At 56.6% G+C, this 56,696-nt stretch carries 53 protein-coding genes and 5 pseudogenes (1 of these 58 running past the window's edge); 34 read left to right on the top strand and 24 right to left on the bottom strand.

Annotation, left to right across the window (positions count from 1 at the left end):
* The first annotated feature begins 87 nt into the window (after positions 1-87).
* The 4 genes from ACA041_RS17280 (at position 88) to ACA041_RS17265 (ending at position 3,047) form a co-directional block, all read left to right on the top strand.
* Positions 88-1,218: an MFS transporter gene (locus ACA041_RS17280; RefSeq protein WP_497442099.1), complete on the top strand. Its 1,131-nt coding sequence runs from the start codon at positions 88-90 to the stop codon at positions 1,216-1,218.
* Between the two features lie 24 nt (positions 1,219-1,242).
* Positions 1,243-1,731, top strand: coding sequence for a cyclophilin-like fold protein (locus ACA041_RS17275; protein ID WP_497434442.1), 489 nt, complete (start codon positions 1,243-1,245; stop codon positions 1,729-1,731).
* A 79-nt stretch (positions 1,732-1,810) separates the two neighbouring features.
* Positions 1,811-2,308, top strand: a complete 498-nt coding sequence (locus tag ACA041_RS17270; RefSeq protein WP_497434438.1) for a (R)-mandelonitrile lyase — start codon at positions 1,811-1,813, stop codon at positions 2,306-2,308.
* Positions 2,286-3,047, top strand: coding sequence for a carboxymuconolactone decarboxylase family protein (locus tag ACA041_RS17265; protein ID WP_497434432.1), 762 nt, complete (start codon positions 2,286-2,288; stop codon positions 3,045-3,047). Before ACA041_RS17270 ends, ACA041_RS17265 begins: the two co-directional genes overlap by 23 nt.
* Positions 3,048-4,005: 958 nt before the next feature.
* On the opposite strand, the gene ACA041_RS17260 is transcribed toward ACA041_RS17265, so the two are convergent.
* The 6 genes from ACA041_RS17260 to ACA041_RS17235 form a co-directional block, all read right to left on the bottom strand.
* Positions 4,006-4,977, bottom strand: a complete 972-nt coding sequence (locus ACA041_RS17260; RefSeq protein WP_497434427.1) for a WD40/YVTN/BNR-like repeat-containing protein — start codon at positions 4,975-4,977, stop codon at positions 4,006-4,008.
* Positions 4,978-4,991: 14 nt separating this feature from the next.
* Positions 4,992-7,352: an efflux RND transporter permease subunit gene (locus ACA041_RS17255; protein ID WP_497434422.1), complete on the bottom strand. Its 2,361-nt coding sequence runs from the start codon at positions 7,350-7,352 to the stop codon at positions 4,992-4,994.
* Positions 7,353-7,419: 67 nt separating this feature from the next.
* On the bottom strand, positions 7,420-9,282 hold the full coding sequence (locus ACA041_RS17250; RefSeq protein WP_497434417.1) for a DUF1302 domain-containing protein: 1,863 nt from the start codon (positions 9,280-9,282) through the stop codon (positions 7,420-7,422).
* Positions 9,283-9,303: 21 nt separating this feature from the next.
* A complete protein-coding gene (locus tag ACA041_RS17245) occupies positions 9,304-10,659 on the bottom strand; it encodes a DUF1329 domain-containing protein (RefSeq protein ID WP_497442098.1) in 1,356 nt (451 codons plus the stop codon).
* 88 nt (positions 10,660-10,747) lie between these two features.
* Positions 10,748-11,659: an NmrA family NAD(P)-binding protein gene (locus ACA041_RS17240; RefSeq protein ID WP_248687327.1), complete on the bottom strand. Its 912-nt coding sequence runs from the start codon at positions 11,657-11,659 to the stop codon at positions 10,748-10,750.
* 374 nt (positions 11,660-12,033) lie between these two features.
* The gene (locus ACA041_RS17235) at positions 12,034-13,035 is read right to left on the bottom strand and encodes a helix-turn-helix domain-containing protein (protein ID WP_497434413.1); all 1,002 of its coding nucleotides are present in this window, start codon (positions 13,033-13,035) and stop codon (positions 12,034-12,036) included.
* A 366-nt stretch (positions 13,036-13,401) separates the two neighbouring features.
* On the opposite strand from ACA041_RS17235, the gene ACA041_RS17230 reads away from it, so the two are divergent.
* The 7 genes from ACA041_RS17230 to ACA041_RS17200 all read left to right on the top strand — a co-directional run bounded on the left by ACA041_RS17230 (position 13,402) and on the right by ACA041_RS17200 (position 18,076).
* The gene (locus tag ACA041_RS17230) at positions 13,402-14,046 is read left to right on the top strand and encodes a hypothetical protein (protein ID WP_497434411.1); all 645 of its coding nucleotides are present in this window, start codon (positions 13,402-13,404) and stop codon (positions 14,044-14,046) included.
* A 73-nt stretch (positions 14,047-14,119) separates the two neighbouring features.
* Complete coding sequence (locus tag ACA041_RS17225; protein WP_497434407.1) at positions 14,120-15,334, top strand: amine dehydrogenase large subunit; 1,215 nt, start codon at positions 14,120-14,122, stop codon at positions 15,332-15,334.
* On the top strand, positions 15,328-15,873 hold the full coding sequence (locus tag ACA041_RS17220; protein ID WP_497434402.1) for a MauE/DoxX family redox-associated membrane protein: 546 nt from the start codon (positions 15,328-15,330) through the stop codon (positions 15,871-15,873). The genes ACA041_RS17225 and ACA041_RS17220 overlap by 7 nt, the downstream gene beginning before the upstream one ends.
* Positions 15,870-16,466, top strand: coding sequence for a methylamine dehydrogenase accessory protein MauD (mauD, locus tag ACA041_RS17215; protein WP_497434396.1), 597 nt, complete (start codon positions 15,870-15,872; stop codon positions 16,464-16,466). Before ACA041_RS17220 ends, mauD begins: the two co-directional genes overlap by 4 nt.
* 26 nt (positions 16,467-16,492) lie before the next feature.
* On the top strand, positions 16,493-17,020 hold the full coding sequence (locus ACA041_RS17210) for a methylamine dehydrogenase light chain (protein ID WP_489089796.1): 528 nt from the start codon (positions 16,493-16,495) through the stop codon (positions 17,018-17,020).
* Entirely contained in the window at positions 17,017-17,460 is a 444-nt protein-coding gene (locus ACA041_RS17205) for a c-type cytochrome (protein ID WP_497434390.1), read from the top strand. The genes ACA041_RS17210 and ACA041_RS17205 overlap by 4 nt, the downstream gene beginning before the upstream one ends.
* Positions 17,453-18,076: a c-type cytochrome gene (locus tag ACA041_RS17200; RefSeq protein ID WP_497434387.1), complete on the top strand. Its 624-nt coding sequence runs from the start codon at positions 17,453-17,455 to the stop codon at positions 18,074-18,076. The genes ACA041_RS17205 and ACA041_RS17200 overlap by 8 nt, the downstream gene beginning before the upstream one ends.
* A 112-nt stretch (positions 18,077-18,188) precedes the next feature.
* Here the strand turns inward: ACA041_RS17200 and ACA041_RS17195 are convergent, their stop codons facing one another.
* The 3 genes from ACA041_RS17195 to ACA041_RS17185 form a co-directional block, all read right to left on the bottom strand.
* Positions 18,189-18,962, bottom strand: coding sequence for an SDR family oxidoreductase (locus ACA041_RS17195; RefSeq protein WP_159996657.1), 774 nt, complete (start codon positions 18,960-18,962; stop codon positions 18,189-18,191).
* An 82-nt stretch (positions 18,963-19,044) separates the two neighbouring features.
* Positions 19,045-19,968, bottom strand: coding sequence for an SDR family NAD(P)-dependent oxidoreductase (locus ACA041_RS17190; protein ID WP_414860844.1), 924 nt, complete (start codon positions 19,966-19,968; stop codon positions 19,045-19,047).
* A 58-nt stretch (positions 19,969-20,026) separates the two neighbouring features.
* The gene (locus ACA041_RS17185; protein ID WP_497434383.1) at positions 20,027-21,832 is read right to left on the bottom strand and encodes an acyl-CoA dehydrogenase; all 1,806 of its coding nucleotides are present in this window, start codon (positions 21,830-21,832) and stop codon (positions 20,027-20,029) included.
* 101 nt (positions 21,833-21,933) lie between these two features.
* On the opposite strand from ACA041_RS17185, the gene ACA041_RS17180 reads away from it, so the two are divergent.
* Positions 21,934-22,776 carry a helix-turn-helix domain-containing protein gene (locus ACA041_RS17180; protein ID WP_497434379.1) on the top strand — a complete coding sequence of 281 codons (843 nt, stop codon included), beginning with the start codon at positions 21,934-21,936 and terminating at the stop codon, positions 22,774-22,776.
* Between the two features lie 118 nt (positions 22,777-22,894).
* Here ACA041_RS17180 and ACA041_RS17175 read toward each other — a convergent pair.
* Positions 22,895-22,987: pseudogene (locus tag ACA041_RS17175) on the bottom strand (integrase); the annotation flags it as partial.
* 445 nt (positions 22,988-23,432) lie between these two features.
* On the bottom strand, positions 23,433-23,720 hold the full coding sequence (locus tag ACA041_RS17170) for a hypothetical protein (protein WP_497434375.1): 288 nt from the start codon (positions 23,718-23,720) through the stop codon (positions 23,433-23,435).
* 180 nt (positions 23,721-23,900) lie between these two features.
* On the opposite strand from ACA041_RS17170, the gene ACA041_RS17165 reads away from it, so the two are divergent.
* Together ACA041_RS17165 and ACA041_RS17160 are read left to right on the top strand one after the other, a co-directional pair.
* Entirely contained in the window at positions 23,901-24,077 is a 177-nt protein-coding gene (locus ACA041_RS17165) for a DUF2934 domain-containing protein (protein ID WP_497434370.1), read from the top strand.
* Between the two features lie 264 nt (positions 24,078-24,341).
* Positions 24,342-24,815 (top strand): helix-turn-helix domain-containing protein, encoded by a 474-nt coding sequence (locus ACA041_RS17160; RefSeq protein WP_497434368.1) that lies wholly within the window; start codon positions 24,342-24,344, stop codon positions 24,813-24,815.
* A gap of 218 nt (positions 24,816-25,033) precedes the next feature.
* Here ACA041_RS17160 and ACA041_RS17155 read toward each other — a convergent pair whose 3' ends face one another.
* Complete coding sequence (locus tag ACA041_RS17155; RefSeq protein WP_497434365.1) at positions 25,034-26,143, bottom strand: formylglycine-generating enzyme family protein; 1,110 nt, start codon at positions 26,141-26,143, stop codon at positions 25,034-25,036.
* Between the two features lie 108 nt (positions 26,144-26,251).
* Positions 26,252-28,768 (bottom strand): arylsulfatase, encoded by a 2,517-nt coding sequence (locus ACA041_RS17150; RefSeq protein ID WP_497434363.1) that lies wholly within the window; start codon positions 28,766-28,768, stop codon positions 26,252-26,254.
* 787 nt (positions 28,769-29,555) lie between these two features.
* Between ACA041_RS17150 and ACA041_RS17145 the strand changes: the two genes are divergently transcribed.
* Positions 29,556-30,560 carry an HAD family hydrolase gene (locus tag ACA041_RS17145; RefSeq protein WP_497434361.1) on the top strand — a complete coding sequence of 335 codons (1,005 nt, stop codon included), beginning with the start codon at positions 29,556-29,558 and terminating at the stop codon, positions 30,558-30,560.
* Between the two features lie 410 nt (positions 30,561-30,970).
* On the opposite strand, the gene ACA041_RS17140 is transcribed toward ACA041_RS17145, so the two are convergent.
* From ACA041_RS17140 to ACA041_RS17115, 6 genes are all read right to left on the bottom strand, one after another.
* Positions 30,971-31,726 carry a bestrophin-like domain gene (locus tag ACA041_RS17140; protein ID WP_497434356.1) on the bottom strand — a complete coding sequence of 252 codons (756 nt, stop codon included), beginning with the start codon at positions 31,724-31,726 and terminating at the stop codon, positions 30,971-30,973.
* 309 nt (positions 31,727-32,035) lie between these two features.
* Complete coding sequence (locus tag ACA041_RS17135) at positions 32,036-32,494, bottom strand: glycine zipper 2TM domain-containing protein (protein WP_497398752.1); 459 nt, start codon at positions 32,492-32,494, stop codon at positions 32,036-32,038.
* Positions 32,495-32,508: 14 nt separating this feature from the next.
* Complete coding sequence (locus ACA041_RS17130; RefSeq protein ID WP_497434351.1) at positions 32,509-32,937, bottom strand: YajG family lipoprotein; 429 nt, start codon at positions 32,935-32,937, stop codon at positions 32,509-32,511.
* A gap of 63 nt (positions 32,938-33,000) precedes the next feature.
* Positions 33,001-33,678, bottom strand: coding sequence for a DUF3313 domain-containing protein (locus tag ACA041_RS17125; protein ID WP_497398748.1), 678 nt, complete (start codon positions 33,676-33,678; stop codon positions 33,001-33,003).
* A gap of 47 nt (positions 33,679-33,725) precedes the next feature.
* Positions 33,726-34,994: an OmpP1/FadL family transporter gene (locus tag ACA041_RS17120; RefSeq protein ID WP_497434345.1), complete on the bottom strand. Its 1,269-nt coding sequence runs from the start codon at positions 34,992-34,994 to the stop codon at positions 33,726-33,728.
* A gap of 69 nt (positions 34,995-35,063) precedes the next feature.
* Entirely contained in the window at positions 35,064-36,680 is a 1,617-nt protein-coding gene (locus ACA041_RS17115; RefSeq protein ID WP_497398744.1) for an arylsulfatase, read from the bottom strand.
* A 557-nt stretch (positions 36,681-37,237) separates the two neighbouring features.
* On the opposite strand from ACA041_RS17115, the gene ACA041_RS17110 reads away from it, so the two are divergent.
* A protein-coding gene (locus tag ACA041_RS17110; protein WP_497434342.1) for an IS3 family transposase occupies positions 37,238-38,457 on the top strand; the annotation gives its coding sequence in 2 pieces (ribosomal slippage) (positions 37,238-37,583 and positions 37,583-38,457; 1,221 coding nt in all).
* Between the two features lie 45 nt (positions 38,458-38,502).
* Here ACA041_RS17110 and ACA041_RS17105 read toward each other — a convergent pair.
* Positions 38,503-38,805: pseudogene (locus ACA041_RS17105) on the bottom strand (helix-turn-helix transcriptional regulator); the annotation flags it as partial.
* Between ACA041_RS17105 and ACA041_RS17100 the strand changes: the two are divergent.
* Positions 38,804-38,911, top strand: a pseudogene (locus tag ACA041_RS17100) (homoprotocatechuate degradation operon regulator HpaR); the annotation flags it as partial. The pseudogenes ACA041_RS17105 and ACA041_RS17100 overlap by 2 nt on opposite strands.
* 245 nt (positions 38,912-39,156) lie before the next feature.
* Here the strand turns inward: ACA041_RS17100 and ACA041_RS17095 are convergent.
* The gene (locus ACA041_RS17095) at positions 39,157-39,774 is read right to left on the bottom strand and encodes an XRE family transcriptional regulator (protein ID WP_497434340.1); all 618 of its coding nucleotides are present in this window, start codon (positions 39,772-39,774) and stop codon (positions 39,157-39,159) included.
* A gap of 45 nt (positions 39,775-39,819) precedes the next feature.
* Here ACA041_RS17095 and ACA041_RS17090 point away from each other — a divergent pair, with 45 nt between their 5' ends.
* Both ACA041_RS17090 and ACA041_RS17085 read left to right on the top strand, forming a co-directional pair.
* Positions 39,820-40,542 carry a B3/B4 domain-containing protein gene (locus ACA041_RS17090; protein ID WP_497434338.1) on the top strand — a complete coding sequence of 241 codons (723 nt, stop codon included), beginning with the start codon at positions 39,820-39,822 and terminating at the stop codon, positions 40,540-40,542.
* On the top strand, positions 40,543-41,439 hold the full coding sequence (locus ACA041_RS17085; RefSeq protein ID WP_497434335.1) for a dihydrodipicolinate synthase family protein: 897 nt from the start codon (positions 40,543-40,545) through the stop codon (positions 41,437-41,439).
* A 66-nt stretch (positions 41,440-41,505) separates the two neighbouring features.
* On the opposite strand, the gene ACA041_RS17080 is transcribed toward ACA041_RS17085, so the two are convergent.
* On the bottom strand, positions 41,506-41,988 hold the full coding sequence (locus ACA041_RS17080; protein ID WP_497434330.1) for a DinB family protein: 483 nt from the start codon (positions 41,986-41,988) through the stop codon (positions 41,506-41,508).
* Positions 41,989-42,063: 75 nt separating this feature from the next.
* Between ACA041_RS17080 and thrC the strand changes: the two genes are divergently transcribed.
* From thrC to ACA041_RS17005, 15 genes and pseudogenes are all read left to right on the top strand, one after another.
* Positions 42,064-43,629 carry a threonine synthase gene (gene thrC / locus ACA041_RS17075; protein ID WP_497434327.1) on the top strand — a complete coding sequence of 522 codons (1,566 nt, stop codon included), beginning with the start codon at positions 42,064-42,066 and terminating at the stop codon, positions 43,627-43,629.
* A 14-nt stretch (positions 43,630-43,643) separates the two neighbouring features.
* Positions 43,644-44,081 carry an Lrp/AsnC family transcriptional regulator gene (locus ACA041_RS17070; protein ID WP_095129279.1) on the top strand — a complete coding sequence of 146 codons (438 nt, stop codon included), beginning with the start codon at positions 43,644-43,646 and terminating at the stop codon, positions 44,079-44,081.
* 128 nt (positions 44,082-44,209) lie between these two features.
* Positions 44,210-45,259, top strand: coding sequence for a homoserine dehydrogenase (locus ACA041_RS17065; protein ID WP_497434322.1), 1,050 nt, complete (start codon positions 44,210-44,212; stop codon positions 45,257-45,259).
* Positions 45,260-45,261: 2 nt separating this feature from the next.
* Positions 45,262-46,680, top strand: a complete 1,419-nt coding sequence (locus ACA041_RS17060) for an aldehyde dehydrogenase family protein (RefSeq protein ID WP_497434319.1) — start codon at positions 45,262-45,264, stop codon at positions 46,678-46,680.
* Positions 46,681-46,735: 55 nt separating this feature from the next.
* Positions 46,736-47,938 carry a trans-sulfuration enzyme family protein gene (locus ACA041_RS17055; protein WP_497434316.1) on the top strand — a complete coding sequence of 401 codons (1,203 nt, stop codon included), beginning with the start codon at positions 46,736-46,738 and terminating at the stop codon, positions 47,936-47,938.
* A gap of 141 nt (positions 47,939-48,079) precedes the next feature.
* Positions 48,080-48,397, top strand: coding sequence for a DMT family transporter (locus ACA041_RS17050; RefSeq protein WP_429379188.1), 318 nt, complete (start codon positions 48,080-48,082; stop codon positions 48,395-48,397).
* A 175-nt stretch (positions 48,398-48,572) separates the two neighbouring features.
* Positions 48,573-49,355 carry a transporter substrate-binding domain-containing protein gene (locus tag ACA041_RS17045; protein WP_497434313.1) on the top strand — a complete coding sequence of 261 codons (783 nt, stop codon included), beginning with the start codon at positions 48,573-48,575 and terminating at the stop codon, positions 49,353-49,355.
* A 52-nt stretch (positions 49,356-49,407) separates the two neighbouring features.
* On the top strand, positions 49,408-50,136 hold the full coding sequence (locus ACA041_RS17040; RefSeq protein ID WP_497434309.1) for an ABC transporter permease: 729 nt from the start codon (positions 49,408-49,410) through the stop codon (positions 50,134-50,136).
* Positions 50,133-50,843 carry an ABC transporter permease gene (locus ACA041_RS17035; RefSeq protein WP_429379194.1) on the top strand — a complete coding sequence of 237 codons (711 nt, stop codon included), beginning with the start codon at positions 50,133-50,135 and terminating at the stop codon, positions 50,841-50,843. The genes ACA041_RS17040 and ACA041_RS17035 overlap by 4 nt, the downstream gene beginning before the upstream one ends.
* A 53-nt stretch (positions 50,844-50,896) precedes the next feature.
* Complete coding sequence (locus tag ACA041_RS17030; protein ID WP_497434306.1) at positions 50,897-51,658, top strand: ABC transporter ATP-binding protein; 762 nt, start codon at positions 50,897-50,899, stop codon at positions 51,656-51,658.
* A gap of 12 nt (positions 51,659-51,670) precedes the next feature.
* Positions 51,671-51,928, top strand: a pseudogene (locus ACA041_RS17025) (Lrp/AsnC family transcriptional regulator); the annotation flags it as partial.
* 70 nt (positions 51,929-51,998) lie between these two features.
* Positions 51,999-53,218 (top strand): IS3 family transposase gene (locus ACA041_RS17020; protein ID WP_497434301.1). Its coding sequence is split into 2 segments (ribosomal slippage): positions 51,999-52,344 and positions 52,344-53,218, totalling 1,221 coding nucleotides; the frame shifts between segments, so codons are not numbered across the junction.
* A 48-nt stretch (positions 53,219-53,266) separates the two neighbouring features.
* A pseudogene (locus tag ACA041_RS17015) lies at positions 53,267-53,506 on the top strand (Lrp/AsnC ligand binding domain-containing protein); the annotation flags it as partial.
* Positions 53,507-53,538: 32 nt separating this feature from the next.
* Entirely contained in the window at positions 53,539-54,630 is a 1,092-nt protein-coding gene (locus ACA041_RS17010; RefSeq protein ID WP_497434297.1) for a HAMP domain-containing protein, read from the top strand.
* Positions 54,533-55,432, top strand: a complete 900-nt coding sequence (locus tag ACA041_RS17005) for a methyl-accepting chemotaxis protein (RefSeq protein ID WP_497434292.1) — start codon at positions 54,533-54,535, stop codon at positions 55,430-55,432. Before ACA041_RS17010 ends, ACA041_RS17005 begins: the two co-directional genes overlap by 98 nt.
* Before the next feature lie 59 nt (positions 55,433-55,491).
* Here the strand turns inward: ACA041_RS17005 and ACA041_RS17000 are convergent, their stop codons facing one another.
* Both ACA041_RS17000 and ACA041_RS16995 read right to left on the bottom strand, forming a co-directional pair.
* The gene (locus tag ACA041_RS17000) at positions 55,492-56,280 is read right to left on the bottom strand and encodes a PhzF family phenazine biosynthesis protein (RefSeq protein WP_497434288.1); all 789 of its coding nucleotides are present in this window, start codon (positions 56,278-56,280) and stop codon (positions 55,492-55,494) included.
* 88 nt (positions 56,281-56,368) lie between these two features.
* Positions 56,369-56,696, bottom strand: the 3' portion of a protein-coding gene (locus ACA041_RS16995) for a LysE family translocator (RefSeq protein WP_497434283.1). It continues 308 nt past the right edge of the window; only the last 328 of its 636 coding nucleotides appear in the window; its start codon lies beyond the right edge, outside the window; its stop codon occupies positions 56,369-56,371.

Below are 56,696 nucleotides of genomic sequence, written 5' to 3'. Positions count from 1 at the left end.
AACAACACTTGCGCTGACACCCAATTGGGCGCTACCTCCGTCAGAGAAACAGGCACGCGTGCCAGTAGCTGGGGCGGCGTTTATGCGATGACATTGTGCGTGTTCGCGCTGATCGCATCGGAGTTTATGCCCGTCAGCCTGCTGACGCCGTTGGCAGACGACCTGCAGGTGAGCCAGGGCTTGGCAGGCCAGGGGCTGGCCATCTCCGGCGCGTTTGCAGTGTTGGCCAGCCTATCCATCAGTTGGATCGCCGGCAGCGTCAACAGAAAGACCCTGCTGTTGGTGCTGACCGGTTTGATGGCAGTGTCGGGCGCCGTTGTGGCACTTGCCCCGAACTACCTGACCTACATGGTCGGGCGCGCCCTGATTGGCATGGTGATCGGCGGCTTCTGGTCGATGTCGGCAGCCACCGCGATGCGCTTGGTTCCGGCCAGGCAGGTGCCCAGGGCGTTGGCGGTTTTCAACGGCGGCAACGCCCTGGCAACGGTGGTGGCGGCGCCGCTGGGCAGTTATCTGGGATCGGTCGTAGGTTGGCGTGGTGCATTTCTCTGTCTGGTTCCGGTGGCGCTGATCGCCCTGGTCTGGCAATGGATCAGCCTGCCAAGTATGCCAACGCAGGAGCGCTCGCCGGGTGCGGGTAATGTTTTCAAGCTGCTGAAAAATCGTACGGTGGCGCTGGGAATGGCTGCCAGCGGCCTGTTTTTTATGGGCCAGTTTGCGCTGTTCACTTACCTGCGCCCGTTTCTGGAAACAGTCACCTTGGTCAACGTACCGACCCTTTCCTTGCTGCTATTGGCGCTCGGCGTGGCTGGCTTTTTTGGCACGACGATGATCGGCGCAGTGCTGAGACGCAGCCTCTACGGCACCCTGAGTACGATTTCACTGCTGATGGCCGTGATTGCTTTGACGCTGATTCCTGCTGGCACTGGGGTTATCGCCGTGGGGGTGTTGCTGGGGCTCTGGGGGTTTATCGCAACGGCAGCGCCAGTGGGCTGGTGGAGTTGGATCGCGCACACCTTGCCACACCACGCCGAGGCGGGCGGTGGACTGATGGTGGCAACCGTGCAGTTGTCCATCGCATTGGGCTCCACCGTGGGCGGCGTACTGTTTGACACTCTCGGCTACCAGAGCACTTTCATCGCCAGCGCAGCGCTGCTGATGCTGGCCGCCTTGTTGACGTTTCTAACCTCCCGTTCGCCGGTGTCGCACACCCGGTGACCATCCATTCGACGGAGCAAGGCCATGCATACGCGCAGTCTCGGCACCGATTACTCCCCAGGCTGGAAGGGCTTCTGGTTGGCGGCATTGATGCCATTTGCCCTATCGACTTTACCCCTCGCCGCTGCGACGGCTATCGCAGGCCCGTCAACAGGCATGGAGAACACCACGATGTGGATGACCGTCGGCCAACAGCGCTTCGCCATATCCCTAGAAGATAACCCGACCACTCGGGAGCTTGTCGCCCGATTGCCGCTCAGCCTGGACATGACCGAGCTGCACAGCAACGAAAAGTACGCCACCTTAGATCATCCACTCCCCACCCAAGCCTACCGGCCCGGAACCATCCACAACGGCGATTTGCTTTTGTACGGCACCGACACCTTGGTGGTCTTTTATCAAACCTTTACTTCGTCCTACTCCTATTCCCGTCTCGGCCGCATCGACAAGCCGGCAGGTCTTGCCAAGGCCCTGGGTCGCGACGATGTACGTGTGACATTTTCCGTTGATTAGGGTTGCCATGGTCAGCGCGACCTGCACTTCTCAAGCGCTGCACACCAGCCCCCACTAAAACGTGACACCGGAGTTTTCCATGACGCCCATACACTCAACCTCACCCCTAGCCGCACTGGCGCTGCTCTCTGCCACGTACTTCGCGCCAGTTGTCGCGGCAGAGCAGAACCCGAACAGCCAGCAAATCACTCGTGCGGGAGAGCAGGCCTCGGTGACGGGGCCTGCCGAATATTTCACTGGCCGCGTAAGGGTCGACCCCTTGACGGCTGCAACGGCCGAAATCAGCACCTCAACGCTCTACGTCACCTTTGAGCCTGGTGCGCGTTCGGCCTGGCACACGCACCCTGCTGGACAATATCTGGTGGTGACAGCGGGGGTAGGGCGTACTCAGGAATGGGGCAAGCCCGTGCAAGAATTACTTCCGGGTGATGTGGTTTGGTGCCCGCCGGGGGTTAAGCACTGGCATGGCGCCGCGCCGTCGACTGCCATGACGCATATGGCTATCACCGGCACGAAAAACGGTAACAACGTAAATTGGATGGAGAAAGTGAGCGATGAACAGTACCCCGCCAAGTAAGCGCTGCCCTGTCCGGTTGGGGGCGCTGGGCTTCGTACTCCTAGCCACTTTTGCCTGGGCCCCGATCTCCAGCGCCAATACCTCCCATAAACCGGAGATACAAACAGTGCGAGAGAAGACTTTAACCGCCAAGCAACAGGCCATCGCCCCTATCGGCGCCAGCATGGCCGTCGGCGATATGCCCCGTTTGCAGGACGCGCTCAATCACGGTCTCGATGCCGGGCTGACGATTAGCGAGAGCAAGGAGATCCTGGTTCAACTCTATGCCTATGCTGGGTTCCCGCGCAGTCTCAATGCCCTGTCGCTGCTGATGAAAGTCCTGCAAGAACGTGCCGCACGGGGTATTCATGATGCGCCGGGACGCGATCCAGGCCCTGTTCCCTCGGGGCGCGCTTTGCTCGACCTGGGCACCGACAATCAAACCCGGCTGTTGGGCTTGCCGGTGTCAGGCCCGCTGTTTGAATTCGCCCCCGCCATTGATCAGTTTTTGAAGGGCCACCTGTTTGGCGACATCTTTGCCCGCGACAACCTTGAATGGGCTGACCGGGAACTGGCCACCGTCGGGGCCCTCGCGGCGATGCCAGGGCTAGAGCCGCAGCTAGAGTCGCATCTGAAGATCAGCATGAATGTTGGCCTGACAGTACAGCAACTGCATCAGGTGGCTAGCGAACTGAAGACAGGCGGTGAGTCGGATGGAGCTAAGCGTATTTTAGTGGCCTTGGAGAAAATCAGCGGCTGAACGCGGTATCAGGCAGGGAGTGATTGATGAGCTGGCTAATTACAGTTATCACCGTTTAACGGTTCTTATTTGGAGACCGGCCGCTAACTACTTATGCAGAGGTGTCGGTAAATCAGGTATCGCTTGTCATCTCGCGGATCGGCGACTTCGGCATAAGTACAACTCGCTTGGAAGTATGAAGACTCCTTAACAATGCCGAGGGGGTTTGCGTTGATGCTAGCTTTGCTCGCAGAACGAGTTGGCGAACGTCTGCTTCTGGCCGATTGCGTTGAAAAAGTCGGCTTCGGTTTCCACGGCAGAAAAGTGCGCGTCTGTGATTGAAATCTGTGTTTAGTGCAGAAGGTTGAGGACTCAGATTTGAAGTGTCGGCGTGCCAAAAAGACGCTTTCACCGCTTGAAGCATGGGTAAGCAGGCCGGGTCGACTTTTTCAACACAATCGGCCGAAAGCGGCCGGTCGTGTGAACTGCAGCAATCGACCCTAAGCACACAGTGAGGCTGAGCCAGCCACTGGTACGTACTTGGACGTAAGCGAATTGTTCGATGCGCTTTACCTCTCTTGTGTAGTGGTCTAATGAAACCGGACACCCATTTAGGCGCATTCGTAACTGCTTTCCTTGCAGCCTTCACATAGCCCATCAGGATCACCGGCGCCTGCGCCCTTGTCACAGCGGTGTAGATGAAGGCGTGAGACAGCGCCTGTGATTTGCGCAACGGCACGATCACTCGCCTAACGCTGGTTGCTCAGGGCACCGTCCAGTGGCTTCAGTTCAAGGCCTGGAGGTGTCTACCGTTCAGGGGGTAGTCCAACCTGCCTTCAACGGTGTCTACGAAACTAGAGGCGATTCATTTCGCCTTGAATGAATCGCTTCATTAAGACAGGCCTTGCGATGAACCCGATGGGATCACCGCAAGGCAAATGGCCGCGTTCTGTACAGGTACTGTGTCGGCCTGAGCAACTCATTGCCGCGATGACAGCCGCTGATGCAACACACCCTGTGGACTGAACAATGTCAGTTGATCGTCATCCACAGCCAGCAGCGCAGAAAGGTTCACGCGGTCTTCACGAATCGCGCTACTGAAATGCTTTAGGTCAGCATCCGCGACGCTCACCAGCCCACCATTACCAACCACCACCACGCGGCCATCGGCCAACTGGATCACGGCGGTGATCGCCTCCTGGCTGCCGCTGTCCAACTCGCGCCAGGAATCGCCGCGGTCTTCGCTGAGCAGCACCCGCCCGCTCATGCCAGCCAGTAGCACGCGGCCGTCGCGCAATGTGATGCCGCTCCATAACGAGCCACTGACGCCGGTATCCAACGCCTCCCATGTCACACCGTTGTCGCGCGAGCGGTACGCGTTGCCGCCCTCCGCGGCGATGAACAGGCTGCCATCCGGTGCGGAGAAGATGTGATTGAGGTGATAGTCATCATCGTTCGCACCCAGGCTCAGGCGTTGCCAGCTCTGACCACCATCCTGGGTCTCGCTGGCGTAGCCATAGGCACCGGTGACTATGCCGTGGCGGGTGTTCTCGAACCAGGCGGAAAGCAGTACGGGTTTGTCTTCCAGGCGCTGCTGCAGAGTCCAGTTCTCGCCAGCATCGCTGGTGTGCAACAGCACGCCGCCATGACCGACCGCCCAACCATTTTGCGCGTCGGCGAAACTAACCGCGGTCAGCAGCGTATCGACAGGAACCACCCTGGCTTGCCGCCAGTCCTGCCCCCCCTCGGAGAGCGCCACGACACCATAATCGCCCACCGCGACCAGGCGCTCGCCGGCCTGGCTCACCGCCACCAGCGGGGCGTGTTGTGCTTGGGTTTGGCGCATGGCGGGAGTCCGTTCAGCGGCACGGCTGTAGAGGACCATGTTGGCGCCTGCCAGCAAGGCGCAAACCAGCAGCAAACGCACGGGAGTGAAGTCTCTCTTGGGCATTTCGTGTCCTCCAATCAGTGCGCAACCAGAGGCGCGCAAACCGGCCCCCGACGCGGAATCAGCACATCCAGCATCACTGCGATGGCCGGTAACAGGGTAATCGCCATCAGCATGTTGACCATGAACATGAAGGTCAGCAGTAGCCCCATGTCAGCCTGGAACTTCAGCGCCGAGAACGACCAGGTGGCCACACCGATGGACAGGGTGATGGCCGTGAAGATGGTCGCCACGCCGACCTCGCGCAGCGCCAGCTTGAAGGCGCTGGCGATGTCCAGCCCCTCGGCCAGGTGCAGCTGCAGACGGTTATAGATGTAGAAGGCGTAATCCACGCCGATGCCGACCGCGAGCACCATCACCGGCAAAGTGGCGACAGTCAGGCCAATATCCAGCGCCTTCATGAAGCAGTAACCGAGAAAGGTGGCCAAGGTCAGCGGCAGGCAGCAGGCGACCATCGCTCGCCAGTCGCGGTAAACCAGAAAGACCAGCAGCACGATGGTCAGGTAGACGTAGAGCATCATCGGCAGCTCGGAGCTTTCGACGATCTCGTTGGTGGCCGCCTGCACCCCGGCATTGCCACTGGCGAGGCGCACGTTTACCCCCACCATTGGGTGCTCGGCGCGGTATTGCTGAACGGCCTCCACCACGGTTTTCAGGGTGCTGGCCTTGTGGTCGGCCAGATACAGGTTGACCGGCAGCAAGCTGCAGTCTGCGTTGTACAGCCGCAGCCCCTCGGGTACCTGGCGCACCGCTTCACCGAGTGACAGCTCATCCGCCGGTAGCGCCACCCATTTCGGATTGCCCTCGTTGACTCCGGAGGCCGAGAGCTTGGTCAGTACAGGCAACGACTGCGCCGAGAGAACACCCGGCACATTGGCCAGGTACCAGGTCAGCCGGTCGATGTAGGCCATCACCTCGTGCTGATAGCAGCTGTTCTGCGGCGTTTCCACCGCGACTGTGAAGAGATCCAGGCCGAGACCAAAATGGCTGACCACGCTTTCCACGTCTTTGTTATAGCGCGAGTCGATATGCAGCTCCGGCGCGCCCGGCAGGACATGGCCGACATGCCGACCCTGGCTCTGCCACACGGCGGCGACCAGCAGCACCAGACACAGCACCGCCCCGATTGCCGCATTACGCGTCTCGGCGATGCGCCCGAGCTTGAGCATGGCGCCGTCACGCCCGCGGCGAAGTCGATCGACGCGTCTCACATAGGCCCGATCGAAGCGGAAATAGCTGGCCAGCACCGGCAGCATGATCAGGTTGGTGACTATCTTGTAGGCCACCCCAACCGAGGCGGTGATCGCCAGTTCGCGAATCATTGGGATTGGCACCAGCACCAGCGTAGCGAAGCCGACGAAGGCGGTGATCAGCGCCAGCGTGCCGGGAATCAGCAAGCCGGAGAAGCTGCGGCGCGCGGCGGTCATGCCATCGGCGCCGGCGCAGACCTCCTTGGAGATGAAGTTGACCTGCTGCACGCCATGGGACACGCCGATGGCGAACACCAGGAAAGGCACCAGGATTGCCAGCGGGTCGAGGCCGAAGCCGAGCAGCTTGATGGTGCCGAATTGCCAGACCACCGACACCAGCGAACAGCACAGCGGCAGGAAGGTCAACGCCCAGGAGCGGGTGTACCAATAGACCGCCAGCACGGTGAGCAGGAACGCCAGGGCGAAGAAACCCATCACCGACGTGGCGCCAGCGCCGATGTCGCCCATCTGCTTGGCGAAACCGATGATCTGCACCTCGTACTGGTCGTCGCCGTACTTGGCCCGCACTTCGTCCTCCAGGCGCTGGCTGAACTCCAGGTAGTTCAGGCGTTGGCCGGTCTGTGGGTCAGGATCGGCCAGCTCGGCCAGCACCATGGCCCCGGAGTAGTCGTTGGCCACCAGGCTACCGACGAAGCCGCCGACTAGGGTGCGCTCACGAATGCCGACTATGGCCTGGTCGCTCAGAGTGGCAACGGTGACGTCGCCCCCCACCACATCCTCGGCCTTCATGCCCTCTTCGGTAATCTGTACCGCGCGGGTGTTAGGGGTCCACAGCGAGGTCACCGTGCGGCGGTCGATGCCGGGCATGAAGAACAGGCTCTGGGTCAGGTCGTTGAGCTTGGTCAGCGCCTCCTTGTTCCAGATATCGCCGTTCTTGGCGTGCAGCACCACGATGATGCGATTGGCGCCGAACAGCACGTCGCGGTACTGGTTGAAGGTCTTGATGAACTCGTGCTGCTGCGGCAGCTGCTTGTCAAAGCCGGCAGACATGCGCAGCTGCGCGGCGAAGCCGCCCATCACCAGGGTCACCAGGGCCAGCACGCCGAGGGTGGCAAGACGATTACGGAAGAAGAAGCGCTCGAGGCCGAGCACCAGGGAAGTCAGCATGGTTACGCCTTCCTGAAATTACCAAGCGAACGGAGCAGGGCGGGACTGGCCCACCTTACGCCGGCGGTCAGAACGAGTAGGAAATGTTGCCGCTGATGAAATCGCGGTCAGTCATCAGGTTGTTGTCGCCGCCGCCCCAGTACTGCACCCACTGCAGGCCACCCTTCCAACGGTCGCGGTAGTTGAACAGCACGGAGCTGGTCAGCGACTTGCGGCCCTCGACGAACGGCAGCGCGTTCGGCGTGGTGCCGTTGACGTCGTGGTAGAAGTCCAGCTGCGGCGTGAGGGTGATACCGCTACCGTACGCATTCGGGTAGTTGATGCCCATCTCGGCGACGTAGCCCCAGGAGGTTTTGTCCGGCAGTGAGTAGTCCGGAAGCAGGTATGGCGTCTCGCCCGAGGTGTCCAGATCCGGGTAGTGGGTGACGACCGCCTCGGTCAGCAGGAAGCCGTCGGAGGCGCCCAGGCTCCCGGGAATGAAACCCAGCGGGTCGCTGGCCGAGAAGCTGTAGACGGCATTCACATGTGCCTGCCATTTCTTCTCTTCGACATAGCCCTTGCTGACGCCGTTGTCGTACACGCTGAATTCATTGAACCGGCCGGTGAAGGCCACGCCAAAGGGCACCAGGGGATCAATGCTGACGCTGTCGTTGGGCCGGTAGGACAGCTCCGCGCCGACCGCTACCGGTCCGACCATGGTGTTCATCGACAGGCCGAACAGATTCTTGTCTTCGCCATAGTTGATGAAGTAGTTGTCGACCAGCAGGGTATCGGGGGAGCGGGTGGCCGTGTAGCCGACGAAGGGCAACTTGTCATGGTAACGCTGGTAGAACACGCCGAACTCGGTCTCGATCTCCTCCGCGGTCCAGCGCAGGGCGATGCCGTACTGCCCACTGTTTTTCGCTTCATGCCTGCCGGCGTAGGGAATCGCCAGCCCCGTGGCGAACATCTGCTCGTCGCTCAGGCCGCTGATGCCTGGCGCGCCGCAGCGTCCCGTGGGCGTCAGGTCGGCGCAAGTCAGGCCGAGCAAGGGGCTGAAGACATTGTTGACGAAGCTGGTCGAGAGGTAGATCGGCAGATTGCCTTCACCCACCACATCGCTCCCCGAGTAGTAGGTGCCCACCGGGTCGATGCCATAGGCGTTCCACTTGAACTGGTAGTAGGCCTCAACGCTGAGGGTCTCGCTCAGCCCGAGGTTGAACGAAGCCATAGGTGCCGGGATAAACACCTCCTTCAATTGGGTGCCGGGGGTGTGGTAGTTCGGAAGGTTGATGGCGTTGATCTGGTTGATGCCACCGGTCACGAAGATTTCCTCGCCCCAGCTGATCACCTGGTTGCCGACCTTGACCTTGGCTGGCATCTCACCCAGGTCGAAACTCTTCGCCACCCAGAGGTCGAGCAACTCCAGGCGCTCGGTGGCTTCCCGCTTGGCGTCGTCATCCAGTTCGGTGTTTCGGGTGTCATCCATCTTGAAGTCTTTCGCCCAGGCGACCCGGCCGAGTGCGCTCCAACCCTCACCGAGTTTCAGGCTCAACTCATGGTTGCCCTTGATCACGTGCGAGAAGACATCGTGCTTGTTGTAGTTGAGGTTGCCATCGTCAGCATTGCTGTAGCTGATATCGGCGTTGGCGTAGCCATTCCCTTTGCTCAGATTGTAGAAGCGCCCGGTCTGAGTCTGGGTGCCGTTGTTACAGCCACCGCTGTCGCCGCCGAGGATATGGCAGTCCTGCGGCTCCAGGCGCTGAGCGAAGCCATAGGACAGACTCGAATCCAGGCTGCCGGATATCCCCGCGTCCGAGCCGAAGCGAAACGCGTGGCCCGGTGCGCTCCAGACCAGGCCGCAGGCCGCCATCATCAGCAGGGTCAGGTTGTTTTTGACACGCGGGAAGCCCGGCGCGGCAAGGGCCGCGCCTTTATTTTTGTTATGCATGAGCTTTTCCTCAGGTCGGACTTAACGTTCGCCGCGGCGACGCAGTTCGTCGGAGTTGAACATCTTGTCGTTGACCCGGCCTTCGAGGCCTGCGGTCAGGTCGAGCACCTTGCCTTCCTGGGTAAAGCCGTCGGCGATGTAGCGACGGGCGATCAGGTCATAGCTGACGTACTCGATGGAGGTGCATGCCTGGATCTGTGGATTGGCCCAGACGCTGCCTTCCTGGGCACGCCAGAGATTGCCCTTGGCGTCGAACATATCGACATGCAGCAATGCCCAGCTGTCCTCGTCGAAGTAGAACACCCGCTTGGCCAGGGAGTGACGCTTGTCAGCTTTCACCGTTGCCTCCACCACCCAGACCCGGTGCTGCTCGTAACGCTGCACGTCACGATTGAGGTAGTCCTGACCGATCAACTGCTCATAGCGGTTCGACTTATCGACCAATTTGTAAGAGTTGTACGCAACAATCATTTCCTTTTTGCCGACCAGCTTGTAGTCGTAGCGATCGAGCGCACCGGTGTACATATTGATCTGGTCAACGTAGTAGAGGCTGTCGGAGCCAGCAATCGGGTTGTCGTAGGCAAAGGAGGGGGCACGCCGCACGCGGCGTTGGCCAGGGAAGTAGATCCAGGCATCCTGCGGCTTATCCAATTGTGCATGCACCAGGTACATCTCGCCCGCCCGGGACGAGGGTGAAAGCAGGTCATACATCAGCTTGGCTTCGATATTGCCGGTCTCTGCCGGGGCTTTTACGGCCGGGTCGTTATAGGGGTAGAACTCGTAGGATTTTTGCTCGACTTGTGTCAGCGTCCCCCCTTTGTCCCGCATCAGAAACGCGGCATCGAATTGCCGACCCTTGGCGATGTAGCGCAATTTGTAGTTCCACATCGCCTCGACACCGCTGGCCGGTAGCGGAAACGGAATCGCTTCGCCGGCCGCGGCTTCCAACTGCCAACCGTCAGCGCCAACCTTGCTCTGTGCGGCGAATTGTTTGGTGCGCTGCGCCACGGCGTCCGGGAAGGTGCAACTGCGATGGGTCGGATAAACGTCCACGCGGTAGCCGGGATAGGCCTTGATCAGTTCAATCTGTCCGGCGGGCAACTTTGCCTGATGTTGAGCGAGATTCTGTGCATTGACGCTGAAAAGCACCTTGTCAGCCCCATAGGGGTCACCATGGCCGGGCTCCCAGCCAGCCGGGGCACGGGCCAGGCCTCCCTCCCAGGCCGGGATGCTGCCATCCACGGTGCCAGCCCGCTCCGCACCGAAGGGGGTGAGTTTTTTGCCGAGTTGCTCCAGTTCAGCTGAAGTGGCCGCCTGTGCCGTGCTCAGGCCCCAGCATGCAAGCAGGGCGCTAAACAGCAAAGTCCGTTTGAACATGCTATTCACGAGGTGTCTCCTATTATTGTTAGAGGTCGGAGCGCAGGGCTGGGCGGCGTTCGCACAGCTTTCCAGCGGCGCCAGTGAATCAGATAAACAGGGTTCGATTGGCTATCAGATAGTCGCGCAAGGCCATGGGAGGTCGACCGGTCAACTGCGCAAAGCTGTCGGTGACAGGAATGTCGAGGTAATCGCGGGTTTCATGCCGGAAGTAGGTCATGAGCAAATCGAAGGCCTCTCCGGTGGCGGTGCGCAGGGGCTGGTCATCGTCCACCATCGTGACCGGCTCACCGATCACTTCGCCCAGTAGCTCGGCGAGCTGGGTAAAGTCGATGCGCTCAGTGCCGGTAAGCAGATACTCGTGACCCACATGGAGAGCGGCATCGCTTGCTAGGATCCTGGCGGCTGCTGCGGCAACGTCGCACTCAGACAACCACAGGCGTGATGCATGGGTGGCCTGCGGCATGGCCAGGCGTCGGTGTTGTTTAATCTCGGCAGCCAGGAACCAGGGCACATTGAACATCAGCCAACTGGCAACATTGAGGTAGGTCATGGGTAAGCCACTGGCATCAAACAGTGGCTTCGCGACAACCGAGAGGTTGGCCCCACATCGGGTGGCCAGAATGTCCGGCTCCAATTGATCAGCCGTCAGCCCTGGCGGGAGGGAGATCAAGCGCAGTACCTGGGCAACACAGCCGGCTTCCTGAATGGCGTTAATCAGGTTGGGGGTGACAATATTTTCGTCGGTGTAAAAATCCGGCGAGACAATAAACACCTTGTCTACGTCGGTAAAAGCGGCGGGCAGACTACCGGGGTCGTACCAGTCGGCCTTAAGTACTTCAGCCTGTGGATGCAGGGCACGCAGTAAATCGCAGCCGGCGTCGCGGCTGCTGGTCAGACGTAAGTTTATAGATGGGTATTTTACCGCCAGCGCTTGAGCGGTCAGTCCACCAATATTTCCCGTGGCACCCAGAATGAGCACTCTGCTTGTTTTGTTCACAGTCAATAAGTCCTGATGATTGATTAAATATTCAGCCTTGCCGGTAACGATGGAATGACCACTGACGCCCGCGCAAGTTGTAGTGGTGCATCAAGTCTCAATGCGCATTGCAACGCGTTGGTTCGATTATTTGTGTGGTTGTGGCGCAGGCGTTAGCCAAAAATCGCAGTGTTTACGATGTTTGAATTATTGTCGGGCGCACTTAGCCGATGCTTCGGCGACACGTGTTGCGCGCGTGCAGAATTAGCGCCGGCCAGTGAGTGCTCCAGCGCTCATCTTCATTTGATAAATAGCTATGTATACGAAAGGGGCATTACTGGGCGAAAGGTTGGTACACTGGAATAGCGGGCTGGTTAGTCAGGAGCAACATCACGTTAACTGGCATAACGTCGGCGCGTCTCGGATGGCAGATCGCCGAACAGGCGCTTGTAATCTGCGCTGAAATGCGACGGATGCCAAAAACCCCAGCGCGCAGCAATATCCAGCACGGAACTCTGTGGGCCGCCAGACTTGATGTCCTGCCGCACATAGTTGAGTCGCAATGCGCGTAAGTAAGCCACTGCGGTCATGCCCAGGACGTCCTGGAATGCATATTCCAGCGTGCGTGAGCCAACTCCCAGGTAGTGGCAAAGCCTGGCAATGGTGAAGCTCTCACCTTGGGGATCGTGAAACAGATATTCACGCGCTCGCGCAACCAGGGCATAGCGATGTTTGGGCATGGCGAATGCGCACAGTTTGTCGCCGTTGCCGAGCAGCTTGAGCACCTGTGTGTAAATCGATTCGGTCAGCGAGTCCTGTGCATGCTGGTGCTGCAAGGCGCCATGATTGTTCAGCAAAACGGTCAGCACGGTTTGCAGGAATGTTTGCAGCTGAGCAGCCTGATCTGGCATGACTTTTAGAAAGGCCGTTTTATCAAGGCTGCGAGCGACATCGGCATCTTTGATTTGATCGGCATAGGCAGTGAAGACGTCAGTATCGAAGCTCAGGGTCAGCAAATCGCTTGAATGTGCTGTGTAATAGGTAAAGGTTTCATCCTCGGCAAAGCAGACGATTTCCCGGTGATTGACTTCGGTGCCACTGAACAGGGCAGGTTGGGACAACGACAGCGGCAGGGCAATGGAGCGCGAATTAGCTTTGGTGGTGAACTTAACGCGCATGCGCTGGGAGGTGACTTCGCGAAACAGTTGCATGCCGGCAAAGCTCACCAGGCTGCAGCGCCCGGCAAAGAAGCCGTTGCTCAACTGCTGGACCTCACTGGACCAGCCAGGCAGGGTCGCGCCATAGTCATCAACGTCATGCAGTTCTGCAACGCTGACGACGACGGGATCAGTCGCGATCAATGGAGTAGGGGAGTAAAGGCCGCCGCTGGTATTCACTGGCAATCTCCTTGGACAACATATGATTCCTGGCGGTTACTCCGCCGAGCACTAGGCGCCTTTATCCCATGCGGCGCGTATCACCACTACTCCTGTAATCGCCCATCGTGCTGAAAGTGCACTGACGATCGGTCTCGCGCAGCCTAAGCGATTGGCAGTGCCAGCGTTAGCCAATAAACGCAATTTACTCAATGCGGATATTGGGTAACACCTGGCTGGGCGTTGATCTGACACTACGGCCATCAGGTTATTCCCGTTGGCCGATGAGGCCAATGACCTGCGCTGGCGCTGCTTAAGCCAGCCCATAGGCTGCAGTGGCTGTGGGTAATCAAAGTACTCCCCGAAAAAACAAAAAGGACAGCGGCAATGTCTAGCAGAGATATGATGATTTACACGGCTGTTTCGTCCCTGGTGTGGGTCGGGTTTTATTACGGATACCGCTTTCTCAAGTTGAAAAACGATATGTTGGGCTACGAGTGGTTCTTTCTGGCCGTGTCTGCAACCAACGTGATTTTAGATAAGGCCGGTGTCTTTGAATTTTCCGCCTATGTCTGGCATTACCTGGATACGTTTTCAAAATTATTTGGTGTTACCGTTATTGGTGCCATCGGATTAATGAAAGTGACGCATAACTTTGAATTGTCCAAAGGTAAGGAGGTTCTGGTTTTTGTCGTCACGCTTGTTCTCAGTTATGGCTTTGAAACGCTGGACTTCATGCGGGCGGCATTACCGGTCGCCTCGATGTTGGCAGCTGTACTCTTTTTAATCTTCTGCGGTTGTATCGTGCAGCAGGCATTTAAATACAAACTGATCTTGCACGGCTGGTTGATGGTCGTACTTATCGTCCTGAATCTGTTTGTCGCCGCTATCCAGGACTTCATGGTTCTGCCCAATGAAGACACAGCGGTGTTTTTCAATAAGTGGGTGATTGAAACCCTTGCCTGGTCGTTGATTTTTACAGAGATTTTCTATGTGTATCGCGCCCTGGCGCGCAAGAAGGGAATGGCATAGACCTACCGTCATACACAGTGAGAAAACCCCGATCGAAGTCAACTTCAATAGCTTATGGGTAGGTAATGTCGATATGTTCAAACGTTTAGCGTGCTATTTCATGCTGGGCACTTCGCTGCAACTGCCCTTGGCACTGGCTGATATCCCGGTGGAGCAGGCCAGGGTCGAAACCCTGGCAGCCCATGACGGTCAGCATTGGTTCTGGGTATGGGGCAATCGAGCGCCGACGCAGCTCGATGGTCGAGCCTTTTTGTTCGATGACAGCGGCAAGATGCTGGGCCAGCTTGATACCGGCTTCTGGTTCAACAGCCTGCTGCCTGCACAGTCACGTAATGAGTTGTTCTCCGTCGAAACCTATTTCAGCCGCGGCACCCGTGGAACCCGCAGCGATATGGTGACGGTCTATGACCCACAGACCCTCGCGCCCAAACGGGAAATCCCGATTCCGTCCAAGCGCATCAACGCCCTGGGCAATACGGGTTTGAGTGTGTTGTCGGACGACGAGCGTTTTCTCCTGGTGCTCAATTTTACCCCGGCGCAGTCCATCAGTATCGTCGATCTGGATGCCGATCGTTTTGTCAGCGAGGTGGAGACACCCGGCTGCGCCTCGATCTATCCGGCCGGCAAGCGTGACTTCTATGCCATCTGCGGCGACGGCGGATTTCTTCACCTGCGCCTGGGAGAACAAGGTCAGGTACTGATCCAGCAGCGCAGCAAACCGTTATTCGATCCGCTCAAGGACCTGCTGTCGACTTCGGCTTCGCGGATAGGTGACACCTGGTATTTCGTTTCTCGCGAAAGTCAGGTGTATGCCATTCAGATGGGCCCGGATCAGTTGCGCGTGTCCCGGCAGTGGTCGTTGCTTAGCGGGGATGAGCGAAAGGACGACTGGCGCATGAGCGGCATTCAGCACACCGCCGTACATGCAGCGAGCGGCCGATTGTTCGTGTTGATGCACCAAGGCGGGCCAGACACCTTCCAGGAGCCGGGCACCGAAGTCTGGGTCTTCGATGCGAACCAGGGCAAAAAAATCCTAACCATCAAACTGGCTGAGCAGAGCATCTCTATCGGCGTCAGTCCCGGCGTCCAGCCACGTCTTTACAGCGTGGACTGGGTGCTGCAGATGCCCTGGCTGGCCAGTGCCTGGATTTATTTAACCGAGGGCCAGGATGGTGTGCTGCGTCGTCTGCAGCAGGACATCAATCTTTACGATGTCGAGAGCGGTGCGCACCTGCGCACCATCACCGGGCTGCCTTATGGATATCTGAACATGGTGCTGCCATGGTGATCGGCCTGCTCGGCGAACCGGTCTGGTTGACCGCCATAAGTGTCGGCATGGCCCTGCTGCTGGGGGTTGCAGGCTGGCACAAATTACGCGACACGCTTGGGTTCACGGCGGTGTTGCAGAGCTATGACGTGCTTGCGCAAGGGTTGGTTCGTTCTGTCGCCTTGCTGTTGCCTTGGCTTGAGATAGTCACCGCCGGCGGGTTGTTGGCTTTCCGGCAGCCCTTCATTGTGTGGCTCGCGGCGGCGTTGTTGCTGACCTATGCGCTTGCAATGGCGCTGAGCCTGTTGCAGGGCCGGCGCATTGCCGACTGCGGTTGCCAGGCAGGCGCCCGCCGCCAGGCAGTCAGTTGGCCATTGGTATGGCGCAACCTGATTCTCATGCTCCTCACCCTGAATCTGCTGCTGCCGCCGAGCGGCCGCATCCTGGTTTTCTACGATTGGCTGGTGATTGGCTGCGTGGTGCTTACCGGCAGCGCCTTCTACCTTCTGGCCAATACCCTGATTGCCAACCAAAACTCTGCCCGAGAACTCTCTCTATGATTGAAGCACTGGTTGTTGCCATTAGCCTTTCCTGGTTGGCCATCATCGGTTTGTTGGTGACGGTGCTGGCCCTGACCCGGCAAATTGGTCTGCTGCACGAACGCATCCGCCCGGTAGGGGCGCTGTCGCTGGGCAAGGTGATCAAGGTCGGGGATGAGGCGCCAGTCTTCAATCTGCCGAGCCTGACCGGCGGTGCATTGAGTCTGGCTGGCGTCGATGCTGGCGGACTCTCCACACTGCTGTTCTTCCTTTCGCCGACGTGCCCGGTGTGCAAGACCTTGCTGCCGGTGCTCAGGTCGGCCCAGGCAAAGGAGCGAGCCTGGCTACGCGTGATCCTGGCCAGTGATGGTGACGAAGCCGAACAGTTGTCCTTCATTCGGCGTGAAGGGCTGAATGAGTTTCCGTATTTGCTCTCTCCCGAGGTTGGCATGGCTTACCAGATCGCCAAGCTGCCCTATGGGGTGTTGATTGATGCCTCGGGCAAGGTGACCGCACACGGCCTGATCAATACCCGCGAACATCTGGACAGCCTGTTCGAGGCAAAAAGCCTCGGCTACGCCACGGTTCAACAATTTCATGCGGCACATGGCTGAGTTGCCAGGCACATGCATCGAGGGCAATGACGATGGAAAACAATTGGCTTGATCAAGTGACCGAAAAACTCACCCGACAGACCGCTCGCAGCACGTCGCGTCGAGGTTTTCTCGGCGGCCTGGGCACTCTGTTGATCGGTGCGGGCGCCTTTACGCTGCTGCCGGTTTATCGCAACAGTGCCTTTGCCTCCACGGGCATTGCTGAAGAAGGCAATCCCAATAGCTGCGACTACTGGAGACATTGTGCGATCGACGGTTTTCTTTGTGGATGTTGCGGTGGCACGGCTAGCAGTTGTCCGCCTGGCACCGTGAAGTCAGACATCACCTGGATCGGCACCTGCCGAAACCCCGCGGACGGCAAGGACTACGTCATTTCCTACAACGACTGTTGTGGCAAAAGTAATTGTGGGCGCTGCATCTGCCAGCGAGATCAGGGCGACACGCCGATCTATCGGCCGCAGAGCTCGAACGATCTCAATTGGTGTACCGGCAGCCAGGCGAATGTGCCTTATCACTGCTCGCTGTCGGTCGTGATAGGAGTGAAGGAACAATGATTCGCGCAGTTGCTCTGGGGCTTCTCCTGTCCAGCAACTGCAGTTGGGCGACCGAGCCGGCTCAGGTCGATTACATGCTCAATTGTCAGGGTTGCCATTTACCAGATGGCAGCGGCTTTCCCGCACGACAGGTGCCAGATTTGCGTAATCGGATGGGCAGCTTTCTCAGTGTGCCGGGCGGTCGCGAGTATCTGGTGCAGGTGCCGGGCACCGCCCAGACGGCGCTGCCCGATTCTGATCTGGCACGCTTGCTGAACTGGATGCTCGGCAGCTTCAGTGCGGCACAGATACCGGCGGATTTTCAACCCTATACCGCTGCTGAAGTAGGCACCTTGCGTCAGTATCCCCTGGCCAGCCCATCAGTCATTCAAGCGCATCTGCTTGAACAGATCGTTCAGCGTGAGCAACAGCAGCACAGTGGAGCATTCGCAGATGAATAAGATGACCAGCCTGGCCTTACTGTTTCTGGCTCCGCTCGCCACCCAGGCGACGGAGGCGCCCACTGCAGCACTGAGTGCAACCTGTGCGGTGTGCCACGGCGCAGAAGGCCAGGGTAATCAGGCGTTGGGCGCACCGCGCCTGGCGGGGCAGAACGCACAATATCTGGCTCGTCAGCTGCTGAATTTCAAAGCCGGCCGGCGCGGCTACGCTCAACAGGATCAGGCGGGGCAGAGCATGCGTGCGATTACCCTGAGCCTCAGTGAAGAGCAGCTTGCCAGTCTGGCCGCGCACTACGCCGGTCTGCAACTGGCCAAGGCGCCACAGTCTGACAGTGCCACTGCCAAGGTTGGCGCAGCACGCTATCAGGATACCTGTGCGGCTTGCCACGGCCAATTTGCCCAAGGTTATGCACACCTGCAGGCACCTGATTTGCGAATCCTTGACAGCTGGTATATCGATCAGCAGCTGAACAATTACGCTCAGGGTTGGCGGGGGGCAGATGAGTATTCCGATATCCAGGGCAAGTGGATGCAAGCCATTGCTACCCAGATCAATAACAAAGAACGGCAAGCCGTGGTCGACTTCATAGGAACACTGGGTGTTGATCCAAAGTAAGGCAACCCGCCAAAGCTGACGCTGTTATCCGTGAGCCCTCCGCTGTCAGCGGAGGGGCCTTTCTATTGCGGCTTGTCACAGAGTCTCATGAGTATCGCTGAAATCTATTTGATCAACCGGCGGCTGCGACCAGACCACCGTCCAGCGCCAGCGTATGTCCGGTGATCCAGGAAGAGGCCCTGGATGCCAGGAAGATGGCAGCGCCAGCCATATCGTCCTGATTGCCAAGACGCCCCCTCGGGACCATGGCCATGATGGAACCTGCATCTTGCTCAACCGCGTAAGCCGTCATTTTCGTGTGAAAAAAGCCGGGCGCGATTGCGTTGACATTGATATTTGCGGGAGCCAGATCAACCGCAAGATGCCGGGTCAGGTGAATCAGGCCGGCCTTGCTGGCGGAGTACGCATAATTATCGACTCCGGGATTTACCAGGCCGTTGACCGAGGCAATATTGATCACCCGGGACGGAGTCTCTGCTTTAGCCGCAGTTTTGAGCAACCCGAGCAGACGCTGCGTCAAAAAGAACGGTGACTTCAGATTCAGATCCACAACCTTGTCCCAACCCGCCTCTGGATACACGGAAAACTCCGCGCCCCAGGTAGCGCCGGCATTGTTAACCAGGATGTCCAGGCCGGACTCACGCTTGCCAATCTCATCGACCAAAAACTCGATGCCCTCCAGGCTGGAGAGGTCAGCACGGATCGCAACGCACTCGCCAAGGCTTGCAACAGCGTTGGTAAAATTCGCCAGCTCATCCTGATTTCGCGATGAAATGTACACCTTGACCCCGCATTGCAGGTACGCCCGCGCGATCATCGCGCCAATCCCTCGCGCCCCACCGGTGACCAGCGCCACCCGACCTTGCAAACTGAATAGATCCTGCATACTGCCTCCGAGAAAAACGCGCCCGTCCGTCAACCGGACAAGCGCAGAAATTGAATTGGATGCGCCGCTCAGGCATGCGATCTCATTGATTGCCGAAGCTGGCGGCAGCCTTGGACAGGAACTTCTCTGTCTGCTTGAAGCCCGCCTCCAGGGCGCATTGATCTGTGGTGTCACAGATAGCGTCCCAGGTCGCCAGCACACTCTCAGGGGTCTGCAAGGCAGGTGGGAGGAACACGCCATTGGTCTCGAAAATCCGCGTAGTGGCATAGCCACCTGCACCGGCACAGAGGATCGTGCGCTGCGGTGCACCCTCGTGGCACAGCAGTAGCGCGCCTGCGGTAACCGACTCAGGGGTCAAGAGTTCAAATACCGTCTTGTCCAATAGATCTTCGGTCATGCGGGTGGCGGCAGTGGGGGCCAGCGCATTGACCCGGATATCGTGTTTCTGGCCCTCCAGCGCCAGGGTATTCATGAGCCCTACAACCGCCATCTTGGCCGCACCGTAATTCGACTGACCGAAATTGCCGTAGAGACCGGAAGAGGAGGTGGTCATGACAATTCGCCCATAGTTCTGCGCCCGCATGATTTCCCAGACGGCCTTGGTGCAGTTGACCGAGCCCATCAGGTGCACGTCCATCACCAGCCTGAAGTCGGCCAGGTCCATCCTGGAGAAGCTTTTATCGCGAAGTATTCCGGCGTTGTTGAGCAGAATATCGACCCGCCCCCAACGCTCCATGACCTGCGCGACCATCGCCTCGACTTCAGAAAAGTTGGCAACGTTGGCGCCGTTGGCAATGGCTTCGCCGCCCATGGCCTGGATTTGCGCAACCACCTCGTCTGCAGCCTGCAACGAGTTACCCGCGCCGTCACGGGCGCCTCCCAGATCATTCACCACCACCTTGGCACCGCGCCTGGCCAATGCCAGCGCATGGGAGCGTCCGAGTCCGTTTCCGGCTCCGGTGACGATGGCGACACGCCCAGTGAAATCGATACTTTGCTGACTCATATGAAACCTCTGCGATTGATACGGTTATTCAACGGACAAACCAGGTACGCCGCAGCCATCAAAACCACTCTTCTCGGGCCATGTAGAAGGCATCTTCGAAGTCGCACAGAATCTGTTTCCAGACCTGTATCTCTGGCAGTTCGTAGGCGTAGAAGTATTTGAGGGCTTGCAATTTGCCCAGGTAGAAGTTCCGGTCATTCTCATGCGGGTCCCTGGCCAGGCCAGCGCTCGCGGCTATGCCTTGCTTGAGCCACATCCAGGCCACGACCACGTTGCCAAACAGCTCCAGGTACTTGACCGAATTGGCCAGCGCCAAGTCGATGTGCAGTTTCTGCATGCCGCCAAGAACAGCACCGGTGGTTTCCTCGAGCACTTGAATGGCGGCCAGAAGCGCAGCCGCAGGCTCCTGCAATGCCGGGTGCTGGGTGGCCGTCTCAATGTCGTCACGCATCCTGCTGATACAGTTCGTGTATCCGGCCATATTGTCGGCGGGCACCTTGCGTGCGAGCAGGTCAAGCGACTGCACGCCATAGGTGCCCTCATGGATCGAGTTGAGGCGGTTGTCGCGGTAGTACATCTCGACCGGATGCTCATTGGTATAGCCATGCCCACCCAACACCTGAATCGCCAGGCTATTGGCGCGCGGGCCGTATTCGGATGGCCAGGACTTGATGATCGGCGTCAGGAAATCCAGTAGTACCTTTGCGCTTCTGCGCTTGGCCTCGTCAGGAGCAGTGCGCACGTCGTCAGCCAGTTGTGCACCGAACAGACACAGGCTGTAGGCACCTTCGGCATAGGCCTTCTGTGCCAACAGCATGCGTCGCACATCCGCATGCTCAATGATCCGCACGGGCGCAGAGAGCGGATCCCTGGACGAAGGTAAACGCCCCTGTCGCCGCTCCTTCGCGTAGTCGAGGGAGTACTGATAACCGCTTAACGCGGTGAGCGCGGCGCAGGTTCCGACCATGATGCGTGCCTCATTCATCATGTGGAACATGTAGCGAATACCCTGATTCTCCTCACCTACCAGGTAGCCGATCGAGCCGCCCTGTTCACCGAAGTTGATCGCACAGGAGGTTTGCCCGCGCCCACCCATCTTGTGGAACAAGCCAGCCAGGCTCACATCATTGCGGCTGCCGACCGCACCTGTTTCATCGACCAGATACTTGGGAACAATGAACAGGGATACGCCCTTGATGCCCTTGGGCGCGCCTTTGATCCTTGCCAGGACGAGGTGAACAATATTTTCGCTAAGGTTGTGATCACCGCCAGAAATGAAGATCTTGTTGCCAGTAATCAGGTAACGACCCTCTTCAGTCCTGGTCGCGCTGGTCGCCAGGTCTGCCAACCCCGAGCCCGCCGACGGCTCGGTCATGGCCATGGTTCCGGCGAACCGGCCCTGACGCATCGGCACGACCCACTTGGCGATCTGTTCGGGCGTGCCGTGAGCCTCGATAAGATTGCAGTTGGCATTGGTCAGACTGGTGTAACCCAGTGTGGTGCTGCCAGCAGCTGACAGGAAAGAAGTGGCCACACTTGCGACAATGGCCGGCAATTGCATGCCTCCCCATTCATAATCGGCTTCCGGGCAAGCGAGCCCGGATTGGATAACAGCATCGATTGCAGGCTTGATCTCGGGAAGCATGTGCACCTGCTTGCCGTCGAACGTAGGCTGTTGCACATCCACCTTCTGCCGGATTGGCAGGAAGTAGCGTTGCGCGATCTTGCGCCCGGTTTCGATCGCCGCCAGATAAGTTTCCTTGCTGTGCTCGGCATAGCGCGGGCGGGCGGTCAGGGCTTGCGCATCGAACAACTCGAACAGATAGAAATGCAGATCTCTGACGTTTAGTATGGAGGCCGCCATGGTATTACTCCGCGAAGAATGGACGAGACCCGCCCATTTTGCCGAGGCCGGCCCCAGTCACCACGACATGGGATGTCTGATAGAAGGGATTTCTCGCAACAATGGACATGGCCGAGACACAACACTTACAGCGCTTTGCTGACTTTCTCAGGTTCTGGCGCGGAGTCTTCGGGCTGAGCCAGGAGCAACTGGCCGAAATGGTCGGCACCTCGACTCGACATGTCAGTCGCCTGGAAAACGGGATAAGCAAGCCAAGTGAGGTGCTGACCGACCAAATCGCGGACGCGCTAAAGCTTCGCCGCAGGGATCGCAGCCATCTGCGCATTGCTGCGGGCTACGCGACCAATGAAATAGCGCAGGACTTTCACAGCCCGGATCTCAAATGGTTAAGGTCTGCAATGCTCAGAACATTGCAGACACTGGATCCGTATCCATCCACCCTGACTGATGGCGCGGGCAATATCCTGATGGTCAACAAGGCCTGGGTAGGCTTCTATCAGGACAAAGTCGATACCGAGCGGCTCAGGCAAACCGTCAACTTGTATGACTTTCTGTTCAACGACGGCAGCGATGGCGCGCTGAGCGAGGAATGGCAAGACGCATTGTCGTTGGTGATCATGGCGTTCAAACAGCATGTCATGCTCAACGGCAGCGATCAGGAAGATCAGACCCTGAAGCGTATTCTTGGCTACCCCAACGTTCCAGCTGACTGGAAAATACGCGCCTCCAGGCTCGAGCCTAGAGCCAGCTTCAAAGTCAAAATTCAGCATCAGGGCAGGGTCAGGGGCTTCTACAGCGTCAGCCAGATGGTTGGCGCACTTGGCCCGGCGGCGTACATGACCGAACCCAGGCTCAGCATCAACACCCTCTATCCCGAAGATGCCGCACTGAGCCTTGAAAAGCTGCTAACTACCTCCCTGGAACATCCCCTGCTGTACTACTGAGTGGCAGCGGCTCAACCGCATGGTCAATGCCATTGGAACAATCAGCACTTTGGTAGCGACAGCCTTAGCCTTCGCAACAGGCATGCTTCTTTGGTATTCGGTACCCGGGCTGATGGCTAGCCCAGATATCTCTGACTCGGAGCGGGGCTTTCTGACCGACAAGCTTTCCCTTGTTCCAAGGCTGATGGCGGTATCTAGCAACAATGTTCATGGCTCGTCCTCCACGTTGAGGGAAGACAAGGGTGGATCAGTCACAATGGCTGGTGGTGGCTATCAGCCCCATAGCTGCCTGTCAGCAAAGGCATAAATCGACCCAAAGCTGCCGTTGGTGGAAGGCAGCTATCGGCCAAAAGCAGTCTGTCGTGAAGTGCATGAAGCTGCCATTAGCTGCCTCTCGCGAAAGGCAGCTTTTCGTCGATTACAGCGTTATTCCGCCAACGATCGACGTCACCCCGTGCGAGTCCGTCAGATGCTTCCTAGTAGCATGTCAAAGCCATGTAAGCTCTGCTTGGCCCGTTGAATGTTATTATGAGCTAGGGGAGTTATCTGGTCCTTAATTACGGACTGCTCCCGCCGAGCGCAGTGCTGCGCTATGACTCACATACCGCTCTCTTAGCTATCTCGTAAGTGCTGCTTGTTTGCCGAGTCGCGTGCGCTCATTCCAATTTCCATCCGTTCAGGTGCGCCGGCTGGGCCAGACCCAGTTCGCGATCCTTCACATTGAACTCCAGCCAGCCACCTAATGGCTCGTTCCGCCCGTCAATAATCGGGCCGTGCGGCAGCCTCCCGTCGGGTAGCAGCACTCGCAGGGCGTTGGCGTCCTTGGGTCCATGCAGGTAATGGCCGTACTCGATCCGGGCGCGGCCGGGACCGACATTTTTCAACACCACCGGCAGCTCCAAGGTGGTCAACTCGTTGGGCTCATGGCCCACGTACAGCGCCATGTTGCAGGCCCATGGGGATCTGGTGGTAGTCCGCCCGAAGATGATGAACATTGCGAAAGAGTGATCGACTGCTTTAATGGGATTTGCAGCGCCAACCGAAGCGAAGCAGCGTGGCCATGAGGCGCTGGGCACGTTTCAGTTAACGTGAATATACAGCGGCCCAATCACAGGACAGTGTCGATGATTAATGAATCAAAAATCCGGGAACGAGCTTATGCTCTGTGGGAAAAGGATGCATGCCCAGAAGATGCTGCACTCTTCTACTGGCGTCTCGCCCAAGATCAGCTCGCGGCTGAACTGCGGTCATCCAGAGCCGCCCCCCTAATGCAGACGCTGGAGAAGCGAAAAGCGGCGTAGCACAATCGATACCCATACAGCAGGTCAGATGCCACGCCCGAAAGAATTCGCGAACCTGCAAAAGCTATTCGGTACGCACGGTATCGATTTGTTCAAGCCGAGAGCCGCAATGAATTGGGTCGTGATCGACGTAGGCGGCAATAATCTCAGGGTGATGGGCGGAGTTAATTACACCCGGTAGAAATTCTACGTCAAACACATCTCCACGCATGCCGACTACGACGTTGCCGACGACTGGTATGCAAGAAACAAAGGGGTAAAACGATGAGCGCAGGCCGGAATGACTTTCAAACCGTGATCGCAACGCTTGGCGAGTTACACGCGGCGCTGGAGCGCCTGCGCGGCGAATTCGTGCACGGCATCAAGACCCCCGCTGACTATGAGCGTGCGACCGACCTGCTCGATGAGCTCACCGACGGGCGCGAACTGAGCAAGGTCGAGGAGAAAATTCTCGTTGAGCTCGAGGACGAAATACTGGCCTATCAGCGCGACTCCGTACAGTTTCGCGAATCGAATGCCGCTTTTGAGGCGACGTGCACCCCTGTGCAGCTGATCAAGGATCTGATGGAGACGCTCCGGCTCACCGGTTCGGACCTCCCTGAAATTGGTGATAAAACGGCAGTATCCAAGGTGCTCAGTGGGGATCGGCCCATCAGTCACAAGATGGCATACGCGCTGGCAGAGCGGTTTGCGATGGAACCGAGTGCTTTCGTGTCTGCAGCCCTCGGAAAACACTAAACTACGAAACGCCCGCTGAACGATTTAGCCAATCTGTTGCGTCGACCGGTTGAATCCACAACCCATTGCAGACATTCGCCAACGACTACAAATGGCCGATTGTGTTGAAAAAGTCGCCCCAGCCTGACGGTCTCTGTATTGATTGGTGAAAACTTCTTTTTTGCACGCAGCTACGTCAAATCTTGTCGGTAGAGAATGGCACTCACCTACGTATTTATTCAGCGGTTCTTTTCCCATTCATCATTGCTCATAGCTAAGCGAAACCCGAGATGGGACATGGAATTCATAGGATCCGCACCCTGCCTGGCACTGGTTCGAAAGCTCGTACAGTAGCTGTCGCTACAAAGAAAAGAACCACCTCGGATCACACGCTGCGGTGCGTTGGCGGTAACCCCGAGTTCAGGATCATAGCTATCGGATGGCCCCTTCGGGTTCACAGCCACCGCACTTGCCGGCTGATGCCCGACTCTAAACGCATCGGCACGATACCAATCGGCGACCCACTGCCAAACGTTCCCGGACATGTCGTATAGCCCGTAGGCGTTAGGTCTGTAACTGCCTACCGGTTTGGTGCCGATCTTGAATTTATTGCTGGCCCCGGTCACGGGAAACGGTTGTACCTCATCCCAAGTGTTCGCCATTTTTTCCCCATTGGGTGCGAAATCATTCCCCCATGCATAGGTCGCTTGTTCCAGTCCGCCTCTTGCGGCGTACTCCCATTCAGCTTCAGTCAGCAGGCGCTTATTTGCCCACTTTGCATACGCCTGCGCATCTTCAAGTGAAACCTGCACCACGGGATGGGTTTCCTTGCCCTCAATTGAACTGTCGGGGCCCAACGGGTGGCGCCAGTCAGCCCCGGGGACAAATGCCCACCACTGACTGAAATCATTCAGGGCGACTGGCCTGTCGGTGCCCGCGAAAACCAATGCCCCGGGCACCATGACACTGTCGTCGGGCTCAGGTGTCCCTGGCGGTAGCTGGACTTTCAGATCGTCCCATTCGGGTTTGCGTTCGGCGGTGGTGACGTAATGGGTTTCAGCAATGAAGCGGGCGAAATCGGCATTGGTGACGTCGTAGCGGTCGATCCAGTAGCCGTTGAGTCGAACCTTGTGGGCCGGCCCCTCGTTAGGTCGCGCCTGCTTATGGTCGCTGCCCATCAAAAATTCACCCGCAGGCAGCCAGACCATACCCACGGGGCCATTTTCCCCATCACCGAGGGTCAAAGGCGACGGACCGCGAATGTGCTGGTACGCCGCAAAAGCCAGGCCGGCAGACACCATCCCGACTGCGACTAAAGCGATGCCCAATCGCCGATTCCTGATAAGCATTTGCGCCCCCTTGGGTTCTGTAGGTTGTGACCATTTCTAACCCTTTGGCCACGGGTGAAATCCGCGCCCAGGCAGGTACGGTCTGGGCTCCTCACATCCGAAGCGGGCTCAATCTTGCTTTGCCTTCTCCTCCATTGCCGCCTGCAACTTCTTGATGTCCTCGGGTGACAACTGCGGGCGATCGACCTTGATCGTCAACTGGTTCAGTTTGGCCGTCAGAGGGAACGGCGGCTGGTAGTCCGCATCATTCACGCCGGTCAGTGTGTCGGAACCGATGTCGAACGCCTCGTCCCACTGCAGGATCATCGGCAGCGTGCGCTCCATACGTTGTGTGGCGACCACCTTGTCATCCACCTTGAGCGTGCCAGTGCCGGGCTGGGCGAGTCCACTGAAGTCGTTGAACTCGAGCGTGCCCACACCCACCCCGTCGTACTTGAAGTCAAACTCAATCGTGTGCCGGCCCGGCGGTAGCGCCTCAGTGCCTTCCCACTTCAGGCGTTGCAGATCAATCAGATTCCACAAGAACACTGGTTTACCCTTCAGCAGGTAGAAACCATACCCCGAGAACCGTCCTCCAGACGTTAGGATCATGCCCTCGGCACCACCCTGCGGCACTTCAATGTCGGCGCTGATCGTGTAGGAGGTGTTTAGCAACAGCGGCGAGTCACCCTGGGGCAATCCGGTCATCGGCTTCGTATAGACGAACTCCGTGCGTCCGGCGGTGATGTTTGGGCGCGGCGCAATGATGCGCGCAGCCACGGAGGCGTCCAGCGGCAAAACCTGGTACTTCTTGGCTTCGGCGATGAACATCTGCTTCATCTCTTTGACCTTCTCCTGGTTCCCGGCCGCGAGGTTATTGGTCTGGTTGAAGTCGGTGTTCAGGTTAAAGAGCTCAAGCTCCTGGTTGTTCAACGGATCCGCGTTGGCCGGGCCAAAGGCTTCCCACGGCGCACGATTGACCTTCGTGCTCAGGAACCAGCCGTCCTTGTACAGGGCCCACTGGCCAAACATTTCGAAGTATTGCGTCGTGTGCTGCGACGGCACCTTGGCATTCTTCGCATCGAAAGTGTAGGCAAAGCTCGTCCCTTCGATCGGTATCTGCTGGATGCCATCCACCGTATCGGGCGCTCGGATCGCGGCCGCCTCAAGGATCGTTGGCACCACATCGATCACATGCACGAACTGCTCGCGCAGGCCGCCCTTGTCCTTGATCCGCGCCGGCCATGACACCACCATGTTCTGATTGATGCCGCCGAGCTGCGAGGCATTTTGCTTGAACCAGGAAAACGGTGTGTCGAAGGTCCAGGACCAACCGGCCGACATGTGGTTATAGGTTTTATCGGTGCCCCACACGTCGTAGTACTTCATTTGTTCCGCAACCGGCACACTGATGCCGTTGAAAAAGGCGACTTCGTTGGGGGTGCCAAGTGGTCCACCCTCGGCACTGGTGCCGTTGTCGCCATTGATATAGATGACCAACGTATTGTCGAGCTTGCCCAGATCCTCGACCGCCTGGACGACGCGGCCGATCTCACTGTCGCTGTAGGCGACATAGGCGGCGAAGACCTCAACCTGACGGATATAGAGCTTCTGCTCCTCGGCCGTCAGTTGGTCCCACTCCTTCAGCACCTCTTTCGGCCACGGTGGCAACTGGGCATCTTTTGGCACCACCCCCAGGCGCTTCTGGTTTTCGAAGATGCGCTCGCGCACTTTGTTCCACCCCTCGTCGAAGAGCTTCATCTGGCTGATTTTGTCTACCCACTCCTTGGTTGGGTGGTGCGGCGCGTGCGTGGCGCCGGGCGCGTACTTGATGAAAAACGGTTTGTTGGGGTCGATCTGATGGATACGCGTCATCCAGTCGATCGCGTCATCGGCCATGGCCGTGACCAGGTTCCAGGTGCCGGGCGACTTGCCAAGGAACGGATAGATCTGGGTCGTATTGCGGAACAGGTTTGGCTCCCATTGATTGGCATCACCGCCGACGAAGCCGTAGAAGTACTCAAAGCCCATGCCAGTCGGCCATTGATCGAATGGCCCGGCCTGGCTGGCAGCGAAGACTGGTGTGTTGTGGTCCTTGCCGAACCAGGAGGTGGAGTAGCCGTTATCACGCAGAATGCGCCCGATCGTCGCCTTGTCTCGGTCGATGATGCTGTTGTAGCCCGGGAAGCCGGTCGACTGCTCCGAGATCACACCGAAGCCTGCCGAGTGGTGATTGCGCCCGGTGATCAGCGCGGCCCGAGTCGGCGAGCACAGCGCCGTAGAGAAGACCCGGTTGAAGCGCAGCCCCTGCTGCGCGATGCGATCCATCGTGGGTGTCGGAATGACGCCACCGAAGGTGCTGGGCACGCCAAAGCCGGCGTCGTCGGTGATGATCAACAGCACATTGGGCGCCCCTTTCGGCGGAACAACGCGCGGCGCCCACCACGGTTTGGACTGCAGGGCGTCGTCCTGAATGACGCCGCCAAACTTGGGATCGGGTGGTGGCAGTTGCGCACCGCTGATACTGATGGTGGCACTGGGCGTACCCAGCGTGCCGGTAACTTGCTCGGCAAACACGGATGCCGATACCAGGAAGGCGCCGACAATCGCAATGGGAAGGAACGCGATCAACTTGAAGGGGCGCATAGCTCTTTGCTCCATTCGGAACTGCTTAAGTTCGATGGGCACGCTCAGAACTGCGGGGCGTAGGTAGATGTAGCATTAGCAGTGAAGCGTAGCCGCGGAATCCGCGCCGGTAATTCGGGCTGGCCCTTATTCGACGGGCGGTAGCGCGCTCAACTGCTCGCCAACTCCGGAAATCCTTCCGGCAGGTTGAGCCAGGTACTGCGGGTGAAACCCGCAATGTTCACCCTGTGGGGATTATCCATCCGACAAAACTCCATTTTACTTAAACGTAGTTCCGCTTCACGCTCTGAGGAAGTCAGTCAAGTCCGCTTCTGGCCGACTCCCGCCTGTCATGACCGGCAGAGAGCGGCCAAAAGCAGTCAGTCCGACTGGACGTTCGTCACGCTCGTTTCAGCCGTCGATGTCCAAATAAGAGCCACAGCCTGCGCACGGACTGGCAGCGCCGAGCCCAGCGCCAGGCGCGCTGGCTGGGCCTCGGCCGGCAAATACCTGGCCAGCTCGACTTCCACCCTACGCCGCTCTCGGGGCCTAACCTATGGGCTCGACGCAAACAGCAGGCGCTGGGTTTGCTGCAATTACCGTTGTCTGCGGCATTGGCCAAACGCCTGCTAGGCTTCTTCAACATGCGTTATGGAACGACAGTCACTCAGGAGTCTGCGCTGCAACATTGCAAGCAGGTATTGTCGGCGCTGCGCAAGAGTGTTCGACAGGCTCAAATCCCGCGCCCGCCCGCGAATGGTTTACGCCCTCTCAACCCGGATTCCACGACAATCCGCAAGGACCGAACATGAAACGAGCACCTTCTGCCGGCCACTGGCTCTACGGCCTGATCATGGCCCTGCTTTTACCCGTACTCGCGCAAGCCGCAGAGCCTTTGGCGTCCTGGAAGGAAGGCCCGTCGAAAGCGGCCATCACCACCTTTGTCGAAGCCGTGACCAAGGATGGCAGCAAGGATTATCTGCCGCTGGCCGAACGGATCGCCGTCTTCGACAACGACGGCACGCTGTGGAGCGAGCAACCGATGTATTTTCAGGTCCTGTTCTCCTTCGAAGAAGTCAAGCGTATGGCCCCGCAGCACCCCGAGTGGAAGGAGCAACAGCCTTTCAAGGCCGTGCTCGAAAACGATCACCAGGCACTGGCCGCCAGCGGCATGGACGGCTTGCTGAAAATCATCGGCACCACCAACACCGGAATGACCACCGAAGCCTTCACCGCCAGCGTCAAGGCCTGGCTGGCCAAGGCGCGCCACCCCAAGTCCGACAAGCCATACACAGAGATGGTTTTCCAGCCGATGCTGGAACTGCTCGACTACCTGCGCGCCAATGGTTTCAAGACCTATATCGTCTCCGGCGGCGAAACAGTGTTCATGCGCGCCTTCGCCGAAGAGGTCTACGGCATCCCCCCAGAGCAGGTGATCGGCACCACATTTCTGACCCGGTTCCAGCCTGGTGACGGCAATCCCTCTATCCTGCGTACCCCCAAGCTTGCGCACAACGACGATGGCCCGGGCAAGCCGGAGAGCATCGACTCGATCATCGGCCGACGTCCGGCGCTGGCCTTTGGCAACTCCGACGGCGACCTGCAGATGCTGCAATGGACCGCCGCCGGCAAGGGCAAGCGCTTCATGGGCCTGGTGCACCATACCGACAGCAAGCGTGAGTGGGCGTACGATCGCCAATCCAATATCGGCAGGCTCGATAAGGCGCTGGATGAAGCAAATTCCAAGGGCTGGACGGTGGTCGACATGGCCGGAGAGTGGAGTCGCATCTATCCATTCGATGCTCAACCCTGATACTGCCAAGAACAGGCTCGGCGGTTAATAAGGCGCCGAAAACATTGATATTTGTCAATAAACTTCCGACTTTGGAACTCGGCAAAGTGTCGCGCCGACACGTGAAGGAAAAGTACTGGCAAGGTTTCGCACGAAAGATCAGTTGATATAAAAGTGCCCGGATAGATTGGATCAATCCGGCCACTCTGGCTTTTTAGCACCTTCCTCAAAGTTTCTTTTAGAAATAACCGCTGCAAATTCACATCAAAATTGTTGCTGGATTTTTCGCTGTTCATACCTACGCTTTCTGCGGGGGCATCCGGATTTCGGGAAGGAAGTTTAAGAGAACTTCTCGAACACTCACGCAGTGCGAAGGAGCTCAATATGAACCACAGCATTCGTACAACGATGTTTGCCGCGACGGCATTTGATCAACGGATGATCTCGGCCAGCGCTTGGCGCATCGGCTCACCGGAGACATGGACGAGGCCGGAGAAGGGCGAGTCCAGCTCCAGAATCATTGTGATGCCTCCCGAAACCGCAACCGAACAGAGGCAGAAAACGGCGATAGTCGTGGCATTGCGAGGTGCGAACAAACCGAAGCTGGCGAAAACCAGGCTAAGCCAAAAGATCAACAGGATCAGGAACGGCATCGGAATGTTGCTGGCACGCTGTTCCGCCAGCAGCCAGCGCGCCTGTAAAACATCGTCTGAGAGTGTGAGCGCCTGCGAGCGCAGCCAGCGCTGTCTCGGATCAGTCGGAACAAGCAATAGAATCGATTCTTGTGTCGCCTCCATCATCCCGACAGTCGCTTCGGTTGACTGTGACGGTTCACCCACGGCCGGGAACAACTCCTGCATTTTCGCCCTCGCGTAGTTGCGCAGGTTAACGCGGGCATCCTCCGCCTCTGGTCCGTAACGCAGCATCATTCGGTTAATGCGGACGATGTCGACGGCGATCTTGGATACTTCACTCGACCGTGTCGAGAACGAACTGTTCGCCGTCGAGATCATCAGGCCGATCACCAAGGCCGAAAGCGTGCCGACAATCGCCGCTGAAACGGAGATCGCATTGCGCGACTCATTGCTGAGGTGATGGTCGGGCAACGTCCGCGCAGCAAAGATGCCAATAAGAGCGCCGCCGAAGATAGCGACGAAGGCGATGAGTCCGATAGCGACATGGTTCATGAGAGAAAATTGCGCATCGAATCACCTTGGAATTCCTGCCGTCGTGAGGAAGGCTCGCGCCGCATGCGAGTAGCGAGTCGGCCTTGGTAAGCAGTCCGTTCGAACCGCGTTGCGAGCGGCGCCTATAAATCGTTTACTGCTCTGGTGGAGTGTAGTGCGATTTCAGCGCCAAACCTTCCATGCCCACCAGTTGTCGGCCTGTCGATCTCTTGTCTTCGGAGGTTGCTTGTCATGGTACTTATACGGTGTTTCCAAGTGTAACTGTTGAAAGCATACTGTTCGGAGTAATACCAAACACCTAAGTGAAACTTAACCGCCTTGCGGTACCACTCGAGCGTCATTACCTGAGCCTTGGATATAAACATTCATGCCTTTACCCAGGGATGGATTGATCGGCTGGGTAACCGATACCAGCACGCCACTTTTGACCCGCACGATGATCTGTTGCGCCTCTATCGGTTGGTCGTACTTTTTCTTCTCTGCGTAATTCCCGCCAACAGCACCGGCGAGCGCGCCGGCAACCATGGCGACATCGCGCCCGGTGCCGCGACCGATCAGGCTACCGATACCGAGTCCGCCGAGGCCACCGAGTACGGCGCCGACGCCACTGTCGTGATTAGTCTGCATCTGGGACAGCGATATCTGCTCGATCTTCCCTGAGCGAATCTCGGTTTCACCGGCACCGCCATCGGTTGATCCCACGGCGGAGCAGGCACTGATCAGCACAGTCGCCAACGTGAGCGTCAGCCAGGACAGGATTGCTTTCATTGCTGTTCACCTCGTTATTGGTATTTGATGGCAATGCCTTTGAGCTTGCGTCCCTGGATCGTTTCAATGTCACGGCTCCACAGCGGGCCAGTCACGTAGGCGGCGACGGGCTGAATGTGGTCGTAAACGACGACCACCGCGTCTGCGCCAAGCTTGGCCGCTTCTTCACGCAGTTTCTGTTCGACCTGAGTGATGGGCGGCGCCGGGTCGACACTGGCATCGATCAGGATTTCGCCCAGTTGCACATTGGATCGCGTAGGTTCTACGCGCAGTACCTGGACTTCGCTGGGCAGGGTCGGCGCGGGATGCTCAACCCCGACGTACGCAGTCGTCTGGGCATCGACCGTCGCGCATGCACTCAGCATCAGCACGCTGGTGATGAGCGCTACGGCGAGTAACGGCATTTGCAATCTTGAGAATAGAAGTGATGAACAGGTCCACATGTCAGTTGCCCTCTGCTTGAGGCTTGTTCAACCGCCAACGTGTGTCGGCGGTTGAAACAGGGCTCAGCTGCGGATGAACGCCCAGAGATCGGCATTCAATTTGTCGATGGCGGCCTTAAAGTCTTTCGTGGTGATTTTCTGGCTCTCGTTCGACAGCTGACTGCCAAATACCTTGCGTACGACTTTGGCCACGGTCTGATTGGTTTTCGCGTCGATGAACTCGGCTTCGATGAACAGGTTAGTGTCCTGATCCCGGTGACCGGTGGCTGCCTGCGTCGCCCCGACCACGGCCGCGACCGGCACCACTTCATACCACTTCATGCCTTCGTTGGAGGCACTCACTCCGGTGATTGCTGCGCGCAGGATCAGAGGTTTTGACCCGGCCGGTGCTGCGGACTGATTGGATACCACCCGGTATTTCTGGCCCAGCACGCCTTTGGCCTTGCTGGTCATGTAGTTCTGCAATTCGTCCAGCGTCTGCTGATTGACCCGCTCGTTGGGTTTGGGCGCCGGATAGAGTTCCAGCTTGTTGAACACCACCGTGTCGTACGCATTTGCGTTCCACGACGGACTCACCCAGCGCATGGCCTTCTCGCCGCTGGTGGTGGTCACTTCTTCCAGGTTGTTGTAGTTGGGTAGAAAGCCAGAGTATTGGTCTCGTTCCGTAACTTTCGAGGTGCAACCTCCAAGCAGAAGTCCGATCAATGCAGCGCCGATAAACAGTTTTCGGGACAGGTTCATGGTGGTGTGTGCTCCATGGATTAAGTCGTTTTTTCGGTAGTAAGGCATCAGAAACGCCAGGTCATGTTGCCGGTCACAGCTTGAATCCAGGCATTGTCGAACTGACCGGAAGTTCGCGTGCCTGAGGTGGATTTGGTCTGGTCCACCGGCATGTCGCCGAGCCAGACCATGGCCCAGCTGACGTTGATGTCGGTGACTTTGTTCAGCGCATAGGTGGCTCCCGTCGCAACGCGCCAGGATTCGCCCATGGGCACAGTAAACGTTCGGTTGCCATCCGAAACGGCGCTGCTGTCGTACGCCACACCGACGTTCCACAGCAGTTGCGGCGTGGCCTGATACTGCGCGCCGAGCGCCAGTTGCCAGGTGTCTTTGAAATGGGCGTCGATCGTAGTCGCTTGAGCGCCAAACGCTGTGGTGTCGACTTGCACCGCGATCTCGCCGAACTCTGACCAGTCCTGCCAGTTGACCGAGGCCAGCAAGGCCCATTGCGGGTCGAGTTGCTGGAACAGACTCAGCGTTGCAGTTTGCGGCACGGTCATGTCGAGTTGGGTGTTCAGGCCGTCCAGGCGTTCCAGCGCAGGCCCGTCGCCTTTGACGTCCAGCCCGTCCTCGAAGTCCAGATCAACTTTGCTGGTATAGGCCAGGCCGATACGGGTACCGGGTTGCGGGGCATAGATCAGCCCCACGTTCGCGCCAAAACCCCAATCGTTGTCTTTGTACTTGAACTGGCCGTCGCTGCGGTCGGCGAAGCCGAAAGGCTCGCGGTCTATCGCGGTTTGGGCTTGCAGCATGCCGTACATGGCTTTCACGCCGACGCCCACCGACCATTGCTCGTTGAAGCGGTAAGCCACGCTGGGCACAAACGACAAACCGGCGAGGCTGGCGTTTTGTGCGAAGTAGCGCCCGGACCAGTCGTTGTCGTAATTGGCCGCCAGGCCAAAGTCAGCGTACTGGCCGAAGCCAATGCTCCAGTGGTCGTCGAATTGATGGCTGACGAAGAAGCTGCCACCGGGAATCGGGTCGAGGGCGTTGCCACTGCCAGTGCCGGTGCCGTTGGTGTTTGAGTCACGATCGAAGCTCAGGTCGCCGTAGAGAATCTGCAAACCACCGGTGATCTGTGTGTCGGGCAGATAACTCATGCCCGCCGGGTTACTGGCGATGGTCGAGGGACCTTGAGCACGGGCGGCGGCACCGGCGTTGGCCAGGCCGGCGTTATCGGTGCCGATTTCATAGAGCATGATGCCGCCGGCGTAAGCTTGCTGACTGCACAGGGCACACAGGGTAATGGCCGGCAGGGCGGATGTTTTTATCTGCATGGGGTCACCTCAGCAAATGTCCGTCATGAACACGGGTGGCGAGCGCTGGCCACCCGCGAATTCAACTGCTTATTTGCCCATGGCCGCCCGGGCCGCTTCGATCTTGGCTTTGACTGCTTCGAGGTTGAAGCTCGCGCCTTTTTGCATGGGCGGGAACTCAACCGCTGTTTCAGCCAGTTTGACCACCTGCTGCTGCACAAAAACAAATCGCCAGAACTGGAATTTGAACCACTCGAAATACTCCAGCGAGCCATTGGCCGCCATGTTCTGCGGCCATCCGGCGCGTTCGAACGGGTCGAGGCGCAGGTTGGTCAGGATCGGCATGTCCAGCGTGGTTTTTGCCCCTAGCCAGCCACCAGGCTGGTCAATGAAGCGGTACTTGAAGTCATCGATACGGATTGCGCCCAGCGTGCTCTCGCCGAAGTAGAAAATCTCATGGCGATTGGACGGACCTTTGCCGGTAATCATCGGTGTCTGGTCATAGCCGTCGAGGTGCACTTTGTAAGTGGTATCGCCCAGTTGTTTGCCCTTGAGCAATTCGGCGGTGATGTTCGGGTTGCCCGCCGCCGCGACCAGGGTCGGGAACCAGTCCATGCCTGACATGATGCCGTTGGCCACCTGGTTTGCAGGCACTTTGCCCGGCCAGCGTATGATCGCCGGAGCCCGGAAACCGCCTTCCATCACCGTGCCTTTACCCATGGCAAACGGCGTGGTGCCGCCATCCGGCCAGGTAAAGTTTTCAGCGCCGTTGTCGGTGGTGAAAATCACGATGGTGTTGTCATCCATGCCGTCTTTTTTCAACTTGGCCATCACGTCGCCGACGATGTCGTCGAGCTGTGCCATGCCGGCTTCCTGTTCCGACCAGCCATTTTGCGCGTTGCGCATGGCTTGGTACTTGTCGGAGAGGTGCGTGACGATGTGCATGCGGGTCGGGTTGAGCCAGAGGAAGAACGGTTTGTTGTCCTGCTTGGCCTTGTCGATGAAGGTGAAGGCCTTGTCGCGAATCTCGTCGTCGACGGTTTTCATCCGGTCCGGATAGAGGGTGCCGGCGTCTTCGATTTTCTGTTTGCCGACCTTGCCCCAGCGCGGCATCACGGTCGTATCGTCAGTCGTCGTGGCCCAGCTGTGAACCATGTTCCGCGGGCCGACGGTGGGTAGAAGATCTTGCGGATAATTGGGGTGCGCCGGATCTTCCATGGCGTCGAGGTGATAGAGATAACCGAAGAACTCATCGAAACCATGCACGGTCGGCAGGAATTCGTTCAAGTCACCCAAGTGGTTCTTGCCGAACTGACCGGTGGCGTAACCCATGGACTTGAGTGTGGTGGCGATGGTGACCGCTTCGGCGGGAATACCAATGGGAGAACCGGCCTGCCCGACAGTGGTCATCCCGGTACGGATCGGCAGTTCGCCGGTAATGAAGTTGGCCCGCCCTGCGGTGCAACTGGCCTCGGCGTAATAGTCGGTGAAACGCATGCCTTCGGCCGCGAGCTGGTCGAGGTTGGGTGTTCGACCGGCCATCATGCCCTGGTTGTAGACACCGATGTTGGACCAGCCAATATCGTCACCCATGATGACCACAATGTTGGGGACTGTTTTGTCGGCTGCTTGAGAGAGGCCGGGGAAAACCATTGCAGACAACAGTACTGATACAGCGAACGCCGTTGATAACTTTGTCCGGTTCATGTCGAGCTCCTGCGTACTTGCGTGAGTACCCTGAGACGAGCCCCCGACCGTCCTTAAAAATTGGATCCCCCGCGAAGAGCGTAGGTACGATTTGCTAAATATCCAGTATTTAGTTTCTCGCCTGTAAGTTGTTGTTTCATGGGCTTTACAGCTGGAATGCTGGTCAGATGAATAGTGGCATCTCATCCACCCAAGGTCCGCGCGTGTCTAGATTATGAAATTTCTGGAGTGGCATTGCATTTGAAGAGCTGTGGCGATGGCCGTCTCTAACTGATCCAGCGTGTAAGGCTTATGCAGACAAATCGTCGAGGGCGGGATCACCTGCTCATCGATGAGATAACCAGAGGTGAGAATCGAAGGAATTGATGGCCATTGTTCATTTGCTAGGCGGATGAATTCAGATCCCTGGATTCCTCTTGGAAGTCCCTGATCTGCGATGATCAGGGTCAATCACCCTTGATACTTATAAGGTGGCTCAGAGCTGAGGTGTACGAGCCCCATGAAAGACAGGACACCGTTTCCCCCTTACGATAAGGGATAGGCAAACGGTTATGTTTATGACTAACAGCAACGATAAGAGTGGGGAGCTTTTGGGTCAGGAGCGGCGGCGCCGCTGGAGCCCGGAGCAAAAGCTGGCCATGGTTCGCGAGAGCCTTGAGCCAGGACAAAGTGTGTCGGTGGTCGCTCGGCGCAACGGCATCAATGCCAACCAGTTGTTCCTGTGGCGCAAGCTCTATCAGGACGGCAGCCTGTCGGCGGTCAGCGCGGGTGAAGCCGTGGTGCCGGCCTCTGAGCTGAGCGATGCACTCAAGCAGATCCGTGAACTGCAACGGATGCTGGGCAAGAAGACGATGGAAGCAGAAATCCTCAAAGAGGCCGTGGAGATCGCCCGGTCGCGAAAATGGATTGCGCACTCACCCTTGTTGCCGGGGGACGACCAGTGAAGCTGGTCAGCGAATGTCTCGGTGTGGCGCGCTCGCAATTAACGGTTCGAATCAAGCAATCGGTATCGCCCAAAGTACGGCGAAGCAGGCCTGTGAACGACGCGGAGTTGGTGGCCGAAATCCAGCAACAGGTCAGCGAATTGCCCAGCTATGGCTACCGTCGTGTCTGGGGATTGCTGCGTCGCGCCCGTGAAACCCAGTTGCTGCCCGCGATCAACGTGAAGCGGGTTTACCGGGTCATGCGTGATCACAACTTGCTGCTTGAGCGCCGAATCAAACAGCCCGGCGTGCCGCGTCGGCACGAAGGCCGAATTGCGGTGGAAACCAGCGATACACGTTGGTGCTCGGACGGCTTTGAGTTCCGTTGCGAGGACGGCGCCAAACTGAGCGTGACCTTCGCCCTGGACTGCTGTGATCGCGAAGCCATCGGCTGGGTCGCGAGCCCGACCGGGTACAGCGGCGATGATATCCGCGACTTGATGCTGGAAAGTGTGGAGAAGCGTTTCGGTGATCAACTGCCCGCCATGCCGGTGCAGTGGCTAAGCGACAACGGCTCGGCGTACACCGCCGAACAGACGCGCCTATTTGCTCGGCAGATCGGTTTGCAGCCGGTGACCACCCCAGTGCGCAGCCCGCAGAGCAACGGCATGGCCGAGAGCTTCGTGAAGACGATCAAGCGGGATTATGTGGCGCACATGCCCAAGCCGGATCGAGAAACGGCGCTGCGTAACCTGGCAATTGCCTTTGAGCATTACAACGAGCAGCATCCGCACAGCGCTTTGAACTATCGCTCACCGAGAGAGTTCAGGCGCTTGGCAGCGGCATCCATTTAATGGGGAGTTGGTGTCCGGTTTTGTAGGGGCAAGTCCATTCTCAGTTCAGCTTCGGAATCTAAGCGTGGTTGAAGGTGCCTCGCCAAAACGCTTTTTATATTCTTGGGCAAACCGTCCCAAGTGGGCAAAGCCCCATTTGAACGCGATATCGGTTACCGAAGCGTCATGACTCTGAGTGCTCAACTCAAGATGCACCTGTTCCAGTCGCAGATTGCGCAGATAGGCCATGGGCGTGGTGTCGCAAAAATCGCGGAAACCGGCAAATAGTGTGCGTACGCTCACCCCGGCATGCTCGGCCAACTGCTCTATGCTCAGCGGTTCATTCGCATGAGCCCGCATGTATTCCTCGGCAGGGATGGAAAGCAACTACCTGAAAATTCAGGAACAGTTCGGTGAGGAGCCGCTTGCGCAGTTGCTGGAACTGCTCAATAAATTGAAGAACATCAAGCCCTGACCAACACAACGTTTGACCGGTTTGCCGACCCTACGGGACGCAGATGATTCGCCGTTGGCGACGTAGCTTGCGCGGGAATCGATGCCGGCAAACTGATGGTTGCTTCTGCGGCTGCAACAGCTGCGGAATCAGGCGACATCAGTGATGTGGTTCTGGAGCAACTTGCCCGATACCATCAGTGCCGAGCGGATCGCCGTACTGCCGTCGCTGGAGTATCAAATGGGATGTCCAGTGAAGTGTGGTTGCTATATTTCAGGCGCGGATTGATGGATTTCTGTTACGGACATAGTGAATATCAGTTTTGATTTGCTGTTGTTGGCATAGGCATGAGGAACATCCGTTTTTGCTACAGCAGAGCAACCTTGAGAAATGCTTAACTCGGTTTCACCCACCTTGAAGCTGAGTGTACCTTTCTCTACGTGAAACAACTCATAAGTCCCCTGAGGATGTCCTGATGAAGCAAATATCTCACCAGGAAACATCTCCCATCGCCAAAGCTCGATCATGTTTGGACCGCTTGTTCCAGCAAGGAGCCGAGCCGTACCCCCCAAGTTTCCTGTCCAGAGTGTAGGGATATCCTTACTCTCGATGAGGTGGGCAGATGGGGCGTCGGACACGTTCACGACATCAGCAACTGAAAGGCCCAAGGCAGCAGCGATTTTGCACAGGATCGCGATGCTTGGGTTGGCCGTGCATTTCTCTATCTCAACCACCATGCCCTTGCTGACACCGGAGCGACGGGAAAGCTCGTCCAGCGTGATTTTTCGCTTCTTTCGCTCCTGTTTGAGCTTACGGGAAACTGCTTCGCTAACCGTCTGTACGTCGGCGCCTGTGTTGGTCGGTATATTGACTATTTTGGTCATTGGTCGCTAGTATGCAATGGAATTTAGGATTAAGGGGATTCTCTAATGCTGTCCGTACTGCCGTCAATCGACCAAGATGTAATCAATTTGGCACCTGAGTTCAGAGCGCTGAGCATTGTGGTCGAAGCTGCACCGATCGCCAATCCAGATATCGGCAAGGACGCTCTGGCTCGAGCTTGTCATACGGTCACGGCAGGTGGTGCCAGCTGGGCAGAAGCACATCTGGCGGCTTGGGCGGATCTCTTCCGACAGTTTGGTTCCAAGCCGCAGCGCACTCCTTGCTCAGCTGAAGCTCTGCGCAAACGGGTCCTGCGTGACGGCAGCCTGCCGAGTATCGATCCAGTGGTTGATCTCTACAACGCCATCAGCATTGAGTACGCAGTCCCTGTCGGCGGTGAGAACATTGAGGCCTATGTGGGCTCCCCACAACTCGCTGTGGCTGATGGCACCGAACCTTTTGACACCATGAAAGAAGGCGCCCCAGCCCACGAATATCCAGACGCCGGCGAAGTGGTATGGCGTGACGATAAAGGCGTGACATGCCGTCGTTGGAATTGGCGGCAAGGTGTCAGAACACGGCTGAGTGCTGATGCAAAACACATGTGGTTCATTCTGGAAAGTTTGCCGGCGATGCCTCTCGAAGCGCTGACGGAAGCAGGTGACAAGCTTATCGAAGGCCTGCAACTGATGATGCCAGGCGTTCAGATTGAGAGCTCACTGATTGGTCCTGGAGCCAATCAGTCAATAGACGAAACCATGGAGTCATGAATGATGTTTACCGGCCTTAGTGCATTTCCTTTGACGCCTATGAATGAGCAAGGTGTGGATGAAAATGCCTTTACTCGTCTTGTTGAGCAACTGGCAGCAGCGAATGTCGACTCCATCGGTGCACTCGGATCTACCGGTAGCTATGCGTATCTTTCTCGGGCTGAGCGCTCTCGAGTTGCGCAGTTGGCAGTAGAGGCGGCGGGCAATGTGCCTGTCATGGTCAGCATTGGATCGCTACGCACGCGTGACGTGCTATTGCTGGCCGAGGAGGCACAAAAGGTGGGGGTCAAAGCCTTGTTGCTACCACCTGTTTCCTATCAGAAGCTATCTGCGGAAGATGTCTTTTCGTTGTATGAAACGGTCACGGCCAATATCTCAGTTCCGCTATGTGTCTATGACAATCCCGGTACCACCCATTTCGAATTTACTGACGAGCTGCATGGGCGCATTGCCGAGTTGCCGAATGTGAGCTCAATCAAAATCCCTGGCGTTCCCGAGGCGCCATATCTTGCCAAGGCACGCGTGGATCGCCTTCGAGAGCTGGTTCCGAACCACGTTACGATCGGGGTGAGCGGTGATGTCTTTGCTGCTGTCGGCATGAATGCTGGCTGCGACGTCTGGTACTCCGTCATGGGAGGGCTGTTCCCCAAGACGGCGCTAGCGATTACGCGAGCGGCATTGTCAGGTGATGCCCATGAGGCCACGCGCCTTTCTGAATGCTTAAAGCCACTCTGGGCTTTGTTCAGGCAATTTGGAGGTAGCTTTCGTGTCGTGGCGACTGCCGCAGAGCTTCGAGGATTTACCCAGCATCCAAGCGTGCCCCTGCCGCTCCGAACGATAAGTGGTGAAGGGCGTAAGCAAATTGCCGCGGTGATCGACGAGCTCGAACTGAACTGAACCTGGCTTCTTACATAGAAGGAGGACGCCTGCCCACCATGTTCCATGAGGCAGGCGAACAGGTTTCTAGCGTTTCAAAAATGTCGTGAAGTGGTCCTTGTGATCCTGCAGGATCTCGCGTGGCAAGATAGTTCCGATACCCCCTCGATGCTGCAGACCATGGGACAGCACATGCGCCAGGATTTGCTCCTTCGTCATGTTGCCTGGCTTCCCGTCCTTGAAAATAAACGCCACTGGATCAGACAACTCCATTGCGGTGACTGATTTGGTGTAGTCAACAAACCATTGATTCGCTATGGAAAATTGTTCTTCTAGCTGAGTCAGGTTCGGCGGTTGGTCAGTCACGACGGAGTCAAATTCGTCTGGGTTTCCTTGCAGTCTGGCGATGAACAGCTGATCAACAATGTTGATGTGGCTGAGCCAGTACGTCGCATTCGCCATTTCGTCTGGATAGGATTTCGCCGCCGGGGCTTTCAAGCATTTGAATAGCTCCTCCTCAGACCATGCCTTGTACTGGTAAAGCGAATGCAGAAGGTTCTTGGCACACATGGTTTTCTCCCGGATTTCTAAACTGACAGATGTCTTGTGCTATTCGATGAGGTAGCGCCAAAGGCCTCTTTGCGTATGGCAGAAAAGGACTATTGGACAAATGGAATAGTCACTATATTGACTTTTATAGTCAATGGAAGGAAGCTGGATGGCAAGCGATTTAAATCGTCGCGTTGGATTTCAGCAGAGCACCGCCAGAGAGGCGGCTGGCTCAAAGATTGCGGGAGGGTGTCTCAGATTATGAAATACGTCAGCACGCGGACCCCTGGCAAAACATTCGAGTTCAGTGACGTGCTCATGGGCGCGTATGCACCAGATGGAGGGTTATTCGTCCCTCTCAAGGTTCCTCGCTTCAAAAAGGAGGATCTCTTCAGGCTGGAATGGCTTCCTTTCCATGAACTGGCACGCCATGTGATTGAGCCGTTTATGGGTAGCTGGATCCCTCAAGATCAACTGTCTCAGATTCTTGAGGAGACGTTTGACTGCTTCAAAAGCAAAGCGGTTGCACCGCTTTACCAAACGGCGAGTAATGAGTGGATATTGGAATTGTTTCATGGGCCAGCAGGCGTCTATCAGGACTTTGGTCTCCAATTGATGGCTCGCCTGGTTGAGCACGGTTTACTGAAATCTGGAAAGAAAGCGCTTGTTGTAGGTTGCACCGGTGGAGACACAGGCGCTGCTGCTATAAAAGCTTTCTCTGGTATGCAAGGTGTGACCGTAATTGTGCTGCATCCCTCCAGAGGAATAACGGAAGAGCATAGACGCCGCTTATTGAGTACGGGTGAAAAAAACATAGTTAATGTTGCTGTCGAAGGGGATTACTCTGATTGTCATCGCCTCTGCGAACAGTTCTTCAAGCACAATAACGAAACGCAGCAGCTGATATCGTTCAATTCCGTGAATTGGGTTCGAGTGCTTGCACATCTTTCCTTCTATTTTTACTCAGCGCTTCAACTAGGGGCGCCCAACAGAGAAGTTGCCTTCAGCGTACCCACCGGGAATTTTGGTGCGCTGTATGCGGGCTACATCGCCAAGGAAATGGGGTTGCCGATCCGGCAATTGATCGTGGCCACCAATGCCAATGCGGGGTTGCATAACTTTCTCCAAACTAATCTCTACAGTCGTAATGAAATTCGCATTACCAATACCCCTAGTATGAACGTTTCACTGGCCTCGAATTTTGAACGTTTGCAATGGAGTATTCTTAACCGGTGCGGAGAAAAAGTAGCCCGAAATATGGAGTTATTAGAGGGCGAGGGTTCGATTCAGTTAGAGCAAGATGAATGGTTGGCGGCGCGTAAACTTTTCGACTCTCTGGCCGTGGAGGATTCGGATGTTTTCAGGAGCATTCATGAGGTGTTTGCGCAGAGTGGTTATCTGGTCAGTCCCAACACCGCAATTGGCCTGCGAGCTGCTCGTGTCAGCAGGCGCAGCTTGCTAATTCCGATGATCTGTCTGGCGACAACACACCCATCGAAGAGTGCCGTAGTGACTGATGAATCAGACGCGCTGGGTGTCATCAAAGGGATCGGTGCTCCTTCTAGACCCGATTATAGATGCGTTTCAATTCCTAACGATGTTGGCGCCCTTAAGCAGCTCATCGGGACGTTGTCCGCAGACACGGAGTCTCGCTCGTTATAAGTTTGGAGTTAGAGATGAAACGTGTTTTAGATAAAGTTGATGAGAAAATATTGGAAGAGCTCACGCGTAACGCGCGGCTTGCTCATAATGATATTGCAATGAAAGTTAACTTGTCCCGGAATGCGGTCAGGCTGCGGATTGAAAGATTGGAGCGCGATGGATACGTCAGGGGCTATACGATCATTAAAGGTATGCCCTCCACGGATGCCGGGCCCATCAACGCGTTAATCTTCGTTTATCGTAAAGACAGGATGCGCGATGCTGAAGTTGTCCGTTCGGTTGTAGCAATGCCTGAAGTCATTTCATGCAATGTAATGAGTGGCGATCTTGATATTGTATTGACGGTCGAGGCTATGAGTTCAGATCGTATCCATAGGGTCTGGAGTGAAATCTCAGCGCTGCCAGGGGTTCTAAATACCGTGACCTCTTTTGTTTTATCCTGCACCAAGTAGCACAGACAAAGCAAGGTGCGCCGTTGCACGAGCATTTTGCTCGCAATAACGTTCTGTTTGCCATATTCGTGAAAGCACGTTGACGAATTACTATTTCAGCACCAAAACATAACAATGAGATCTTTGTCGTGACTGAATATAAAATTGCTCTGCTTGGCTTCGGTGGCGTCAATCGCGCCCTCACTCAGCTTATCGCCGATAAGAACTCGCGCTGGGCGAAAGAATTGGGTTTCGAACTGAAGATTGTCGGTGTCAGCGACCTTTATCTTGGCTCAATTATCAACAAAGACGGTCTGGATGCACAGGAATTGGCCGCGGTACCTGCCGCCAAAGGTGGTTTCAGAACCTTGCCAGGCGGCAGTGCTGAGCCGGCTAACGAAACGGTCATCCGCTTCTCGGGTGCAGATATCGTTGCTGAGGCAACGTTCACAAACCCCGTGGATGGAGAGCCAGCCACTACGTTCTGCCGCTGGGCTTTGGAGAAGGGCGCCAGCGTTGTGACCACCAACAAAGGGCCGGTGGCACTGCATGCTGATAGTTTGAAAGCGCTTGCAGAAATCACCGGCGCCCGCTTCGAATTCGAAGGCGCGGTGATGAGCGGAACGCCGGTTATCCGTTTGGCCAAGGAGTCCCTGGCCGGTTCGGAAATCAGCGGTTTCAAAGGGATCCTCAACGGTACGTCCAACTTTGTCCTTTCCAGCATGGAAACTGGTTTGGACTTCTCCGAGGCTGTCGCAAAGGCCCAGGAGTTGGGTTATGCCGAAGCTGATCCAACAGCGGATGTGGAGGGCCATGATGTACGTCTGAAGGTCGTCATTTTGGCGAATGAACTGCTGGGGGCAAAGCTCAAGCCTAGTGATGTCCTTTGCAAGGGTATTTCTGAAATTACTGCCAAAGATATTGCTGAGGCGACTAAAGCCAATGCCCGGTGGAAGCTTATCGGCAGTGCAGAGAAACGGAGTGATGGCTCGATCTCGGCCTCTGTTAGTCCTCAGTTATTGCTATCCAATGATGCGCTCTGCGGTGTGAGTGGAGCGACCAACGCCATTACGTTTGATACCGCCATTCTCGGCCCTGTAACCGTGGTGGGTGCTGGTGCCGGTCGCTTTGAAACTGCCTTCGCCTTGCTCGCCGATATTGTGAGCATTCACAAGCACAAAACCCAGTCAGGTAAGTAATCATGAATAGCTTGAGTCTCTCACTCGCTGCTGATTATAAAGCCATTACGGTGCTTAGCCCGTTTGACGGTAGCAAGGTGGGTGAGGTGGCAGACATACCTGCTTCATCAGCCACCACGATAGTCGACACGGCTATTTCGGGTGCCTTGATCGCCAAGGATCTGCCGCGACATGAACGTGCACGCATATTGGAAAAAGCTGCGTTCTCGGTTGAACGTGATAAGGACGCCTTTGCCAAACTGATTGTGGCTGAGTCGGGCAAAACGCTGAAGCAGGCGAGAAAGGAGGTGTTGCGCTGCGTCAATACCTTGAAGTTGTCGGCTGAGGAAGCCAAGCGTAATGCCGGCGAAGTGATCCCTTTCGATGCTTATGTCGGATCTGAATCTCGCCAGGGATGGTTCACTCGTGAGCCCCTAGGCGTAATCGTCGCGATCACGCCTTACAACGATCCCCTCAATCTAGTCGCACATAAGCTTGGGCCCGCAATTGCGGGTGGAAATGCGGTTGTACTCAAACCGTCTGAGCTCACACCGCTATCAGCGATCAAGTTGGTGGATTGTCTTATCGATTCAGGCCTACCTCCAGTTGTTGTGACAGTCGCCACAGGAGGTGCTGCGCTGGGCAAGGCCTTGGTCGCGCACCGGGCGGTACGTATGGTTTCGTTCACGGGTGGCTTCGTCACGGGTGAACAAATCTCGCGTACAGCCGGGCTCAAAAAACTGGCGATGGACCTGGGAGGAAATGCCCCAGTCATCGTGATGGCCGATTGTGATTTGAATGAAACAGTCGACTCGTGTGTGTCGGGTGCTTTTTGGGCTGCTGGCCAAAATTGTATTGGTACCCAGCGGATTCTAATTGAGGCCCCGCTCTACGAAGCATTCAAAACACGCTTCGTTGAGAAAACCAGCCAGTTGATCGTGGGTAATCCCGCAGATGAGCAGACGGATGTCGGCCCGATGATTACTGAGGCGTCAGCCAAGCACACCGAGGAGGTTGTGAGTGACTCCATCGCGACAGGCGCGACCTTGCTGTTTGGCAATGTACGCAACGGATCGCTGTATTCGCCCACTGTTCTGGAAAGCGTCGACCGCCACTGCAAGCTGTGGTGCGAAGAAGTGTTCAGCCCTGTCGTGATACTCCAGAGCGTAGGTTCCCTGGAGGAGGCCCTGACGCTCGCCAACGAACCAGACTACAGCCTGCATGCCGGGATTTTCACCAGTAATTTGAATGTTGCGCTGAAGGCAGCCAAGCGGCTTGAGGCTGGCGGCGTCATGATTAACGACTCCTCGGACTATCGATTCGACGCAATGCCTTTCGGTGGTTTCAAGTACGGGAGCATGGGCCGTGAAGGTGTGCGTTTCGCCTATGAAGATATGACGCAACCCAAGGTTATTTGCATTAACGGTGTAAGTGGAAGCTAAACAAATCGTTCGTATTTACAACGAATGACACAACAATAAAATCAGAGGAATCGACATGCGTCCCGATAAGCACAACCTATCAACATTATCTGCAGCGACGCTGGCAGTTCATGGCGGGAATGTCGCGGATGTCACCAGTGGTGCCGTCCGTACGCCATTGGTCATGGCTAACTCCTATCTCTTGCCCGAAGATCCGGCAACGATGGACTGGTCGAGTCCAGACGGCCTTGTGTATACGCGCAATCAAGGCCACAACCAGGTTTGTCTGGAGAAGAAACTCGCAGCCCTCGAGGGTTGTGAAGATGCTGTGGTATTCGCTACCGGTGTCGCCGCGTTGCATTCGGTGTTTTTTTCTTTCTTGAAAAGTGGCGACCACGTCATCGTCAGCGACATCACCTACCAAGCCGTTTGGCGACTCTTCGCAGAACTCCTGCCTGAACGTTACGGGATCGAAGCGACGTTTGTAGACGTCGGTGATCTGGAATCGGTCCGTCAAGCCATCCGACCCAACACCAAGCTGATCCATACCGAAACGATCGCCAACCCAACCACCAAAGTCGCAGATATTGCAGCGTTGGCTGAAATTGCTCATGCGCACGGCGCACTGATTTCAGTAGATGCAACGTTCACCCCACCTCCATTTTTCCGCGCGAGTGAGCACGGTGTCGACTTCGTCATTCACTCATTGACCAAGTACATCAATGGTCATGGCGATGCGATGGGTGGCGTAGTGATCGGCTCCAACCAGTTGATCTACAAGATTAAAAATGATGCATTGGTCGACCTCGGTGCGACCATTTCACCTTTCAATGCCTGGATGATCATGCGCGGGTCGGTCACGCTGCCGCTGCGTCTGAAACAACTGTTGAACACGGCTGAAAAACTGGCGCAGTTTCTGGATGCCGACGATCGTATTGCCTACGTCTACTACCCGGGTTTGCCTTCCCACCCGCAGCACGAGCTGGCGCGCCGGCAATTTGCAGGCAAGGGATACGGCGCAATGATGGCCTTCGCGGTGAAGGGCGATCCAGATATGCAGAATCGGTTTGTTTCGAATTTGCGCATCATCACTTCGGCCGTTTCATTAGGGCATGACGAATCGCTGATCGTGCATGTGGGGGCAGAGGGGCGGGGTGGCTTTGACAAGTATCCCGAAGAGTTCCGTCAGTACGGTCATTTGCGTTTTTCTGTTGGGCTGGAAGATCCAGATGACTTGATCAAGGATATTACGTTCGCTCTGGATGCAACATTCAAGTGATTTAAATACAGGCGTCACGCAGCCAGGGTTTGGTCAAACCCGTCTTTACCCCCGTGCTCGCGGGGGTCTTTTTAAGACAGTTAAAAGGGTTTGCCCTATTAAAGGCTAACTGTTCGTTCGCTGGCGTTTTAGGAGAAGCTCGTGGCTTGGGTAAGTTTGGTGATTGCAGGAATACTTGAAGTTGTCTGGGCGTTTTCGATGAAGCAGTCGGAAGGTTTTACGCGGTTCGTACCGACGGTTATTACACTTATAACAGTGATAGCCAGTTTTGCGCTGCTCTCGTTCTCTATGAAAAGCTTGCCGCTGGGCACTGCTTACACTATCTGGACCGGTATTGGCGCTGTGGGAGCATTCGCAGCGGGCATTTTTTTCCTGGGTGAACCTGCGAGCCTGCTGCGCGTTGTGGCCGCCATTTTGATTGTCAGTGGCTTGCTGATGATGAAGTTGGTGTCCGCCTGAACGGCGAGCATTTTGCTCGTGATATCGATCAATTTGCCATATTCGTTAAGTCGCGGCACTCAGGTAGTGTTTAAGGCGAAGCGATGGCTTTAACCAATAACAATGAAAGTAGCGTTTTACCGCTATCAGATGTTTACTGCCCTTAAATCCAACTACAAAATCTAGGGATGTACTTATGATTTCGCTAAGAAAGCTGTATTTGATAATACTGTTTGCGCTGTGCACAAATGTGGTGTCAGCCAAAGAGTACACAACCTTGCGATTTGGCGTGGATGCTAACTACGCGCCGTTTGAGTCCAAAGCGGCTGATGGCAGTCTCAAGGGATTTGATATTGATTTGGGTAATGCCATTTGTGCCAAGCTTCAAGTTAAGTGCATCTGGGTTGAAAGCGATTTTGATGGTTTGATCCCTGGCCTGAGAGCTGGCAAGTTTGACGGAATTCTCTCGTCCATGACGGTCACTCCAACGCGTGAAAAAGCCATCGATTTTTCTAACGAGCTGTTTTCCGGGTTTACTTCCTATGTATTCAAGAAAGGTTCGGGACTGAGTGAAGATGTATCCTCGCTCAAAGGCAAAACGGTCGGTTACTTTCAGGGCAGCATTCAGGAAGCCTATGCAAAAGCCGTACTGGACAAAGCCGGCGTAAAGATTCAGTCCTATCAAAATCAGGATCAAGTGTATTACGACCTGGTAGCAGGGCGGCTGGATGCGTCTATCCAGGACACGCTGCAAGCCAAGCTTGGCTTTATAAATTCGCCGCAGGGCGCTGACTACGAAATCAGTTCGTCAGTTGACAGCCCTTTACTCCCCTCGAAAACAGCGATCGGCATTGCCAAGGGCAATGCTGAACTCAAGGCGCAGCTGGATAAAGCGATCCAGGCGCTACACAACGACGGCACCTACGATTCGATCCAGAAGCAGCATTTCGGCGATCTGAATCTTTACAGCGGCAAATAACCACCCGGCGCTCATCCGCTGGATGGGCGCTTATCGCTATAGGTTGCTGATCATGTTCGAAACACTATTAAGCGCACTGGGGCTCTCTGCATTCAGCTTGAAAGGGTTCGGCCCTTTGCTGCTCGAAGGCGCCTGGATGACCGTCAAGCTGTCTATTGCGTCATTGATGCTCAGCGTGTTGCTGGGTCTGGTTGGAGCCAGTGCCAAACTCTCCAGCGTCAAAGTGCTGCGTTTGTCTGCCCAGGTGTATACCACGCTGATCCGCGGTGTGCCGGACCTCGTGCTGATGCTGTTGATCTTCTACAGCCTGCAAACCTGGTTGACCCTCCTGACCACCTTGCTGGGATGGAGTTACGTCGAGATCAATCCATTTGTTGCTGGAATCACGACCCTTGGATTTATCTATGGTGCCTATTTCACCGAAACTTTCCGCGGCGCCATGCTGGCAGTGCCCCGCGGCCAGGTCGAAGCGGCCACGGCTTATGGATTAAGTCGCACTCAGCGTTTTCGCTTCGTGATGTTCCCGCAAATGATGCGATTCGCCTTGCCGGGTCTTGGCAACAACTGGATGGTGATTCTCAAAGCCACTGCACTGGTGTCAATCATTGGCCTGGCTGACTTGGTGAAGGCCGCCCAGGATGCGGGAAAAAGCACCTACCAATTGTTCTTTTTCCTAGTGCTGGCTGCCTTGACGTATCTGGTCATCACCAGCCTCTCCAATCTCGTTCTGCGCTGCTTGGAGCGGCACTACGCAGTAGGCTCTAGGGAGGCGGCGCGATGATCGAACTTCTACAGGAGTACTGGAGGCCTTTCTTCTACAGCGATGGTCAGCAGATAACCGGGCTGGCCATGACGTTGTGGCTGCTCAGTGCCTCATTGTTCATCGGCTTTATTGTGTCGATTCCGCTGTCCATCGCTCGAGTGTCGCCCAGGTTTTATGTGCGCTGGCCGGTGCAGTTTTACACCTATCTGTTCAGGGGGACGCCGCTCTACATCCAGTTGCTGATCTGCTACACAGGGATCTATAGCCTGGCTGCCATACGAGCACAGCCTGTGCTTGATGCGTTTTTTCGCGATGCGATGAATTGCACCATTCTTGCCTTCGCACTGAATACTTGCGCCTACACCACGGAGATATTTGCGGGGGCTATTCGCAACATTGCCCATGGCGAAGTTGAGGCTGCGAAAGCTTACGGCCTCTCAGGTTGGAAGCTCTATGCGTTTGTGATCATGCCATCAGCCTTGCGTCGCTCGCTGCCGTATTACAGCAACGAAGTCATCCTGATGCTGCACTCGACCACGGTGGCGTTCACCGCAACTGTGCCGGACATTCTTAAAGTTGCCCGCGACGCGAACTCCGCGACCTTTTTGACCTTTCAATCGTTTGGGATTGCGGCACTGATTTACCTGGCGGTGACTTTTGCCCTGGTCGGCCTGTTTCGAATCGCCGAGCGTCACTGGCTGGCTTTTCTTGGTCCAACTCACTGAGCCCAGTATCTGACACTGCTGCTCCCAATCCGCTTTAGAGGATGATTGCGAACATGTACAAACTGACTGTTGACGGGCTACACAAAAGCTATGGTAACCATGAAGTACTCAAGGGTGTTTCCCTGCAAGCCAAAACTGGCGATGTAATTAGCCTGATCGGCGCTAGTGGTTCCGGAAAAAGTACATTCCTGCGTTGCATCAATTTTCTTGAAACACCAAACGACGGTGCCATGAGTCTGGATGGCAAGCCGATTTGCATGGTCAAAAACCACTTGGGGCTGCGAGTGGCCGACGACCGCGAACTGCAACGACTGCGTACCCGCCTGGCCATGGTGTTCCAGCACTTCAACCTGTGGGGCCACATGACCGTGTTGGACAACATCACCCTCGCACCGCGGAGGGTGCTGGGTGTCAGCAAAAAAGATGCGGAAGATCGTGCCCGGCGATACTTGGAAAAGGTGGGGCTGCCGGCCCGTGTTGCCGACCAGTTCCCTGCGTTTCTTTCCGGTGGCCAACAGCAGCGGGTAGCAATTGCCCGTGCACTCGCGATGGAGCCTGAAGTCATGCTGTTCGACGAGCCTACATCAGCACTCGACCCTGAAGTGGTGGGCGAAGTGCTGAAGGTCATCCAAGGGCTCGCTGAAGAAGGTCGGACCATGATCATGGTGACCCATGAAATGGGTTTTGCCCGCAAGGTCTCGAACCAACTGCTGTTTCTTCATCAGGGTCTTGTCGAAGAGCAGGGCGGGCCAGAAATTCTGGATAACCCGCGCAGCGAGCGTCTGCAACAATTTCTGTCCAATGGACTGAAGTGAAAAACCTTCCGTATGAATATTAGAAGTAAAGCCCTGAGGACTTTTGAAACGTTGGGGCGTATCGACGAGGCAATCATTGATGTGCTGCGCCACAACGGGCGCATCACTTATAAAATACTTGCCTCACTTGTGCACTTGAGTCAGAGCCCTTGCCAGCAACGTGTACGTAAGTTGGAAAGGCTAGGGGTCATTCGTGGTTATGGTGCCTTCATCGACGAGCACAAGCTCTCACCTGGTTTATCTCTGCTGGTGCTGGTTGGATTGGCTGATTGAACGAGCCCCATGAAAGACAGGACACCGTTTCCCCCTTACGATAAGGGATAGGCAAACGGTTATGTTTATGACTAACAGCAACGATAAGAGTGGGGAGCTTTTGGGTCAGGAGCGGCGGCGCCGCTGGAGCCCAGAGCAAAAGCTGGCCATGGTTCGCGAGAGCCTTGAGCCAGGGCAAAGTGTGTCGGTCGTCGCTCGGCGCAACGGCATCAATGCCAACCAGTTATTCCTGTGGCGCAAGCTGTATCAGGACGGCAGCCTGTCGGCGGTCAGCGCGGGCGAAGCCGTGGTGCCGGCCTCCGAGCTGAGCGATGCGCTCAAGCAGATCCGTGAACTGCAACGGATGTTGGGCAAGAAAACGATGGAAGCGGAAATCCTCAAAGAAGCCGTGGAGATCGCCCGGTCGCGAAAATGGATTGCGCACTCACCCTTGTTGCCGGGGGACGACCAGTGAAGCTGGTCAGCGAATGTCTCGGTGTGGCGCGCTCGCAATTAACGGTTCGAATCAAGCAATCGGTATCGCCCAAGACACGGCGAAGCAGGCCTGTGAACGACGCTGAGTTGGTGGCCGAAATCCAGCAACAGGTCAGCGAACTGCCCAGCTATGGCTACCGTCGAGTCTGGGGATTGCTGCGACGCGCCCGTGAAACCCAGTTGCTACCCGCGATCAACGTGAAGCGGGTTTACCGGGTTATGCGTGATCACAACCTGCTGCTTGAACGCCGGATCAAACAACCCGGCGTGCCGCGTCGGCACGAAGGCCGTATTGCGGTGCAAACCAGCGATACGCGCTGGTGCTCGGACGGCTTTGAATTCCGTTGCGAGGACGGCGCCAAACTGAGCGTGACCTTCGCCCTGGACTGCTGTGATCGCGAAGCCATCGGCTGGGTCGCCAGCCCAACCGGGTACAGCGGCGATGATATCCGCGACTTGATGTTGGAAAGCGTGGAGAAGCGCTTCGGTGATCAACTGCCTGCAACGCCGGTGCAGTGGCTCAGCGATAACGGTTCGGCCTACACCGCCGAACAGACGCGCCTGTTTGCTCGACAGATCGGCTTGCAGCCGGTGACCACACCGGTGCGTAGCCCACAGAGTAATGGCATGGCAGAGAGCTTCGTGAAGACGATCAAGCGTGATTACGTGGCGCACATGCCCAAGCCGAATCGAGAAACGGCGCTGCGTAACTTGGCAATTGCCTTCGAACATTACAACGAGCAGCATCCGCACAGCGCCTTGAACTACCGTTCACCGAGGGAGTTCAGGCGCTTGGCAGTGGCATCAATTTAACGGGGAGTTGGTGTCCGGTTTTGAAGGGGCAAGTCCACTGATGGCAAGGGGCTCGGCGCGCAAAAGGCGTTTGAAGCCGTAGTCGATGCTTGCCCACAGGTCATTGAGTGCCAACTCATCAGTGGTGCGCTTGATTACTGTCTGCGGATGCGTTGCCGGGATATGGAGCATTTCCGCTCGCTCACTGAACGTTGGTTGGAGAGTACTAAACTGCATATCGAGAAACTGGCGGCCTATCCAGAGTTGGCCGTCATCAAGCACTCATCGACACACCTTGGCATCGAATAACAACTACAACACTCCCGGTCTTCGGATAAATCATGATGATTGCCAACCTGAAGTTCAGTCATAAGGTACTGCTTGCTGCATCGCTCGTCGTCATCGCAGCGTTTTCCCTCTTTACGCTGTACAACGATTCGATCCAGCGCAAAACCATCCGCACGAACCTTGAAAACCACCTTGAAGAAATGAGCAAAATCACGGCGAGCAGCGTCCAGGCCTGGCTCTCTGGACGAATATTGTTGGTTGACCATATTGCTCAGACGGTTGCCAGCGACCCGGCGGCGAACAGTGTTACGCGGCTGCTGGAGCAGAGGTCATTGCTATCGACGTTTACCTTCACCTATCTAGGCAGTCGTGACGGTAGTTTCGCTATACGGCCAAAGGACGATTTACCCGCTGACTACGACCCGCGAACCCGGCCCTGGTACGCGGACGCGATGACTGCTGGGGGAACCACACTGACTGAGCCCTACCTTGACGTTACTACCGGCCAGTTGATGATGACGATTGCGACGCCGGTAAGCCATGACGGCCAGACGCTTGGGGTGGTGGGAGGGGACCTGACACTGGATACATTGGCAAAGATCGTCAGCTCACTCGACCTGGGCGGAATCGGATATGCCTTTTTGGTCAGTGCTGATGGCAAGGTATTGGTCCATCCGGACAAAGATAGGGTGATAAAAAAGCTGAGCGAGATCTACCCGCAAAACCCACCGACTCTCAGTACCCACATCAGTGAGACTGAGCAGGAAGGGGAACCTCGGATTTTGATGTTCTCCCCGATCAAGGGGCTGCCCTCGGTGAACTGGTACATCGCTTTATCGATCGACAAAAATAAAGCCTACGCAGCACTGACGGATTTTCGTATCTCGGCTTTGTTCGCCGCGTTTATAGCGGTAGTCGTCACGCTTTTACTGCTGGGCCTACTGATCAGTGTGTTAATGCGGCCGATTAAGGTGATGGGTAACGTCATGCGCGATATCGCTCAGGGAGAGGGTGATCTTACCCGACGGTTAGGGATTCACTCACGCGATGAGTTTGGAGTCCTGGCAGGGGACTTCAATCTTTTCGTGGAAAAAAATTCATCGTTCAATCCGCGATGTATCTTTGGCAACTGCCCAGGTCAATGAGGTGGCCGAGCGCGTGATGGCTTCTTCCAAGTCATCGATGTCGTTCTCCTACGAGCAAAACCAGCGCACCAATAGTATCGCTGCTGCGATCCATGAGCTGGGCGCCGCCTCGCAGGAAATTGCGCGTAATGCAGGAGACGCATCATCCCAGGCGACTGAAGCGCGTCGGCAGACCGAGAGCGGCCTAAAAGTGGTCGCGGAGACCATTGAAGCCATGAGCGGTTTGTCAGGAAAAATTCGAGCGTCGTGCGGCAACATTGAAAGTTTGAATGAAAAAACAGTCGATATCGGTCGGATATTGGAGGTCATACAAGGGATCTCCGAACAGACCAACCTGCTCGCGCTTAATGCAGCCATCGAGGCGGCGAGGGCAGGTGAGGCTGGTCGTGGATTCGCCGTTGTGGCTGATGAAGTACGCAGCCTTGCATATCGTACCCAGACGTCCGCTCAAGAGATTCATACGATGATCGACGCGTTACAGCGTGGAGCCGATGAGGCAGTGTCCACCATGAGCGAGAGTGAGCGCTATAGTAACGAGGGCGTGATCATTGCCAACCAGGCGGGAGACCGACTGGGCAGCGTCGCACAGCGCATCAGTGAGATAGACGGCATCAACCATTCGGTGGCAACGGCGACTGAAGAACAGACATCGGTGATTGAATCGTTGAATATCGACATCACCGAAATCAACTCGCTCAACCACCAAGGGGCCGATAATCTGCAGGCTACGTTGCGTGCCTGTGATGACCTGGAACGGCAAGCCAGCCAACTCAAGCAGTTGGTGGATAACTTCCGTATTTGATCAACTACAGAAGTTATCGGATATACAACGCTGTTGCGACTAAGCTGGGGGCTACCCTCTCAATCGGGTAGATAAATCTCTGCTTTCATGAAGGTGGCAGCCTTACCTTTGATCAAAACCCTGTGCTCTTGCAGATCACACTGCAAAATCCCCCCTCTGGACGACGCCTGGAATGCCGACAGGCGAGTCCTCCCAAGTCGTTCGGCCCAGTAGGGCACCAACGTGGCATGGATTGAGCCGGTCACAGGGTCTTCGGGGATTCCAGCACCTGGGGCGAAGTAGCGCGAGACGAAGTCGTACGTTTCGCCGGCAGCGGTGATCACCACACCGATCGGCCCCAGTTGCGCAAGCGTGTTGAGGTCCGGTTGATAGGCGCGAACATCCCTCTCGGTGGCAAGCTGAATAAACACGTTCTCAAAGTTCTTGAAGTGACTGACGGCATTGTCGCGAAACAGCGGAGCGATGCTATCGGGCAATTGAGTGGGGTATTCCGGCTCAATGCAAGGCAGGTCCAGCAGGTATTCGTTTCCCAAAGCGTGTACTTTCAGATCACCCACTCGGGTGGAGAAGCATAACGGGCTGGGTACATCGTATTCGGTTATCAATATATGGGCGGTGGCCAGCGTTGCGTGGCCACAGAAATTCACTTCAACGGTGGGGGTAAACCAGCGTAGCGCCCAGTGGTCTCCGGATGGCTTTACAAACGCGGTCTCTGCCAGGTTGTTTTCATTGGCGATCGATTGCATCAGTTGATCCGGGAGCCAGTCCTCCAGCAGCAGGACCGCCGCTGGATTACCGCCGAATACGGTTTCAGAAAAGGCATCTACCTGGAACATTTTGAGCATCATACGCATCTCTTTTTATAATGACTTAAAAGGTCAATATACCGACTGTGCGTTCGCCGGGGGAGTGCTATTTTGTTTTCTGCTCGTTGTTTCAACTGCGCGAGAGCAGCAGCTTTATCCCCGCCGCACCGAACACAAGTGCAAGGGTTCCTTCAATCCAGCGCCGAGCCTTGCGGTAGCCCCGAATCATCGGTGCAGTGGAGAAGACAATCGCGTAGCCACAGAAGATTGTGATGCTCAATACGGCGCAACCGGCCAAGATAATTGCGACCGTCGTTGGGGTGGCTTCAGGGCCCAGGCCGAGGGTCATAGTTGCGATCCAGCCCAGCAACGCCTTTGGGTTTGTGAGGTGCATGAGCAGGCCTCGTCGGTAGAGACTGAAGCCCGAAACTGTTGGCGCAGCAGCCATCATTTGTTCG

It is taken from the genome of Pseudomonas sp. LBUM1676 (genome assembly GCF_059695605.1).
Note: the sequence above shows the minus strand (reverse complement) of the source record. Positions and strands in the feature narration are given on the sequence as shown.

What these genes read in the sequence shown, in the direction of transcription:
- ACA041_RS17280 (WP_497442099.1), top strand. Translation starts at nt 88, where the DNA reads ATGACATTGTGCGTGTTCGCGCTGATCGCATCGGAGTTTATGCCCGTC.
- ACA041_RS17275 (WP_497434442.1), top strand. Translation starts at nt 1,243, where the DNA reads ATGCATACGCGCAGTCTCGGCACCGATTACTCCCCAGGCTGGAAGGGC.
- ACA041_RS17270 (WP_497434438.1), top strand. Translation starts at nt 1,811, where the DNA reads ATGACGCCCATACACTCAACCTCACCCCTAGCCGCACTGGCGCTGCTC.
- ACA041_RS17265 (WP_497434432.1), top strand. Translation starts at nt 2,286, where the DNA reads ATGAACAGTACCCCGCCAAGTAAGCGCTGCCCTGTCCGGTTGGGGGCG.
- ACA041_RS17260 (WP_497434427.1), bottom strand. Translation starts at nt 4,977, where the DNA reads ATGCCCAAGAGAGACTTCACTCCCGTGCGTTTGCTGCTGGTTTGCGCC.
- ACA041_RS17255 (WP_497434422.1), bottom strand. Translation starts at nt 7,352, where the DNA reads ATGCTGACTTCCCTGGTGCTCGGCCTCGAGCGCTTCTTCTTCCGTAAT.
- ACA041_RS17250 (WP_497434417.1), bottom strand. Translation starts at nt 9,282, where the DNA reads ATGCATAACAAAAATAAAGGCGCGGCCCTTGCCGCGCCGGGCTTCCCG.
- ACA041_RS17245 (WP_497442098.1), bottom strand. Translation starts at nt 10,659, where the DNA reads ATGTTCAAACGGACTTTGCTGTTTAGCGCCCTGCTTGCATGCTGGGGC.
- ACA041_RS17230 (WP_497434411.1), top strand. Translation starts at nt 13,402, where the DNA reads ATGTCTAGCAGAGATATGATGATTTACACGGCTGTTTCGTCCCTGGTG.
- ACA041_RS17225 (WP_497434407.1), top strand. Translation starts at nt 14,120, where the DNA reads ATGTTCAAACGTTTAGCGTGCTATTTCATGCTGGGCACTTCGCTGCAA.
- ACA041_RS17220 (WP_497434402.1), top strand. Translation starts at nt 15,328, where the DNA reads ATGGTGATCGGCCTGCTCGGCGAACCGGTCTGGTTGACCGCCATAAGT.
- mauD (WP_497434396.1), top strand. Translation starts at nt 15,870, where the DNA reads ATGATTGAAGCACTGGTTGTTGCCATTAGCCTTTCCTGGTTGGCCATC.
- ACA041_RS17210 (WP_489089796.1), top strand. Translation starts at nt 16,493, where the DNA reads ATGACGATGGAAAACAATTGGCTTGATCAAGTGACCGAAAAACTCACC.
- ACA041_RS17205 (WP_497434390.1), top strand. Translation starts at nt 17,017, where the DNA reads ATGATTCGCGCAGTTGCTCTGGGGCTTCTCCTGTCCAGCAACTGCAGT.
- ACA041_RS17200 (WP_497434387.1), top strand. Translation starts at nt 17,453, where the DNA reads ATGAATAAGATGACCAGCCTGGCCTTACTGTTTCTGGCTCCGCTCGCC.
- ACA041_RS17195 (WP_159996657.1), bottom strand. Translation starts at nt 18,962, where the DNA reads ATGCAGGATCTATTCAGTTTGCAAGGTCGGGTGGCGCTGGTCACCGGT.
- ACA041_RS17190 (WP_414860844.1), bottom strand. Translation starts at nt 19,968, where the DNA reads ATGAGTCAGCAAAGTATCGATTTCACTGGGCGTGTCGCCATCGTCACC.
- ACA041_RS17185 (WP_497434383.1), bottom strand. Translation starts at nt 21,832, where the DNA reads ATGGCGGCCTCCATACTAAACGTCAGAGATCTGCATTTCTATCTGTTC.
- ACA041_RS17180 (WP_497434379.1), top strand. Translation starts at nt 21,934, where the DNA reads ATGGACATGGCCGAGACACAACACTTACAGCGCTTTGCTGACTTTCTC.
- ACA041_RS17170 (WP_497434375.1), bottom strand. Translation starts at nt 23,720, where the DNA reads ATGGCGCTGTACGTGGGCCATGAGCCCAACGAGTTGACCACCTTGGAG.
- ACA041_RS17165 (WP_497434370.1), top strand. Translation starts at nt 23,901, where the DNA reads ATGATTAATGAATCAAAAATCCGGGAACGAGCTTATGCTCTGTGGGAA.
- ACA041_RS17160 (WP_497434368.1), top strand. Translation starts at nt 24,342, where the DNA reads ATGAGCGCAGGCCGGAATGACTTTCAAACCGTGATCGCAACGCTTGGC.
- ACA041_RS17155 (WP_497434365.1), bottom strand. Translation starts at nt 26,143, where the DNA reads ATGCTTATCAGGAATCGGCGATTGGGCATCGCTTTAGTCGCAGTCGGG.
- ACA041_RS17150 (WP_497434363.1), bottom strand. Translation starts at nt 28,768, where the DNA reads ATGCGCCCCTTCAAGTTGATCGCGTTCCTTCCCATTGCGATTGTCGGC.
- ACA041_RS17145 (WP_497434361.1), top strand. Translation starts at nt 29,556, where the DNA reads ATGAAACGAGCACCTTCTGCCGGCCACTGGCTCTACGGCCTGATCATG.
- ACA041_RS17140 (WP_497434356.1), bottom strand. Translation starts at nt 31,726, where the DNA reads ATGAACCATGTCGCTATCGGACTCATCGCCTTCGTCGCTATCTTCGGC.
- ACA041_RS17135 (WP_497398752.1), bottom strand. Translation starts at nt 32,494, where the DNA reads ATGAAAGCAATCCTGTCCTGGCTGACGCTCACGTTGGCGACTGTGCTG.
- ACA041_RS17130 (WP_497434351.1), bottom strand. Translation starts at nt 32,937, where the DNA reads ATGTGGACCTGTTCATCACTTCTATTCTCAAGATTGCAAATGCCGTTA.
- ACA041_RS17125 (WP_497398748.1), bottom strand. Translation starts at nt 33,678, where the DNA reads ATGAACCTGTCCCGAAAACTGTTTATCGGCGCTGCATTGATCGGACTT.
- ACA041_RS17120 (WP_497434345.1), bottom strand. Translation starts at nt 34,994, where the DNA reads ATGCAGATAAAAACATCCGCCCTGCCGGCCATTACCCTGTGTGCCCTG.
- ACA041_RS17115 (WP_497398744.1), bottom strand. Translation starts at nt 36,680, where the DNA reads ATGAACCGGACAAAGTTATCAACGGCGTTCGCTGTATCAGTACTGTTG.
- ACA041_RS17095 (WP_497434340.1), bottom strand. Translation starts at nt 39,774, where the DNA reads ATGACCAAAATAGTCAATATACCGACCAACACAGGCGCCGACGTACAG.
- ACA041_RS17090 (WP_497434338.1), top strand. Translation starts at nt 39,820, where the DNA reads ATGCTGTCCGTACTGCCGTCAATCGACCAAGATGTAATCAATTTGGCA.
- ACA041_RS17085 (WP_497434335.1), top strand. Translation starts at nt 40,543, where the DNA reads ATGATGTTTACCGGCCTTAGTGCATTTCCTTTGACGCCTATGAATGAG.
- ACA041_RS17080 (WP_497434330.1), bottom strand. Translation starts at nt 41,988, where the DNA reads ATGTGTGCCAAGAACCTTCTGCATTCGCTTTACCAGTACAAGGCATGG.
- thrC (WP_497434327.1), top strand. Translation starts at nt 42,064, where the DNA reads ATGGCAGAAAAGGACTATTGGACAAATGGAATAGTCACTATATTGACT.
- ACA041_RS17070 (WP_095129279.1), top strand. Translation starts at nt 43,644, where the DNA reads ATGAAACGTGTTTTAGATAAAGTTGATGAGAAAATATTGGAAGAGCTC.
- ACA041_RS17060 (WP_497434319.1), top strand. Translation starts at nt 45,262, where the DNA reads ATGAATAGCTTGAGTCTCTCACTCGCTGCTGATTATAAAGCCATTACG.
- ACA041_RS17055 (WP_497434316.1), top strand. Translation starts at nt 46,736, where the DNA reads ATGCGTCCCGATAAGCACAACCTATCAACATTATCTGCAGCGACGCTG.
- ACA041_RS17045 (WP_497434313.1), top strand. Translation starts at nt 48,573, where the DNA reads ATGATTTCGCTAAGAAAGCTGTATTTGATAATACTGTTTGCGCTGTGC.
- ACA041_RS17040 (WP_497434309.1), top strand. Translation starts at nt 49,408, where the DNA reads ATGTTCGAAACACTATTAAGCGCACTGGGGCTCTCTGCATTCAGCTTG.
- ACA041_RS17035 (WP_429379194.1), top strand. Translation starts at nt 50,133, where the DNA reads ATGATCGAACTTCTACAGGAGTACTGGAGGCCTTTCTTCTACAGCGAT.
- ACA041_RS17030 (WP_497434306.1), top strand. Translation starts at nt 50,897, where the DNA reads ATGTACAAACTGACTGTTGACGGGCTACACAAAAGCTATGGTAACCAT.
- ACA041_RS17010 (WP_497434297.1), top strand. Translation starts at nt 53,539, where the DNA reads ATGATGATTGCCAACCTGAAGTTCAGTCATAAGGTACTGCTTGCTGCA.
- ACA041_RS17005 (WP_497434292.1), top strand. Translation starts at nt 54,533, where the DNA reads ATGAGTTTGGAGTCCTGGCAGGGGACTTCAATCTTTTCGTGGAAAAAA.
- ACA041_RS17000 (WP_497434288.1), bottom strand. Translation starts at nt 56,280, where the DNA reads ATGATGCTCAAAATGTTCCAGGTAGATGCCTTTTCTGAAACCGTATTC.